The following is a 57,671-nucleotide window of genomic DNA, read 5'->3' on the forward strand; positions in this document are numbered from 1 at the left end:
CGATCTGGGGATAGGCGATTCTGCGCTTGGCGAAGTAATCAAGGCTGAAGGTCTGGGTAGAGAAGTACTTGCCGCAGGCTTGGCAGCGAAAGCGCTGGACCTTGCCGAAGGTTTTGGTCACATAGAAGCCAGCGGCGACGAACCAGCGTTCTTTCGGTGCGTGCTGGTGATACGCACAGGCCGGGTTTGGGCAGAAATGAAAGTGATGCATGAAGACCTCCTCTCTTTGTAGACGCAAGGAAAGAGGCCTTCACTTCAAATTCATATGCAGGGTTCGTGACACTATAGAAAGACTGGGGAATGTCGGGCTATTCCCAATACTCAATGTTGAATATCAACTCATGATCCGATGCTTCTTTGTGCAGATAATCCGATAAAAGAAGCATGTCAGCTCTTTTCCCTATGCGCATTGTAACAAAACTTCCACTCGAAGATGTATGATATTCTGCATTAAGTAGGATTCTTTTATTCAGAGAACTGTGCGCAACAAGATATTCATATCCATTTTCAATCTTTTTGCCGGTAAAATGTATGTCCTGTTTTTCGAGCCATATTTCGATGATACGACCAACGAAGGAATTATATTCTTGCGGCAAGCTGAACGAAAGCACGCATTCTTCAGGAGTGATTTCTGGGTCTTGCGGTTCGATGTCGAGAAGATAGGCCGATGGAAGAGCTGCTGTGCTTTGCCCTGATTGCAAAGAAGCTTTGATTTTTCGCGACGCCGCATCGACTATTTTTTGAAGGGTGCGGATATCGGGGCCATACAAGGCAAACCATTTCTCACCGCTCAGGCCATACTCAATTCCAGCGCGGGAAAATACTTTGTCCCATGCGTTGCCGGGCACGATCTGTCGGCATTCGAAGAGGGCGCGCTCGGCATTTGGCACAAGTGTGGATATTGCCCTGATGAGCCATGAGCTTTCGTATGCGAGCGTTGCAAAAGCCAAAGCAGGATCTTCGCGAATGCGCACAACAAGAGGCTGGAAATGCGATTTTGCTTCCATTAAAGCCGCGATTGTCGATACGGCTTGAGTTTTTTCAGCTGCAATAGATAGTGCGGAATGGGTGGATGTAGATTGAAGAGCGCTTTGCGTACGGCGTTTTCCGAGTTTAGGCTGGTTTTTCGGAGCATGAGAAAATTCGAGATATGAGGCTGCACGTTCATAATGAGCGCGGAGCAGATTCCAATGTGCATCGCTCTCAAGGAATGAAAAACAGGGGCGATAATCGCTTGTCTTTTCGTCAAGAAGCGCGGAAAACTCCTTTTTTCTTCTCAAGAAGGCATCGAGTGATGCAGCCGCCTGGCGAGAGATATGCGTGTCGTATACAAACCCTGATTCCGCGCATGCGCAAAGCCAGTCATGTGCCTGGGGCCCCGCAATCGAGAGCAATTGATCGGTCCAATAGTCTTCGAAAGACGCTGCCAGTCTGAACTCCAGTTTGCGTTCATTGCAGAGGCTTTCGATTGTCGCACTGATGCGTTCGAGATCAGTTCTATCGCACGCGAGCGGCGCAAATTGAAGGGGCGTAAAGGGTAAGCGGACCAGATATCCAGCGGAAATAATGATTCTTGTAGAAGCGCGCGTTTGTTCCTTGAATCTTCCGATTGCATCGAAAAGGGTGTGCAATTCATCGAAGTCTGAGGGCTTTTCATATCCGGAAAGGATAAAGAACAGCTTGAGTTCCCTGGCATTGCCTTCCAGAATTGCGGAAATTGCGTCTGCAATCTGCTCATCGGAAATACCTTTGTGATAATATTGACGCATTCTCGCGGAAATTCCCTCTATACCAAGGGTAAAGGAGCGCTTCCCTGCGGCGAACTCCGCTGCTAGCAAGTGAGGAATTCTCGCAAGCAGATCGATGCGCTGGCTCATGAGCGAGACATGCATGAAATATCGGCCCATAACTGGCACGATATTCAATATTTCGTGATGCATATTGAAATTGTAGCTGAATAGCTCGACATCCGATGCGCCAGTCGTTTTTTTGAGTGCTGAAGCTGCATTGCTCAGTTCCAAAAAAGGCTTTTCTCTGAAGGGCCGTCTGTCCCAGCCTTCCAGGCAGAACGAACAATGCCCGGTGCAGCCCGCGGTAATAGCTAGCTTTGCATGGCCAGCATATTCGCCATTCAGCACAAGCGGGCTAGTGAGCACAGCGGGCCGATCTTCACAGATCGATCGTTCAGTCTTCCATTCCGGCGAACATGGCCAGAACCCTTTTACCTGCGCGGCTATTTCGGAAAGAATGACTTGTTTGGCAGCGTTCTGCTTCTGCCCTTCAGAAGCGGTGCGGACTATTTCAGCGATCCGCCCTTCGCCTTCCCCAAAAAAAATCGCATCGACAAGGCTGTCGACGGGCAACCCTTCGCGGATTTGCAGTAGTGCTCCTGAGGTAACGGCGCTCGAGCCGCCCAAAAAGACAAACGGAATTGTATTGTTACGAAGCCTTTCCGCGCGCGATGTCGGAATTCCGGATTGGGCGAAAAGCCAGGGTAGATTGACGAGTTCCAGCGTAAAGGAACACGAAACAAGGATAATATCGAATTCAGAAGGGGACCTGCCGGAAGCTCTGCCAAAAAACCACGCGCCGCACTTCGCATTCAAAAGTCTTCTGTCGGGCGCAGTAGGCAAAAATGCAAAATCGATGAATGCATCAGGGAGCGCTCGCCTTGCTTCGTCGAACAGAACCAGATGCGAGTACGAAACCTCAATATCTCGAAAGGGAGACAGCCGAACAATGAGAATTTTGGCTGAAGCTAGCTCAAAAATTGGGTTTGCCATATCAGCGGCAACCGCCGCAGTGACAATTTTTCCTTCATGCATCATGACTTCAACCGGCGACTCCGCTCATCTTCCATGGTTTGCACGCGTTCAAAGAATTCTTCGACCTCGGGTTCGATTACTTGCCCGCTCTCGAGCCATTTTGTACGGAAAACAAAGCCGTACTTTACGGCTGCTCTTGAGGCTCGTTCAAGTTCAAGCCCGTCAGCTACAAGAATGCTTATGCCTTTTTTCCCTGCTCGGCCCGTTCTGCCTGCCCGATGGACATACGCATTGGAATCCTCCGGAAGGTCGAGACTGATCACGTGGGAAATATCCGAAATATCAAGGCCGCGCGCCCCAAGGTCTGTCGTGACCAGAAAGGGGATAATGCCTTGCCGAAATTGGTCAATTGCGGAATGGCGGGACTGCTTTTCCATTCTCGAGAGAATGCTGTGGCATTTCAGCCCTGATGCTTGCAGCCGTTCAGTAGCGCGTTGTACCCGATAGGTGTCGGAAGCGAAGATGAGACAGCGCTGCGGCCGCACCGCGGCGATAATTCTCTTGAGAAGATCAATTTTTTTCCGGTGCTCCGCATAAAATACCCAATGCTCGATAGCATCAGTGAGAATTCCTTCGCCCGAAAGATCGACAACTACTGGATTGTGCATCCATGGATATGCTTTTTTGCGGGTTTTTTCGGGGATTGTCGCCGAAGCGAGAGCGCGAACACATGATGCAGGTGTTTTCGAAAGCAAATATTCGACAGGCTCGATATATTCTTTGGAGAACAAACGGTCGGCCTCGTCTAGCACCAGAAATTCTATACAGGATATATCGAAGAATCGCATACGAACGAGATCCGCAAGGCGGCCTGGCGTGCCGGTGATAATGTGCGGGTGCGCTTTCAGATCTTCTTTCTGGTGCGAGAAGTGGGTTCCTCCAAGAAGCGCAAGGCTCTTTATCGGCACTGATGCTGATTGCGCCAGAAGCGCCGCTTGTCGTGCGACTTGAACCGCAAGTTCCTGTGTCGGGCATATTATGAGCGCTGAAGGCCAATCGAGGCCTGATAATCGAGCTGCGGAGCCAAGTATTCTGGAAAAGATTGGCAAGAGATATGCAAATGTTTTTCCAGTGCCTGTTTCCGATTGCATGATCAGGTCCTGGCCTTTTGCAAGAACAGGGATTGCGCGTTTTTGTACTTCGGAAGGAGCTACAAAACCAAATGCGTCGAGCGCCTTCGTTAGCCGAATATCGACGCCCAGCGATATAAATGCTTCCATAATGTTTCACGCTATACGAAAGGCCCGGCTTATGCAATAAGAGCAATACGTGATGACATTGCCACTTCTTTTCGATATATTGTGTGCTCAATGAATCTGGAAGCATTTGTACTCGGCTCGGGCGGCATGATGCCCTTGCCATACCGACAGCTCACAAGCATGCTCGTTCGCCGCGAAGGCGAGCTCTTTCTTTTTGACGCAGGCGAGGGAACGCAGGTGTCGATTCGCCGGCTCAACCTCAGATGGAAAAAAATAACCGCTATTTTCATTTCCCATATGCATGCAGACCATGTGACCGGGCTTCCTGGAATCCTCATGCTCTCGAGCCAGGTTGACAGGGAAGAGCCCCTCTATATTTTCGGGCCTCCCAGGCTTGCTGAATATATCGAGCAGAACCGTCGCCTTCTCGATATGTATATCAATTATGACATTGTTGTGCGCGAGATATCAGACCGTGAAGTCGTGTGGCAAGGGGAAGATTACTCGATTCGCGCGTTCCCCCTTAAGCACACAAAAATGTGTTTTGGATATGCGCTGGAAGAATCGCCGCGACCTGGTATTTTTTATCCTGATAAAGCTATGTCGCAGGGTGTGCCGCGCGGGCCGCTCTGGTCAGAATTGCAATCCGGAAAGACTGTCACGCTTTCGGACGGCAGAGAAGTGCGCCCTTCTGAAGTCATGGGCGAGCCCCGCAGTGGCAGGAAATTCAGCTATGTTACAGACAGCTTGTATTTCCCGGAAATCGCAAAGGAAGTATCGAACTCTGATCTCTTTATCTGCGAAGGAATGTTTGAACATGGGCTTGTTGACAGCGCAATCGAAAAGCGGCACATGACCGCGCGCCAGGCAGCGCAGATCGCTCAGGATGCAGGAAATGTCAAGCAGCTCGGGCTTATCCACTATAGTCCGCGCTACGCAGATCGAGAGCTCAAGGTACTGCTCGAAGAGGCGAGGGAAGTCTTTCCAAATACGGTTCTGACAAAAGACCGCATGCGTTTTCCCATCGAATTCATAGATTAAGCCAGGCTCTTTTTATTCCTGATTCACCGGTTTGAATGCAAGAATTCTCGATTCGCTTTCGCGTGCCTTCTGGAGCGCTGCATACGCTTCTTTGTATAGCCGGGCAGGCGACACAGTCCGTCCATATCGCGCACTTATCCCGAAGTAGAAAGGCGGCTCTGCGGAGAGGTCTTTGTAGAGGCTTGCGGTCGTTGTGAGCACATCATCCAGGTCTACTGCGAGCTTGAGGCATGAACCTGTATCGACACCTGGCAAAATTGCGGCATGGCATCCTTTCGCAAGTTCGAATACAAGTGTGTCCGAAGCAAAATATTCCCGTATTGTGACCCCCAAGGCAAGAGCGCTCGGGTCACCTTCGCCTGCAAGAACGCAATGGATGAGCATCAAGCTGATCTCTTCGTCCTGTCTCGTCTGGAGTTGCGATTCGAGAGCACGTTCAAGAGCGCCAGATGCGATGGAAGGCGGAAAATCATGTAAAATCTTTTCCTCTTCCTGCTGAGAAGGTGGCGGAGAAACAAATTCCGCATGTTCAAGGTCGTATTCGGGCTCTTGCACTGCGATGCGCGGACGGATCGGCTCTTCTTCGGGCTCGGGCTGGAGTTCGGGCTCGGGCATCATCTCAGGGACTTCTGCTTCTTCAGAAACTTGCCCTTGTTCTTCAGGTTCGGGGTAATGGGGGGCTTCTTCTTGGGATGGTTTTTCTTTGGTGGCAGGGATTTCCTCGTTTTCGGCAATTATCTCTTCATCAGGCTGGGCTATTTCGCTAGGTGGTGCGGGCATTTCAGCTTGCGAAGCGGATTCTGTTTCTCCCTCTGGTGGTGCTTCTGACTGAGCTTGCGGCTCTGCAACAGGAGGGGCAGCCGCGAGGGCAGCGTAAGCAGCGGGTTTTTCCTTTAGCACAAATTGAAGAATGACAAGCAGCACAATCCATACGGCAAGAGCAATAATAGGAAGTAAAAGCGTGTTTGCAATATCTCTCTGTGACAGTATCGAATAGAGAGCCATCATTTTCATACCATCGGGCAATGGCGTCATGTAGATTACGGTGGAAAGGCCAGGCGCACGGAACACGCTTCCCGGAGTCGTCGCTGGAGATCCGAAATAGGCTGATTCGTCGGGCATTTTCCAGAGCACAAGCCCATTTCGATCCAGCACCTGAACAGCAAGCAGATGAGCGCTTGCATTGTAGAGCGATTTCAGCCTGTCTCTGATGAATTGATCGCCGAGTTCCTGCTCGCTGGTGATGGGAGCGACTGCGTTGCGCAGGATCGTATATTCAGCGGATGCGCTTTGTTCGCCATTGAGGCGGATTTCTCCAATTTTCATTGCGACATACATAACTGATGCTGCAATGAGAACGAGGGTCGCGACAAACAATATTATACGAAATATTTGTTTCATTTTTCATCCCCGCGGTTTATACTATGATTATCGGCAGAAACCCGCTGAATCCGAATGTTTTCTTCTTTGAAGATATCAGCTTATGCGGGCAAACCGGCAGGAGGATACGAAGCATGTCCGTGGGTATGAAGATCAGAAAGCGGCTTTTGCCCGCTGGGTGGTATCCGGAGAATGCAGACGAAATCCGATCTCTGGTTGCTGAATGGACAAAGCTGCAAAAAAGCCTGTCCGCATATGCGGCCGTTGCGCCTCACGCTGGCTGGTATTTTTCTGGAGATCTGGCTGCGCGCGCTGTCTGGTCGCTTCGGGAATGTGATACCGTGGTCGTTCTCGGCGGTCATTTGGGGTATGGGGATCCTGTTCTCTATGCGTCTGAAGACAGTTTCGATTGCACGGTGAGAATTGCTCGAAATGACACAGTATTGTTGGATGCGGTAAAAAAAGAACTCATCGATGTGGGCATCAATGAATTTGCACTAGATGCCGGCATGGACAATTCCGTGGAAATTATACTTCCTCTGGCTTCACTGCGCTTTCCGGAAGCAAAAATAGTCTGGCTGCGGGTGCCGCCAGATTTCAAGGCGAGAGAACTTGGCTCAGCACTTGCAAGAGCAGCTTCATCTTGCGGAAGATCGCTTTCGGTGATCGCTTCTACCGATCTGACTCATTATGGCCCGAATTATGGTTTTATGCCGCATGGGGTGGGGGAAAGCGCATGCGATTGGGTACGGAATGAAAACGACAGAGGTTTGATCAATGCTGCACTCAGCATGGATGCCGAGCGCGTTCTTTCGCATGCACGGGAGCGCTTTTCTGCCTGTTCAGCGGGAGCGGTTGCTGCAGCAATTTCATATTCGCTGGACTCGGGGGCGAAACGGGGCATTTTGATAGGCCATAAATTGAGTTACGATGTCCATCCCGACCGGTCTTTTGTCGGTTATGCTGGGATTGCCTATGTCAAGTAAATGTAAAGAGATAAGGAAAGCGCTTTCTGCTATTTCGATTGCTCTGATTGCTCAGCTGGAGAAAGACGCGCAGAGTGGGCGCGCGCGGAAATCTCAAACACTTCTTTTTTAAACAGATCCCCCCGCTCGAATTCGTGCAGGAAGAGGCCAAAACTCGCGCAGCCAGGAGACAGTAGCACAACATCGCTACGCGCCGCTGATTGTGCGGCAGAATCAACTGCATCTCGCATCGAGTTATAAGGCCCCTTGTATGATATTTTTTCTTTTTCGAGCAGGGCAATGATTCTATCGGTGCCGCTCCCAGCAAGAAGGATAATATCTTTCAGGCTTCTTGCCTTTTCCGCAAATGCGGAAAAATCGCTCGATTTGTCGCTGCCGCCTGCAATGAGCACTACAGGACAGGAAAAGCTGTTGATTGCGGCAATCGCTGCGTCAGGAATTGTCGCCGTGCTATCGTTGTACCAGCGAACTCCGTCGATCTCAGCAACATATTCAAGCCGGTGCGGTACCCCGGGGAAAGAACCCAGCGCAGGCGCAATTTCTTTTGCAGAAAGGCCGAAGGCGCACAGCGCAACTGCTGCAGCGAGCAGGTTCTTTTTCTGATGCAGCCCGGGCACGACTATATGCTGAGGAACCAGAAGCTCATGTGAATAATCCGTACCGAATGTTCCATAGCCTGCATATAGTTCAGGATGCTCTTTCGGATCGAGAACATGTCCGGAATGGGGCGCGCCGGCTTCGGCATTTTTTTCTTTTGTCTGTGATAGTATGTCGAGGGCGAGCCATCCGCCCCGTGCCCCTGCGCCAATTGCCTCTTCAAGCGGTTTTTCGCTGTACCAAAGCACAGTCGCGCGTGTCTCTTGTGCGAACGATCGCCCCCAGTTCTGATCGGCATTGCAGATTGTATAGCATGTTTCATCCTGCGCTTGGTATATGACACGCTTGTCGGCGACATATGCGTCCATAGAGCCATAATAGTTGAGGTGGTCGGGAAGGATTGTCGTCAGCACGGCGATCTGCGGCTTAAGAAGGCCCATACCGCGCAAATCTCCAAGCTGCCAGCTGGAAAGCTCAAGTACAACCGGAACATCCGGCGCGGTCTTGTCGAGAAAATCGAGGGGCGAGACAGTAATATTGCCCCCCAGCAGTGCTGTTTTGCCTGCTTGCGACAGAACATGCCATATTGCGGAAGCGACAGTCGATTTGCCCTTAGAACCCGTCACCGCGATGAGAGGGGATTGCGAATACCGCAGAAATATTGAAATATCGGTTTCAATTCTCTTTGCAACCTTGAGGTATGGCGAATCGCGACGCACGGCCGGATTCTTGATGACAATATCAGCATCGCTGAAATCCTGTTCGCGATGAGCGCCCAGGACAAAACGAATATCGAGGCCCTGAAGCTGCTCGATCGCTGGCGCAAGCGTGTTTTGGTCCCTGAGATCTGTAACCGTCACATGCGCGCCCGCACGCGCAAAGAATCGCGCGCTTGAAATGCCGCCGCCATGGAGCCCCAGCCCCATGATGGTCACTTTTTTGCTGCGGAATTCAGTTATGTCTTCAGTAATGCTCATATCTTTGTCCGCTTTTATAGTTCACAAGAAGGGTATGTCTGTCCAGTGGGCGATGCGGGGCAGCATTTGGCAGCTTTTCGGCTCGGGCAAAGAACGAAGAATGTATATGCATTGCTCTCGAATAATTTTGCATATCATAGCAGATTGTGCTAAACAATGATTTTTCTTGACAGATTTCAGATTCGCGCATAGGCTTGAATCGATTATGAATCGCATCGAAAATCATCCAATTCTTCAGTCCAGGAAAGATCGCCGCCAGATCCGCTTTTATTTCGACGGGGACGAGATTGCAGGGTTCGAAGGGGAACCTGTTGCATCGGCGCTCATCGCATCGGGGCATCATGTATTTTCCCATCATCATAAAGATGGCGCGCCGCAGGGGCTTTTTTGTGCAAATGGCCAGTGCTCGCAATGCACCATGCTGATTGATGGCATTCCGAAAAAATCCTGCATGACGCCTTTGTCTGAAGGTATGGATGTGCGGACTCTGTACGGACTCCCGCATCTCCCTGCGGAAGATGAGCCGCTTGTGCAGGCTGAGCGCCGATCGGTGCGAACGGATATTTTTATTATCGGCGCAGGACCGGCGGGTTTGGCTGCGGCTACGGAACTTGGGCGGATGGGGTATCAGGTTCTTGTTGCGGACGACAAGGCACAGGCCGGCGGCAAACTCGTGCTGCAGACCCACAAGTTTTTTGGTTCAGAGGCTGATTGTTACGCAGGCACCCGCGGCATCGACATTGCCCATATTCTCGAAGATGAAGCGAAGCGCCATCCTTCAGTGACGATTCTGACAAATGCCCCTGTGGTCGGTATCTACAAGGATCGCAAAGCGGGCATCTATCTCAATTACGAATCGTATCTGCTCGTGGAGTTTACAGCCTTGGTCGTCGCTGCGGGAGCTCGCGAAAAAGCGCTGCATTTTCCCGGCTGGGATTTGCCCGGCGTCATTGGCGCAGGAGCCTTCCAGACGCTTGTCAACAGGGATCTTGTCAAGGCTTATAGAAAAATTCTCATTATTGGATCAGGAAATGTGGGGCTTATTGCTGCCTATCATGCTCTCCAGGCAGGAATTACTGTCGCAGGCATTATCGAAGTTGCCGGCAGGGTGAATGGCTATCAGGTGCATGCAGACAAAATTCGCCGCATGGGCGTGCCTATTTCATTGAACTCAACAATTCTCAAGGCAGAAGGCCGCGATAAAGTCGAGCGAGCAATTGTCGCGGCTGTCGATGAAAAAGGTCAGCCTGTCGCGGGCACTGCTAGAGCATATGAGGTGGACGCAGTACTCATAGCAGCCGGTCTCTCGCCGTGCAATGAATTTCTCGAGCAGGCACGGCGCTATGGCATTATGGCAGTGGCTGCAGGCGACGCTGCGGAAATTGCAGAGGCATCGAGTGCGATGTATGGAGGCAAGACAGCGGCCATGGATCTTGCTTCCATGCTCGGAAAGAAAATCATAGTCAATCCCGAATGGGAGACGACGCGCAAAGTCCTTGCTTCGCGCCCCGGCGACAGTTATGAACGATCTCCTGTCGTTCCAGGCAGCGAATGGAGGCCTGTATTTTTCTGTTCGGAAGAGATTCCCTGCAACCCCTGCGCAACAGTATGCCCTGTAGGAGCGATTCAGCTTCGCCCTATGCACGGCAATATCATGGATCTGCCATATTTCGAAGGGAATCGATGCACTGGCTGCGGTTCCTGTGTTGCAGTCTGCCCCGGTCTTGCCATCACATTAGTGCGCCGCATCCCCGGCGAAAAAGCGTTGGCTGACAAAGCATCGGGTGATAAAGCATCGGGCGACAGAGCGCAAGTTGTTCTGCCTTGGGAATTCAACGCTGATTTTGATATCGGCACAGAACTGGATCTCGTCGATCAGAAGGGCGATTTTGTCGAAAGAGCCCCAGTCGTCTCGAAACGCAGAGTTTCTTCGAGAAATACATGGCTTTTGACATTCCATGTCGATATTGCTCATGCTTCGAAAATTGCGGGGATTCGGGTTCAGCCGCAAGAAGCGAGTGCTTTTCAATCTGCTGAGATTCCGGCCGACGGAGCGGCGGATACTGTCCTGTGCCGCTGTGAGCGTGTCACTCTAGGAGAAATAGTAGAATTTATCAGGAATAACAAGGTGCGCGACATCAATCAGCTGAAATCGCTCAGAGTTGGCATGGGGGCATGCGGAGGGAAAACGTGTTCCCAGCTTGTCGGCAAAGCATTCAGACTTGCCGGAACAGATCCTGCGGAAGTCGAGCCAGCAACCCAGCGGCCTTTGTTCATGGAAATGCCTATGGGAGCCGCTGTGAATGAAGGCCTGCACAAGCTGGGCGGCAAGGAAGCTGGCGCGCGGGGGGCACCATGAAGCACTTCGATGTTGTCATCGTCGGGGCCGGTTCTGTCGGCGTGCCGCTTGCATGGCAGCTTGCAGCGCGTGGATTGAAGGTCGCAGTCATCGACCAGGAAGCCTCCTGGGGAAGGGGCCAGAACAGAGCTGCGATCGGAGGTGTGCGCGCCACCCATTCAGATCCGGCAAAGATTCGCATCTGCCTCGAATCGATCGAGATATTTTCTTCTTTGAAATCGAAATATGGCCTCGATGTGGAGTGGCAGCCCGGTGGCTATCTCTATGTCGCATATGATGAAGCCACAGAAATGCAATTTCGCTCCCTTCTGAAAAAACAGAAAACCGCAGGGCTTGAAATCGATTGGATAAGCCCCGAGAAAATAGCTCGTTTGGCGCCAGGCATCCGTACCGAAGGGCTTCTGGGCGGTACATTCAGCCCCTACGATGGCTATGCTTCACCCTTGATGGCTGCGACTGCTTTTCATAAGCTCGCGCTCGATGCTGGTGTTTTATTTTTCTTCAACAGGCGTGTCGAAAGCATTCGCAAGGCTGACAATACCATCATCTCGCTCACTGCCGGACAAGAAGAATTTTCAGCTGAGTTTTTTGTGAATGCGGCAGGCGCTGAAGCTGCGGATATTGCCAAGATAGCCGGTTTTGATATTCCTGTATTCCCCGACTGCCATGAAGCAGGAGTGACTGAGCCTGTCGAACGATTTATGCAGCCGATGATCGTCGATATCCGTTCTGATGCCGAATCAGGCAACTACTATTTTTATCAAGCAAGAACGGGACAAGTGGTGTTCTGCATAACGCCGAGGCCGCAGATATGGGGCCGCGACAAGGATTCTACTTCGACCTTTCTCCCGATCTGCGTGCGTCGAATGATTGAGCTCTATCCCAGGCTCCGCAATCTGCGGGTGCGCCGGACATGGCGTGGTATGTATCCGATGACACCTGATGGCCTGCCGATCATCGGATACCCTGACATGGCGATCAATTTTCTTCAGGCTGTAGGCATGTGCGGTCAGGGTTTCATGATGGGACCGGGCCTCGGGCACATTTTGGCCCAAACCATCATGGCGGGCGGCTCCCATGCGAATCCAGCAGGCGCAACCGAATACAATTTCATTTTTGATGAGTTTTCGATCAACAGAAGTTTCGATCATGCTGAATTGCTGAAGTGATTGACAAAATTCGCGCTTTGGGCGATATTCACAGCAATTTAGTAGGAATTTACCATGTTTCAAGTGCCGACAAAGACTCAATATGCAATCCGCGCCCTTGTACACCTTGTACATGCAGGCTCAGCCAGTGTGGCGACTATCGCTGAAGCAGAACATATTCCAGCCAAGTACCTCGAAGCAATACTGAGTCAGCTCAAAAGTGCTGGGCTCGTTATATCTGACAGAGGGCGCAGCGGCGGTTACAGGCTTGCAAGAGCAGCCAGCATCATCCAGATGAGCGAAGTCGTGCAAGCGACAGAAGGGGAAATTCGACCCGTGGAATGTGTTGATAATGCAACGATTTGCGTTGTATCTGAAGGGTGTCTTCCACGGCGTTTCTGGCTTGGGCTTAAAAAGACTGTCGATGAGTATCTTGCGTCAGTCACTCTTGCTGAAATAGCTGAACCGGGGCTTTCGGATTCTTTATCGGCATTCCGGAAGCGTCCAGCTCCAGCGAGAATGAACAACAGGAGCAACTAAAATGAACGCGCGCTATGTGTATATGGATTACAATGCGACGACCCCATTGAGGCCGGAAGTGCGAGACCTCATGGTCAGAACGCTCGATGTATATGGCAATGCTTCGAGCATGCATGAACTGGGTCGAGTTGCCCGCGCCGAAATCGAGGAAGCAAGGGCACATGTAGCTGCGCTCATCGGTGCACAGAATCCTTCGAGAGTCTATTTCACCTCCGGCGGATCGGAATCGAACAATACGGTTTTTAATACCATGTTTCTGATCGGGCGAAACCAAAAGCGCCGGAAAATCATCACGACGTCCATTGAGCATCCATGTGTGCTCAATTCGGCGGCTCACCTTCGCGATGAAGGGTTCCCTGTAGTGTTTCTCCCTGTCGATAGGGATGGACGCGTCGATATGGATGCATATTGCGCGGAATTGAGCCCTGATGTGCTTCTGGTTTCCGTCATGGCAGCCAATAACGAAATCGGAACAATCGAAGATATCAAGACGATCGCAAAGCTTGCAAAAGAGCAGGGTGCCCTGGTTCACACTGATGCAACGCAGGCAGCAGGCAAGATTCCGGTCTCGGTCGAAGATTGGGGAGTGGATTACCTCACGCTTTCCTGCCATAAAATCTATGGTCCGAAAGGGATTGGTGCGCTCTATGTGCGCGAGCGGGCACCGATCGAGCCACTCATCCGCGGAGGACATCAGGAAGATGGTGTGCGAGCCGGCACCTATAACAACTTGGGAATAATGGGCTTTGGAGAGGCTGCGCGGCTGGCACGTGCAGAGCTTGCAGAATATGGGCAGAATGTCAGCAGATTGAGAGCTATGCTCCGTGGCTTGATTCTTGAGCGCGTGCCCAATGTGCGCATAAACGGCCACCCAACAGAAGTGCTGCCAAACACGCTCAATGTTTCTTTCCCGGGAGCTGAGGGCGAGTCGATTCTGCTTTCGCTAGATCTCGAGGGCATCGAAGTGAGTACAGGAAGCGCATGCGCTTCGGGAAGTCTTGACCCATCGCATGTGCTCATGGCAATCGGGCTCGGCCCGGAATTGGCGCATGGCTCAATTCGCTTTTCGCTTGGAAAGTACACGACTGAAGATGATGTACGATATGTGGCAGATAAATTGCCGCCGATCATCGCTCGCCTGCGGCGCATGTCTACAGTGCCGGCTGAGGAAATCATAGGAGAGATACGCACAGAAGGAGCGCATCCGGAGGGAGCAAAATAATGGACGCATTCCAATGGTTGTATTCCGACATTGTAAAGGATCATTTCACCAATCCGCGCAATGTCTTCGATCCCGATAAAGATAAAGATTTCAAACCGGACGCTGAAGGCATGGTCGGCAATATAAAATGCGGCGATCAGATGATGTTCATGCTCAAAATCCAAAACGATATCATTGCTGATGTTCGATGGAAAACATATGGATGCGCTTCCGCCATTGCAAGCACATCTATGCTCTCGGAAACCATAAGAGGCATGAATATTCGAGATGCATATCACATAAAGCCCGCAGACATAGCAAGTCGCCTCGGCGGTTTGCCTGAAAACAAGATCCACTGTTCAGTGCTCGGCGACAAGGCACTCAGGGCGGCAATCGATGTATACCTCGAGCAGCATGGCAGAGCTGGCGAATTCAAAGGCGAAGATGCGCAGATCATCTGCAAATGCCTCAATATCACGGACAAGGACATAGAAGAAGCGGTCAGGCAGGGCGCCCACGACTGGCATAGCCTTCAGGAAGCCACGAAGATTGGTACAGTCTGCGGCTCATGCAAAACAAAGGCAGAAGAACTCCTGCATGAATTTGTCCATATCTACAGCTGAGGATATTGCTGGTGCGCGGACGTTCATCCTCGAAAAGGGGAGGGAGCACTATCGCGATCTGCCATGGCGCAAAACGAGTAGCCCATGGGCGATTCTCGTTTCGGAAGTGATGCTGCAGCAGACACAGGTGCCGCGTGTTTCAAAGATTTTTCCTCTTTGGATGGAGCGCTTTCCAGTCCCTTCTGCACTCGCCGCTGTTCCTTTGAGCGAAGTACTGAGGGCATGGAGCGGACTTGGGTACAACAGAAGGGCACTGAATCTTCAAAAAGCCGCCCGGATTCTGGCCCTCGAGTACAAAGACGCCGTCCCGCCCTCAGAAGAAGCCTTGCGAAGCCTGCCGGGCGTGGGCGTCTACACAGCCCGAGCGGTGCTTGCATTCGCGTTCAACATTGCTTCGGTGTTTCTCGAGACGAACATTCGCACGGTTTTTATACGGCATTTCTCTGCTGGCTTGAGCAGAGAGACCGACGGCACAGTGTCCGACAGAGATCTCGAGAAAATCGGCCAGCGTTTGCTCGACCGGCAAAACCCGCGCGCATGGTATTCAGCTCTCATGGATTATGGTGCATGGCTCAAACAAAACGAAGGAAATTTCGGAAAGCAGGCAAAAAAGTACCGACCGCAACCTCCCTTCAATGGCTCGATGCGGCAGATCAGAGGTGCGATTCTTAAAAGTTTGCTGGAAACATCTCCTCTTCCAGTTGATATCGTCGCGGAACGCCTTTTGACAGATCCTGAAAGGATATATTCCTGTGCACTGCAGCTTGCCCAGGAAGGGTTTTTGGAGATACAGACTACGGAGAGCGCGGAGGGGCCAGAGAGTGCACGATGGCCAGAGAGCGCGGCAGCTGATTCAATTTTGCTCAATTTACCGTGACGCTAGCACAATGCGAACGCAATAATGCAACATTATTCATAAACAGAGAATAAATATTTACTACTTGACGAATCTTTATTTGCAAGCATATTCTATGCTAATTTAATACACTTTTTGGAGGCTTTCATGAAAAGAACAGTCTACACGGTACTCGCCCTGATGCTGCTCTTGGTGCCTAGTGCGGTTTTCGGCCAGATCACCCTCAAGCTTGCGCACCTCAATCCCCAGCAGCCATACGATGTCGCCTCTGCAGCAATGGCTGCAGTATTCAAAAGCGAAGTCGAAAGCAAATCGAACGGCCAGATCAAGGTAGAGCTCTACCCGAACGGCGTCCTTGGAAAGGAAGCTGAAACGCTCGTGCAGGTAAAGTCCGGTGTCGTGCAGTCATTCATTTCCTCTTCTGGCGGCATGGCTCAGTTCTATCCTTTGATCGATGTCACCAATATGCCCTTCGCGTTCTCGAGCTACAATGTCGGCTATAAAGTCTACGATGGCGATTTCGGCAAGGAGCTTGCTGCTGATATCGAGAAAAAGGCAGGATTCCATGTGCTTGGTTTCGGCGAATCGGGTGGATTTTTCGCGATCACAAACTCGAAAAAGCCAATCAAGTCGCCAGCGGACATGAAGGGCATCAAGCTGCGGACGATGGCGCTTCCTCTTCACCAGGCGATTGTAAAGGCGCTCGGTGCTTCTCCGACCACCATCGCATGGGCTGAAGTCTACACCAGCCTTCAGACGGGCGTCGTCGATGGCCAGATGAACCCGATTTCCATTATCGCTATGGCAAAACTGCAGGAAGTGCAGAAATACATTACGCTCACCAATCATTTGTATGCGCCCTATGTCTGGGTCATCAATCCGAAGTTCTACAACAGCCTTTCGGATGAGCTCAAGAATGTCGTCGATGATGCAGCTCGCACTGCAATTGTGGCAGGGCGCGGCCTTTCCAGAATCATCGATTCGACCGAAAAAGGTCTTCCGACACTGGCTGAAAAGTTGCAAGTATATGTGCCTACCAAGGCAGAGATGAAGCTTTTCCGCGATGCCACAGTTCCGGCTGCCAGAGAATTTATGCTCTCCCAGTACAAGGATGAGGGCAAGATATGGGTGGACAAATTCTTCGACGCCATCGACAAGGCAGAAAAAGAGCTCGGCTATTGAGTGATTCGGGCGAAAATTCTCGCGGGCTCGCAATTATTTGATTGATTGGCAATTATAGCGCCACCTGGCCAGGTCGGGTGGCGCCCTTCTATTCCATATTGAATCAGGCATCTTTCATGCTGAGGTATGTTCATGGAAAACGAAAAACCGGTTTCCCGATCGGTAAGGCGCATTTCTGCGCTCATTGACAAGATTGTCAGTTTTTTATGTGCGATTGTTTTTGGCGCTATGACCATCGATGTGCTCCTTGGAGTGTTTTTTCGCTATGTGCTGAATTCGCCTCTGAATTTTACCGAAGAGCTGGCGCGCTATCTGATGATTTGGGGTGCAAGCTTGGCCATAAGCCTCGGGGTGAGCGCCGGTGAACATGTAGGACTTACAGTTATTCTGGATTCGATGAAAAAGCCGAATGCAAGAAAAGCGCTTGCTATGCTCGTTAATTTCTTCGTTTTTGCCTTTCTGGTTTTTATGTCGGTCTATTCAGCTGGAGCTACCATCGAGGCCAAATCGCAGATGACCCAGGCTTTGGGCATTTCTATGGTCTTGCCGAAACTTGCGGTTCCGCTTGCCATGATCCTGGCTACAATTCAGATAATTCTTGTCAGCATAATGATTCTTGCTGATCCGAATGGCCGGCTGACTACATCGACGACGGGTTACATCGACATCTAAGGGGCTCTATATGATTGTTTCCGTTCTGATTGTGTTCTTTGCAATGTTGGTGATCGGTGTGCCGATCGGATTTACGTTGGGGATTGCCGGGGTTGTGGGGCTCCTCCTTATGGGAAGCGGGGTAGGCCTCCTTTCAATGGCGCCTTTGCAATTCTTTACCGGGCTCGACATGTTCACGCTCATGGCAATGCCATTTTTTATTCTCGCTGGCGAGCTCATGAATAAAGCTGGCATTACGAGGCGGCTTGTACATTTTGCGAATGTGCTCGTCGGGCACTGGCGAGGCGGCCTTGCTCACGCGAACATACTAGCATCGGTGTTCTTTGCGGGAATGACGGGAGCTGCGGTTTCGGATACTGCCGCGATTGGTACTATGCTCATCCCGGCAATGGTCGAAGATGGCTATGATGTCGATTTTTCTGCAGCGGTGACCGCTGCTTCTTCAATAATTGGCCCAACTATTCCCCCTTCGAATATGATGGTCATTTATGGCTCGCTCATGAATGTCTCGATTGCGGGCTTATTTGCTGCCGGATTCATGCCGGGGTTTTTGCTGGCAGCGCTCCTCATGGTCATGTCTGCGTATCTCTCATTCAAGCGCGGCTATCCAAAAGGGCCGAAGACCACGTTCAAAGAAAAGCTCATCGCGACGAAAGATGCGATTATTCCTCTGCTCATGCCAATTATTATACTGGGTGGGATACTTTCGGGATTGTTTACGCCGACTGAAGCAGCATCGGTGGCGGTGTTCTATGCGCTGATTATCGGATTCTTCGTGCTCAAATCGATAAAATTGCGAGATATTGCGCCCATGCTTGTAAAAACAGCGCGCGTAACCGGTACTGTATTTCTGATTATTGGAACCGCGAGTATTTTGAGCTGGGTTTTGGCGATCAATCAGGTGCCGCAGGCGATTGCTGCCTTTCTTATTTCGACGACGCGCGATCCGAAGCTTGTTATGCTGCTGATTCTTCTTCTCATGCTGGTTGTCGGCATGTTCATGGATATTGCCGCAGCGCTTATCATCCTGGGGCCAATCCTCCATCCGATTGCGGTGAGCCTGGGATATCAGCCCATCCATTTCGGCATCATCATGGTGCTGTCGCTCAATATTGCACTTATGACGCCGCCGGTAGGAGCGTGTCTATTCGTCGCGTGTTCGATTTCTAAAATCAGCCTTGCAAAATTGTCGAAAGCCATTTTCCCTTTTATAATTATGGAAGTAATTGCGCTTTTCATTGTTGCATATATTCCTGAGATTTCGCTTTTCTTGCCGAGGCTGCTGGGGTTTGTAAAATAGGGCCAACGCCTTGCTGATAGCAGGCTTGAAAAAAGGCTGCCACGCACTGAAGCGAGGCAGCCTTCGCATGCGTCAGACCTTCCCCAAAATAAAAGCGAAGAATCGTAGCACTGTATCGATCAATATTCTGAAAAAGCCGCCGCGTTGAATCTCTGTGGGAGCGACAAGGTCTACGGAGCCAATTTCTTTCTTGTCAATTTCATAGACAATACGTCCAATTTTCTGGCCTTTCTGGATAGGCGCCCTGACGGTTTTAGGCAATTCGATTCTAGCCCAGACGCGATCTTTGAGCGATGAAGGCACGGTGATAGCAGCTTCTCCATTGGGCTCAGGCAAAAGCTGAATGGTCTTTCCGAACCATACACGCAAGGGTTTTGGCGCAATATAGCCGGGCCTTGCTGTGCTGAAATTCGAAAATGCCCAGTCCAGGAGAGCCTTTGTGTCTTTTGTGCGCACTGCGGTGCCATTTGCGTACGGGGTCGAAGAACCGCCAAGCAATACGGCTATAAATCGTGTCCCGTTCCGCTGGGCAGTTGCGGCCATATTGTATCCGACTTCTATAATATAGCCTGTCTTTAGGCCATCAGCGCCATCGTAGCTGAAAATGAGAGGATTGCGGTTATATTGGATAATGATGCCATCGGGATGGTATTCCGTGGTTGCGTGCTCCGGCCTCGGGAATTTTATGGATTTGACAGAGTGCAGCTCTTTCAGCGCCTCAGGATGCAGCTCGATATATCGTTTGCTGAAAAGCGCAAACTGGCGAGCGGTTACGAGGTTTTTTTCAGACAAGCCGCTGGGTTCCACAAATGTCATGCGATCGAATCCCATTTCGGCCACAGCTTTATTCATCATCTCGGCGAAACGCTCGTTCGAGCCCGCAATTCGCCTTGCAAGCGCATATGCCGCATCATTTCCGGAGACAACAGCTGCACCCAGCATAAGATCCCGAATGCTTACCTTCATCCCTGGGCGCAGATACATGAGCGATGAACCATAGGGGATGTATGGCGAGCAGTCCCGGGCGTCGATTTCGACCATCTCGTCAGGAGAAAGCCTGCCCGCTTTGATCTCTTCCATCGCCAGATGAAGGGTGACCAGCTTCGTCAGGCTTGCGGGCGGCAGAGCGATGTCAGCATTCTTTTCATAGAGAACAGTTCCTGTCGCTGCGTCTATGAGAATCGCTGACCGTGCATTCAGCGATGGAGGCCGAGCTATTTCGACACCAAACTGACTGTACTCATCGAGAGAAAGCGCTGATGCGTTCGCTATCGCAAAAAGCTCAAAAAAGAATAAAAATGCAATAAATTGGCGAAATTTGCGCACGCCATCTAGCCTTTTTGATCTAAAATATTTCATTCTTGCATCCCGGATCAGAACTCGGCCTGGCGCGGAGCTCTCGGGAATGGGATGACATCACGAATATTCGTCATGCCGGTCACATAGAGAAGCAGGCGTTCAAACCCCAAGCCAAACCCGCTATGAGGCGTCGATCCGAAACGGCGCAGATCCAGATACCAGCTATAGACTTCCTTCGACAATCCCAGCTCTTCAATGCGCTTTTCCAGCACGTCAAGCCGCCATTCGCGCTCGGATCCGCCGATTATTTCGCCGAATCGAGGAACAAGCACATCCATTGCAGCGACCGTTTTGCCGTCTTCATTCTGCTTCATGTAAAAGGCTTTTATTTCTTTCGGGTAATCGGTGACAACGACAGGCCCGCCGACGACTTTTTCGGTAAGGTATTTTTCATGTTCGCTCTGAAGGTCACAACCCCAATACGGTTTGAATTCAAATTGTGTGTTTGCCGATTCGAGTTCGCGGACCGCATCGGTATAGGTCATATGCGCAAAGGGCGTCTGCGCTACTTTTTCGAGCGATTCGCGCAGCCCGGGCTGGATGCGCTCGTCGAAAAATGCAATGTCTTCAGCGCAGTCCTTGAGCGCGACTGCGACGAGGTACTGGATGAATTCGGTCGCGAGCGCAATGTTATCGGATAGCTCGGCGAATGCCATTTCCGGTTCGATCATCCAGAATTCGGCCAGATGCCGGGTCGTGTTCGAGTTCTCCGCGCGGAAGGTCGGGCCGAAGGTATAGACGCGAGAGAGCGCCTGGCAATATGTTTCGACATTGAGCTGGCCGGAAACTGTGAGATACGCTCTTTTGCCGAAGAAATCCTTGTCATAGTCCACAGGGCCGCCCGATTTTGCGAGCGCATCGAGGTCGAGCGTCGTGACCTGGAACATTGCACCTGCGCCTTCCGCGTCGCTTGCGGTGATGATAGGGGTGTGCACATAGTAAAAGCCGTGTTCCTGGAAAAACTGGTGAATTGCAAAGGCCATGCGATTGCGTACCCGCGCGACCGCTCCGAAGGTATTCGTCCGCACTCTCAGGTGGGCGAGTTCGCGCAAAAATTCAAGGCTGTGCGCCTTTTTTTGTAAGGGGTAGCGGTCTGCAGGCGCTTCACCGATAAGCTTCACGCGAATGACGGAGACCTCGGCTTTTTGGCCTTTTGCGGGGGAAGGAACAAGTTTTCCTGCAATTTCAACGCTCGCGCCTGTAGCTATCCGCGCAAGCATGGACTTCAGGGCTTCATTTTCAAGGAGAGCACTCTCCACCACACATTGAATATTCGACAAGCAGGAGCCATCGTTCACTTCGATAAAAGTGGATTGCTTCGTTTCGCGCTTTGTGCGCACCCATCCGCGGATGGTCACTTCCTGTCCGATAGGCTCCATCGCGAGCAATTGCTTGATAGTTGGAAGAAGCGTCATGTGAATCTCCCGAAAAAAAGCGTCAGACATGACTTTTCGTCATGCTGCAAAAAGCATATACTTCTTTGTAGCATGACAGGCGCATCGTGGTCAAATCCCATAGGCTTGCGCGGCAGTTATGTCTAAGCTTTAGAATGAATGCATTATCGGAGTGGAGCGTGAGATACAGTTTGTCGACGGCATATTTATTGTGGTTTATTTCCGGCTTCGGGGCTCTTGGATTCCACAGGTTTTATCTCGGAAAGACAGGTACAGGGCTTCTGTGGCTGCTCACAGGCGGTCTTGGCGGTGTCGGCTGCATATATGATTTGTTTACCCTGCCAAACCAGGTCCGCGAGGCGAATATTGCGTATGCGGCGAGGGAGGCCCTTGGATATGATGCGTACGGCGCGGGCAGCGGGTTCATTGCGCGGGTGCGGCCAGCCGAGACTCCAGAGCGAGTGATTCTCAGGATTGCCAAAGCCAACAATGGCATGGTCACTGCGGGCGAAGTTGCGATAGAGGCGAATATTTCGATCGAGGAAGCTCAGAAGCAGCTCGACAGCCTTGCCAAAAAGGGTATCGCGCAGGTGCGCGTTCGCAGTTCGGGTGTTCTTGTCTATTTCTTTCCTGAATTTTCAAAGGAAAATGCCGATTTTATTGATTGAAAATTGAGTTCAGAGGCGCAGAAGCGCAGGCTTTGCTGGGCGCGTCGAGCGCTCGGCAGCGCATGGCTCTGGTCACTAGCGAACGCCTCGCGCCGAAGCTAATTCCCGCGATTGTCGATGAGGGCAAAATCGCGCAGGCCTCCGGAGATGTGGGGTAAATAGCGATAATTTGTCTTTTCAAGCGCCTTTTTTGCATAATTGTACGCTTCAAGGCAGGAAAGCACATTGTCGCCGTCGGCATCGCCTGGCATTCGGCCTTCCACATTCACTTCTGCAGCTTTTAGAAGATAATACGTAAATAAGCCATGGTATATTGGAGAGCCTTGCTCCCAGGATTCTTCATCCCAGCCAGCTGCGGATATGGTCAAGGGAGCCAATGATGCATCTGCGCTGCGATATTGCGCATTGAGGGCAAGAAGCTCTCCAAATTTCAGAAACATATCGATGCTAGAGGAAATTTGCTGAGAGGAAACATTGCCAGGCACGGCATCGCTCGACTCTGCCGGATTCACAAACCCGCCGGAATAGCAGGAGTCGAGAATGACTATTTTGTTCTTGGCCGGCACCTTTTCAAGCAATGATGCAAACTCGCTGGTAGAGATCATGCGATCTGTAAAGTTGAATGCTCGCGGATCCCAATCGCTCGGGATAATATATGCCTCTCCAGGATCAAATCCCCCAGAGCCATGACCGGAATAATAGAACATGAATGATTCAGCATCGCTAGGGACATTGTTCAAAGCGCTTTCGATGGCGCTTTTTGTTGCAAACCTGTTAGTGCTTTCATTCGATTCTGCAGTAATGAGTTTTACTGTCCAGCCCGCTTCTTCCAGCATTGTTTTCATAGAATTTGCATCAGCGACACAATAAGATAGGTCATTATTTCGTCCATATGGCAAATATATATAATCATTTATTCCAACAATTATCGCATATTTGACCCCGGGGGACGAACTTGCACTTTTCGGAAATAGCTCGCACCCCGTGAGCATCAAAATCACTGATAAAACTAAAAGCGGAACCAATGAGCCAATACCCGAGAGGTGTCTTTTTGCACGCAAGCGTTGCATCGTCAATGCGCCTTTTTCGCGCACGGGCTTTAGCCGGTGCTGCTCTAGCGCTTTTCCCGATTCAAAATACATACTGAACTCCCGCGCCAAGAGCAGCAATCACGCTCGTTCCATCAGACCGACTGCCAATCTCCACCGGCAAAGAGACATCGAGCGCCCAATGCCGGTCGATTTCGGCTTCCCACGACAATTTCAAATAGCCCGACCAGTAGGCGTTGTAAAGGGTTGTCGAAGTATAGTTAGCAAAATTCGCGATTGGCCCTGCCGATAATGCAAATATCTGTTTCCTTCCTACCGACAGGCCAGCAAACTGGATGCCCACTCCTACTTCCGGCCCGAAACCGAGTGCATTCCATGCCCTGTATCTTGATCCATCAGCAAGCCAAACAGAAGCGCCCATATTCACATGTTGGGCATGGACTCCAGCCGCGAACATCAGTGAAATCCCGCGATTTTCTTCTTGCGCGCTTGAACTGAGCCGCAAGGGGAACAACCATTGTGCATCAAGAGAAAATGCGTATCCCGTGTGGCGGGAAAAAGCAGTAGCCGAAGTCCATGTCCACGCATTCGCATATAAGAATTGAGCTTCGAGCGTGGGCTGAGCCTCAGCATTCATTGCGTTCGCGTAAAACAGAAGAATTATGAAAGCTGCGACCAAACCAGCTTTCCTCGTCTTGCCCATAAAGCGTTGCATGATTATTGTTCAATATAGCCGATTTTGCAAATTGCGTCACCAGGCAGGGTTTTGTGTGAAGAAAATTGCTGCAATTTTGTCATTAATATTTGCCTCAAGTCTTCTCCTGGCAGGCATGGCGGCATGCAAGCCTCGCATTCGCCTGCCCGAAGATGGCAGCATAACAGGAAGTGCAAAATGGCTCGTCATCTCATCTCTGTATTGTCAGATGAAGGCCGAACCAGCCAGCGCCTCGTTGGATAAAGGTATTCTCCGGAAAGGAACTGTGCTCAAAATCGAGGAAAGCCGCTTCAGTACTGCCGAGAACGAACAGGGAACGCTTTGGTTCAAGGTCCAGAATGCAGGCCAGAGCGGCTGGGTCTCAATTAGAGACGCACATACCTATCCAACCGAGACGCAAGCCAGAAACGCTGCCCGCAGGATGGAGTGATATGGATTTCATCAGAAGCTGGATTATTCCGCCGCTTATAGGCGCTATTATCGGTTACTTTACGAATTGGCTTGCAATCAAAATGCTGTTCCGACCCTACAAGGAAATCCGGATTGGCGGCATAAAAGTTCCATTTACGCCCGGCATCCTGCCGCGAGAGCGCGAGCGGCTCGCAGAAAGCCTTGGAGATACGGTTGCTCAGGAACTCTTGACCCCGAAAGTAATTACAGACAGGATTCATTCTCCGCAGATTCAAAAGACAGCAGCAAAGGCTGTAAGCATCGCAATAAAAGGTTTTCTGGACCAGGATGCTGAGCGCTTGTTTTTGATGCGGCACAGCGAACAGATAAGTTCGGAAGATGCAGAGGCTGCCCTTGAAGACTCTGCAGCAGGCTCTTCGCTTGCACACCAAATTATCGAATCGCTGAGGCGTCTGGTCGCTTCGGCGGACATTCAGACTGCGATCCAACACATTTTTGCTGAATTCATAACGCGACTTGGCAGACTGAAATTTCAGTCGCTCGTTTCGAAGCAGCAATTCGTCGCAGGCATCATGAAGGCTGCGGGATCCATTGGGAGCCAGAGCGTCGACTCTGATATTGTCCATGTCCAGAGCACAGACAGCGAAAATGAATCAGGATATTCGCGTTTGAGACCAATATTGGCAGCGCTTCTGCAGCTGCCTCCCGATGCGACAATTCGGGTTGCCACCGACAGCCTGGTTCCTCCTGCATATGCATTATTTTTGCCGGAACTGAAGCAATTCCTTCGCAGCAAGGAATTCCGGTCCCGCCTCGAAGTCGAAGGCCGTTCGTTTGTAAAAAGAGCGCTGGATCGGCTCGGACCTGTGCAGCGCCTCTTTGTTTCGCTCGCCGGGTATGAAACGAGAATCTCGCAAAGTATGCCTGAGACAATTGAAGACCTCATCAAAACAATAGAACTTCTGCTCGATGACCCCGAAGTGCCTGAGAGGCTGGCAGAAGCTGCATGCGCCACAATCGTCTCGCGCCGCGCAAAAACAGGACCAGCCAGCACCGCAGCCTCCATGCAGCGAGAGAACATAGCTTCAGCAATCGGGCAGTCGCTCAAGGAATCTTCCGACGAACTCAAGCTGAGAGCTGAACGGGTGTACGATGATATCGCAGATCTCAGCCTCGAAGAGCTCGCAGGAGGCCGGATGAACGCAGAGGATATTTCAGGGTTTGTCCTTTCTGCTTTTGTCCGCGCCATAGACAGCGAAAAAGAAATATCTTCCTCAACGATAGGAACACTTTTTATCGATGTACTGAAGGAATCAGCCAAAGGGAAAACAATCGCTGAATTCTTTGGAATTCAAGAGCAGGATATTGAGCAGATTTCTTATACTCTCGCCAATGCCTTGCTCCAGTTGATCGAAACGCGTATGCCTCTATTGGTCGAAGCGATGGATATAAGGGGCATGGTAGCCGAAAGAATCGACAGTCTTGACATGAAAGAAGTGGAGCGCATTGTGCTCCAGGTGGTCAGTCATGAGCTTGCATGGATCACATGGCTGGGCGGAATTCTTGGCGCAATGATTGGCTTTATACAAAGCTTGATTGCGCTTCTATAGCTGCCGACCTTTTGTCTAGCTTTTTGAAAGAAGCTTTTTATATTCTGCGCATAAATAAAAGGAGCCTGTGACGAGAAGACTGCCACCTTTCTCTTGAGTGCGCCGTACTGCTTCTATAATGGCTAACGCCGTGTCTTCGATGATCACGCTGTCCGTTTTTCTTTTATGGAAACTTTCAAAAACAATTTCGGGTGTACTCTGTTTGAAGCTGCCCGGGCGGGTAATGATAATGTCTTCGAATGAAGGGGCGAGCAAATCGGCCATTTCATCATGGCGCTTGTCGTATGCGCAGCCGAACAGCAATATTCGAGGCGAGGGAGCGAGTTCCAGAAAAGTCGAAAGGATTGTCCGGACCGATTCCGGAGTATGCGCGCCATCCAGCACAATAAACGGATTTCGCGAAGCAATTTCAAAGCGAGCGAGCATTGAGGCTTTCGCGAAGCCTTCCTGCATGTGTTCAGAATGGATTGAGACAGGTAGCTGGGAGAGCGCTAGCCCTGCCAGAGCCATATTCCCTGCATAAATCGAACCTACGAGCTGCGTCTGGACAGGACACGGGCGGCCGCCCAGAAAATTATGCACTGCAGAAGGCGCATTTTGGTCGGCTTCGAGTACACAATGCGTGCCTTCAGTATCGACCTCAACCCTGGAAACATGGATGTCACGGCCGACTACCAGGCAGGGAGCCTCCATAGCTGCTGCCTTGGCTTCAATGACTTCGAGTGCTTCGGCTTTTGGCTGAATAGTGCAAACCGGGACCTTTTTCTTGATGATTCCCGCTTTTTCGCCGGCGATGAGGCGAATAGTCGACCCGAGAAACTGCGTGTGTTCGAGCTCTATCGGGGTAATCACGCATACATCGGGAGAAACAATATTCGTCGAATCGAGACGCCCGCCAAGCCCAACCTCAATGACCTGCGCCTGGAATCCCGCCATGCGAAATGCGCAGAATGCGATAAGCGTGGTCAGTTCAAAATAGGTGGGCAGCTCGCCGCCGAAAAAATTATCGGCTGTCTTCCCCTCGACAAGCTCGAAGACCTCATCGGCTGCCCTTAGAATGATATTGTCGGGCAACTCTTTGCCTGCGCGAGTGATTCGTTCCTTCCAGGAGATTATATGCGGAGAGGTATAGAGTCCTGTGGGTATGCCCGATCTTTCGAGTGCGCTGGCGATGAATGTTGCGACTGAGCCTTTCCCCTTGGAGCCGGCGACATGGATAGTCATTCTCCCAAGGTGCGGATCGCCGAGCTGGCTGGCCATCCAGTTCATGCGGTCGAGCTTGAATTCGGTCGCTTGTCCTTTTTCCACATTCACATAGCCAAGGACAAAATCATAGACCTCGTCGATGGATTTGAAATGCAACTGATTCACAAGTATAGCATGCGTTTGGCGCAAGGATTCGTCAAGTAAGGTCTCTATGCATAGTCAATCAAGCCGATGACACGAGTTGCCGATAACCTATATCGAGGGTCAGCGTGAGAATAATCCATGCAGCTGAAATCGGGCCATCCGCAAAGCCATCTGGTCGAAGAAGAAACCGCGGTACAGCTTTTTCTCAAAAGCCTCCATCACAGGCTGAAGAATCTGTACGTGTCGACCAGCCTCTTCATCTGCATGATAAACAAATCATCGTCATCATTGAATCTGAAGGCGCGGTGTTCGATATTCATCGATATTGGCATGAGACGGCGTACCTTCCTTCGTTCATCGGGTGTTTCGGAGGCAATGTCGATCCTTCGCTGAGCGGAGAAGTATGGCGCACTGTGGCCCTTAAGTCTTCTCTGAGGGGAGAGCCGCCTCTCGTCATTCTTCTCGCTGCGCTGCGTGTACTGAATACCCTTTCACCTTCAATGCAGCGAGCAGTAGTTATCAAGACACTCGAAAAATACAGCCTTTCGGAGAGTAGTACGGAAGATCTTCTCAGACTGGATGAAAAGCATCCTGTCGAGATGATGGTGATCGACTGGCTGTCTATGGCGGAAGGCTTGATACAGGAAACAGGAAGAGTGCCGCATTTCAGCACTGCGGAGGAATTTCTGAGGAGCGTGTCATATATCGCGCCGCAATCGCAGGTTCTTGTCTATAGTACACTTGCCGAATCATCCGCCATGAGAATGTGGCAGAGTTCCGGGCTTGGTGAATGCTTTTTCAGGATTGCTGGCAAGGAGCGGGGCAAGCCCGGAGAATACCTTCGTGCGGCGATGTCCGCTGGCTTCGAACGTTCAAGCATTGTCGCAATTGGCGCTTCCGCCGCAATGTTCCGCGCAGCGCAGCTGGCGGGAATACGGTTTTTCCCAATAGTGCCCGAGCAGGAAGAAGAGAGCTGGAAAATTCTTGCTGAACAATGGTTTCCGGCATATCTTCGTGGAGAGGCCTGGAAAATAGATATGCAAGCAGAAAGATTTTACGAGCAGATGTGCCATGAGTTCAATGTGCGCGAAACCGCAGAAGAAATCGGCAGGAAATTTGGCCTGCAACAATCAAAGCCTAAGTTCGTATAAGGAAACGAATATTGGCCAGGAAGGGGAGCGGTTGTACCGCTGGACGATTCCTTCCATCATCTTTATGTCTTTCTGATTAAATATCGATCGGAAGACTTTCCCGTAGGCGGTTCCCGGATCGAGCCATTGTGCAAGTTCCTCATCGTCGATTGGGCGCGTAAAGGCGCCATTCAACGTTATGCTTTCCAATATTGCTTCCGGAAAATGAGGGTGGAGCACATCGCGCCAATTGCTGCGGTTTTGCTGGGTGTGGGGTTTTGCTGCGTAAGTCGGCCCGCCTTGCCTTTCCAGTTCAAATTCTCTCAGCCTTTCGAGAAATTTTGTTTCTTCTTTTCCTAGATTTGCGACGGCCGAGAGTGCGCCCGACAACATCGAAGAGCGCGATGCATCGATATCGAAAGCAAAAAATCGCGCTGTTTTCGAAGCTGCTTGCTTTGCCTGGAAAGCGAGTGTTTCAATCACGCTAAGGGGGATTCTTTCGACTTCGCATACAAGAATGAACGCAGGCTGGGCTTCCTCCAGAAATGCGGAGATCTTCTTTGGACCTTCTGAGCCATTGTTGCATTCATCATAGAGCAGAATCTCGGGCTGCAATATTTCTGTAATGGCTTTGGAGAGATTCTCGAGTTGCATCCGCGCCGATTCATCATTGAGCACAGCGAACACCTTCCCCTCGCTGCTGCGGCGAATCGCTTCCATTGCATAAAAACCCAAGCGGGGGTCAGTGATGAGAATGTTGTCGACCGGCGCGGGCAACACAAAGTCAAAAACAGCCTTGCGAATTGCAAGTAATCGTTCGGTAGCGGAAAATTCGCTTCGAATTCTCCAGCGCGTGCGGGATTCGCCTTCTTTTGACCATACCAGGCTTTGTGAAGAGCTCTCGTTCTCGATGTCGCTCGGAAGAACTGCAAGCTGCGCTTCGCGTCGCACCAATACTTCAGCGCGCCTCGTTCCTTCAAAGCCTATCTGGCTTGGGAAATAAAACAGCTTTCCCGCAAGAGAAGCTGGCAAATATTGCTGAGCCACCCAGTGGTCGCGGTACGCATGGGGGTACTGGTAGCCTTCGCCGTGGCCAAAAGCCGCCTTGTCACGGTTTGCATCCTTGAGATGATCCGGTACCTCGGCCTGCTCGCTCTGGACAGCCTGCAGCGCGTCAAAATAGCCGAGTGTGGAATTGGATTTGGGGGCAAGCGCGCAGTAGAGTGTAGCTTGCGCAAGGTGGAATTGGCCTTCAGGAAGGCCTACTCTGTCGAACGCGAGAGCACATGCGCTCACAACATTGATAGCCTGCGGATCAGCAAGGCCTATATCCTCCGAGGCAAGAATGAGAAGCCGCCTCAGAATAAAGTCGGGATCTTCGCCTGCATAGACCATTCGGGCGAGCCAGTAGAGGCTGGCATCGGGATCGGAGCCCCGCACGCTCTTGATAAATGCACTTATTGTATCGAAATGGTAATCACCGTCTTTGTCGTACAGCACAGCGCGGCGCTGAATGCTTTCCTCGGCTGCGCTCATACTGACGAAAATTTTCGAGCCTTCTGGGGGCGGCCATTGCGGAGTGCTGGTCTCGACTGCCAGCTCGAGCGCATTGAGAAGGCTGCGCGCGTCCCCATCGGCGGTATCGACAAGATGTTCAAGCGCACCCTCTTCGAATTCCACGGTGTAGAGGCCATATCCCCGTTCCTTATCCCCGAGAGTCATTTGCGCCACCCTGAAAAGGTCGTCGCGGGTCAATTGCTTCAGCACAAAAACCCTTGAGCGGGAGAGAAGAGCGCGATTTACTTCGAAAAATGGGTTTTCTGTTGTGGCGCCAATAAGAATGGCTGTTCCATTTTCAATCCATGGAAGGAGGGCGTCCTGCTGGCTTTTGTTCCACCGGTGCACTTCGTCGATAAAAAGAATAGTCTTCCGCCCATACATATCGCGATAGGTCTTGGCCTGCTCGATCGCCTCGCGCAGGTCGGCGACGCCCGAAAGCACCGCGTTCAGCGTAATGAAATGGCTTTTCGTCGTGTTTGCGATAATGCGTGCAAGCGTTGTTTTGCCTGTGCCAGGTGGCCCCGCAAATATCACCGAGCTGAGCTGGTCTTTCTGGATTGCACGCCTGAGCAGTCTGCCTTCCCCTACAATGTGTTCCTGGCCCACAAACTCATCGAGTGTGCGTGGGCGCATTCGGCTGGCGAGAGGCTCGCCACTTTCGGGGGAATGCGCAACAGCTCCAGGGCTGAAAAGAGGGTGCGAAGGCATACTATTCGGCTGTCCAGCCACTCCAGGCTCCGGCGCCGGCATTCGCTGTAGGATCGAAGATGTTTTTGTAAAGCGCATAGGAATCCGTGCCGCCGGCTGCAAGCATCACATAGAGAATATTTGCATCGTTTGACGGCTGCCAGAAGCCGATTACATGCTTCGACAGCATGGTGCTCAGGTACACACTTGAGGAAGTCGATATGTAGTTTGAGCCATTTTCCTTGAGAGACCCTGTTCCTGTTTCATCGTATTCATAGTATCCATAGGTAGCAATGCCTTTGCCGACCATAATTGTCTTGGTTGCAGCCGGCTGTGTCAAAAGAAAAAGCGGGCCAAGTTTTGTCGAAGCCTTGATGGTGATCTGGGTCCACGCTCCAGATTGGAGGCTATATACAAGCCCATCGCTTCGCGAAATCAGAACTCGACCTGCGCTATCCGTCGCAAGTCCAATCAGCCCCTGAGCAAGTGCAGGAGCTGTATCTTCAGTCATTGCACCAGCTGAGCCATGGTACGCAGCGCTGTCGGAAATTGCCCAATATTCGCTGCCATCCCAGACAATATCGATGAGCGGGCGGCTGATATTTGCTATGCCTGCACTCTTGAATGCAGCGCCATCATAATAGTAAAGAGAGTACGTACCCGACGCATGGAAAGCAACAAACAGAGTTCCATTTGCGCACTTGAGCCAGTCGACCGCCGCGCTGCTCCCGATTGATGCAGCCGCATTCATAGCGGTCCATGTCGCTCCGCTGTCAATTGTTTTGTATACATCTACAAGTACATTATTGCTGTTGGCTTTTGCTACATATACTTTTGCGCCGTCCGACGCCAGCCCTGCGGCGAAATAATCTGTAGAGCCGTTTACCGAAAGGACATTCCAGGAAGCGCTTCCATCGATTGGGCGCCAGACAACTTGCCCAAGGAGCGCATAGTAATTTGCTGCATCATTTGCCATTGCGCGCACAGTGACATTCTTGAAAAGGTCGACGCCAACCTGCTTTGTTTCCTGACTTATGCTCTTGAAAATGCTGAATGAATTGTCGCACCCTGCAAACAGCACAAGCAATGTCAGAGCCAGCGCCGCATACAGACCTGCAATGTCGGAGCCCTTCCTGGATAAAGCAGCATTCTTCTGCTTTGCCCGTCCGGTTGCGAGAGTCTTATCTAATTTTATGCTATACCCAAAAATATTCATCAATTACTCTCCTTGGAATTAGAAGAGGTACTGGGCGCCAATCGAGAATTCAAGAAAACTGGCGTAGCTGTTAAGGTTCGCATAGCTGCCCAGATGGAGCTCCGGCACGAACCACCACATGAGTTTTCCGCCTATGCTCCAGGATTCGCTGATGTATCGCGATATTCCTCCGCCCAGCTTTGCTATCGGCGAAATAATCCCATTCCCCGAAAGCCGCATGACATTCATGCCAATTTCGGCAGATATATCAAACTCCATCGGGTCGGTTCCGAATACCCATGTCGACGACACGCAGACAGGAGCCAAGAACAAGGTCCTTCCGCCAACGGTAGTTACAAAAGATCCAGCGATGGACCCCCCGACGCCCAAATTTTTCCCAAGCATATATCGGTACAGCACGCTGAACGCCGCACCCGGACTCATGTTCGGCGTCGAAATCATCGCAAAATTGCTGTCGAGCACAAAAAGAGGAAGAAATCCTCCCGGTGAAATCTCAATCGATTGGCTGCCTTTCTTGCGGTTTGCGGCGAAAGGATCAGCGCTATCCTGAGCCCATACCATTCCTATGCAGAGCACCAAAAGGACTATTGCTGCTGCAACTAGCTTTTTCTTCATCGATCCTCCCCGGTCGCTATTCTTTTCTGGAGCGAGCATGACTTGGCATTTTTCGATGCACACGGGCAATCGTCTTGAAATAATAACCGTTCAAGGGTGATTCTGGTAACTCAGCAAGATATAGCACAAGTTCATATTTTTTAAAACTGAGGGGAGATTGCAGCTCAGGCAAGCTTCCACTTCCCAACCATATACCGTTATAGGTCCCTGCCGGAGATTCCCGACACACCAGCCCCGCATCGTGCGCAAATTGATGCATTGCTTCTTGGAGCTTGCCAGAATCGATGTCCCTAGAGAATTCGAGAATGATTTCTCCGCCTCGTTGCACTACAGATTCAAATCGAAATACATCTGGAAGAGCTGCGCAAATCTCTTGTGCATGCTGGACGAGAGCCTGCTGGAAAAACTGCTCATTCGAGGCCTTGGAGCCCGCTCCTGGATAGCCTTCTTCGGAAAAGGTTTCGTTTGAAATAGCTCGGGCCTGGGATAATTGGGAGTCGAACCATCCGCATATAAAGCCTTCCGGCAAGGCCATAGGGAGGGGGTCGGTCTCCCAATTCATGGCAAGGCGCTTGAGGGCGCGGATTTGCTGTATCAGGTTGCCATGAGGGCGCACAAGCAGCATATAGCATCGCATATCGAACCAGTATAAACCGTACAAAGCTCTTTAGGAATAATGCGAACTGGAAAGCGAAATATTGTCTTCATCTCAATCCATAGTACAAAATCGAGAGCCATGGTATACTAAAAAAAATAAGGCAGGATCTCATGAAAAGGAAAACGGAAGAGCTGGCAGCATTTTTAATCGATACAATTTCGCGCTGGTCAGGTGTGGATTGTATCTGCGTGGATCTTCGTTCGCAGAACGATGAGCTCGACCCGCACTATGCTCTTGTGTTCGATGTGTATTATCGGCGCGGAGTTCCCTCTGCAGAAAAAAGGGAACAGCTTTTCAAAAATCCTGGCGCGTTCGAATCTGCACCGGGTGGCATGAAAGATCGATTCTTTCTCGATGAGATACCCATTCGGGTTGAATACAAGCATATCCCCGTAGTGCAGGATATGGTCGAACGGCCGCTCCATCATATCAAACTGCTCAAGAATACAGGCACCTATCCATTGTACCGGCTTCTCAAATTTCCCCTTGTTTTTTCCAGAAGCGATTGGATAGATCGCATGCGAGCACAGCTCAACAGCTTTCCTGAAGAAGCATGGAAGGGGCTTTTTGATAGTTTTTCCGCTAAAATGGAACATTATCTCTCCGATTTTGGTGCTGCAGCGGTGTCTGAAAACCAATTTTTCCGTCTTATGTCACGGGCGGGCTTCCTGCGATTTGCCGGAGCTTCGATTTTCATGTTCAATCATGCTTTCGAACCTTCGCATGCCGAATACGAAGCGCAACTCAAGGACTTGACTAATCTTCCAGCAAATCTCGCCAGTCTCTGGGACGCGATTTCGGGCGAACGCAACGATCTCACTGAATTCCGCAAATTCGAACTCGCACGTTTGCTCGCGCGGGAGATTTTCGAACTGCAATAATGAGCATACCTGTGGAAGCGCACCGCACTTCGTCTTTTGCCCTGTTTGCTGCTCTGTTTTTCGTGCTGGCAATGATAGCGGGCTGCAAGAGCGGGGAAGTTAAATCGTTTGCATGGCTGGATGAAAAAGGCTTAAGGCTTTCTTTCCGCAGCACCGCGCCCTATGCCGAGAGCGCTGGCAGCTTCACGAAGCAGGGCGAGAAGCAACGATACATTCTATCGCGATCGATCGCAATCCCGGATGGCTTTGCATTCAGGCTGAAACTTGCCGCGCAGAGCAGTAGCGTCGATTTTCAAGTCAGCTATGGTGACGAAAAAGGCAAGAATGCCTCTGTCCTCTGTTCCATGCCCCAGACAGGGCAAGTTGCCTTTATTCTGCCATTCGAGCAATTGAAAAACCTGCAATGGCTTGAAATAAAACTCCAGAAATTTGATGCGCAAAAGACCAGCATAGCTGAGAAGCAGCCGGCGTCCCAGAATGGACCTTCCACATTGCTTCAGCTGCAGGAAATTCGCCTTGTTCCCCAGATGCGCGGGTTTCGCAAGGATGCCGATATACTCGAGATTTCTCCGCAGTTTTCTTTCCAGGCGGGCAAGTCTGCCAACCGCTACGAGATACGGCAGCCTTTCAGCAGCGGAAGTGAAGCGGAAAAGCTGAACCAAAATGCCCGGCTCGAAGTCGTTCTTGAAGGAGATGCCGGTCTGGCCACATTATTCTGGGGCGAACAGAAAATTATCTATCGCCACTCCGCGGGGGCATCTCAGCTTGTTATTCCCTTTGCATTATTTGGCTATGATCCTGCAAAGGTTTCGCTCGAAATACCGGTCAGTATGCAGGCCAAGGTTTTCTGCGCGGATGTATATCCGAAAGATAACTCGCTTTTTTCTCTCGATCCGGGGCTTCTTCTTTATCATGCTCCGCTCACGGAGCAGAACTATTTCCTCGCACGCTGGGATCTCATGCCGGATGTACTTTTGTTTTTATTCAAGGACTACGCAACCCAGGATCGGTATCTGAAGCGACTTGCCTTTTTTGTCGAAAAAATCGGTTTTGTGGGAAGACTTGCTCCGGACAGCGAGATTGTGAATTTGCATGGATGGAATGCGCATGATTACAGGCCTGAGGATATCGCGCGATTTTTTGATGCCGCAGCCAGCCAGAATTTTCCGCTAGCCGCCGAGGAAATCGAGCTGAGAGAATTGCTTCTGAAACAAGGCATACTAATCAAAAGCGGCTCGATGTATTTGCCGGGGAAGGGCGCCATCGTTTCGATAACCCAGGAGTCACCCTCGTATCTGCAATCAAAGTTTCTTGTTCATGAGCTGAGCCATGCTCTGTTTTTTACCGACAATCGCTACCGGGATCTTGCGCTCTCTCTCTACCAGAATTTAAATGATGAGGAAAAATGGTTTCTGATTCAATATTTCAGGTGGATGCGGTACAACATCGATTCTGCATATTTGATGGCAAACGAGATGCAAGCGTACCTTGTCCAACAGCCAACCCGGGATCTTGAAAAATATTTTTCGGTCACTCTGGGAGAAAGGCTTGCTCAGGAACACCCGGAGCTGAAGCAGAATATTGAATCCTATATGCAGAATCATCTTGCGGCGCTGGTTCGCGCAGCCAATCAGTTGAACTCTTACCTGCACACTGCCTATGGTTTCGAGGCGGGAATGCTGTTCAGAGTAAGGTAGAGAATTCCAGAACGGCTCATGACAGGCCCAAATGCTCGAATATATTTCTGTAAAGGCTGAAATATTCTGAATTTGCAAATTCCTCTATTTTTTCTTCCGGCAGCGATTCCAGAAGCCTGTCAAGGTACAGAAGCAGTTTTTTTACATCATTGAGGAGAGCGATGGTATCCGGGTCAGCTTGCCCAGCTGCAGCAGGCTGTGTCACTGCGGCAGCTTGCTGTGCAGCGGGCGCCTGCAACGTAGCAGGCTGCAATGCCGCGGCCGGCTGCGGTTTTTTCAGCGCTTCAAAATGCTGTTTTATGGAAAGAAGATCCTGCTTTATCGATTTGAGTTCTCCTGCGAAGCGGAAAATGAGCTGCTCTGGGGTTGCTTCGGCTGATTTTGGGGGAGGCAAATGTGTTGCATCTTCCTGCTCTACGTTATTCCGCGCTGCAGAAGGTGCAAATTCATCGCTGGTGTTCGAATTTGCAGGAATTGCTCTGGGCGGCGAGAGAATTTTTGCTTCTTCAGCTTCCATCTTCCGGAAGGATTCGGAATCATCGAGCGGGCTGATGAAAAGGCCTTCAGGAACATCATCGGAGTAGTTGGCAGACGGTGATTTGTTCTTGTCTTTTTCCATCACAACCTTCCTGCCTCATATAGTACACCCTTTAAAGCAGCCATGGAACTACTTTTTGAAGAATTTTGCTAATCGTTGCGTGATTTCCTGCCGAAAAAGTCATTGATGCGTCTGCCTCGAATAAATATCCGGAAGGGCAAGGTTCTGGTTACCTCGCTCGCGTACGGATTTTTTTCTCTCCTCATTGCCTATTGCTGCGTATCGGCTATTGCCGGCAAAGCAGGAGTCCTGGCATATCAGGATCTTCTTATACAAAAACAAGAAATTCAGAAAGCCATCGATTATCTTCAGGCGCAGAATCTTCAGAAATCCAGGGCAATTGAAGATTTGAAAAACAATTCTGTTGTTGCTGCGGAAGGCGCAGCGGTCCTGGGATATGTCCGTCAGGGCGAAATGCTGATTGTGCTTCCCGATTCCTGGCGTGCATCGGTCAAGGATGGCGAAGGAGAACTGAGGCTCCCTGTCGTTATGGGGGATTCCACGGGACTTCCGGACGCAATTATTCGCTTCATGGCTGCAATCACCGGGCTATTTGCATTATTGGCGATACAATTATTCCATTTCAATCCTGAAGCCAAAGAAAGGAAGCATATTTCACTCGAAAAACAGGAATGAAGACACTGATCTGAACCTATCGATTCTGAAAAATGGGCGATTCCTCAGGCCTGGCAATTGAGGGCCCAGGAGGGCTTACAGGCTCAGGCGCGACAGAAGGTCCATGCAAAGTGCATACTTCTGTTGGCTGTGTTCCTTCAAGATACATGAGATTCACAGTGCCATCTGTACAATATTCGGTTGGCAGCTGGCCCGATTTGGCGCATACAGTGACTGAAACCAGTCCGGATTCAGGCTTTGAAAAATTTTTGTACGGCAAGCCCAAGTGGATATCGCGCATGTAATTGGCCCAAACAGGGGCTGCAACGGTTGCTCCTGTCTGTGACACACCCAGCGAATTGCCCGGGCGATCGAACCCCAGCCAAATAGCGGTCGTGTAGTACGGGCTCGATCCCACAGTCCATGCATCCGCCCAGTTCTGCGTCGTGCCCGTTTTGCCAATGATCGGGATGACATATTGTTTGCCATCAGGTGATGTCTGCTTGAAAATCGACCCGGATTGTGTTGCGCCAGCAAGTGTCCCTGCCGAAACGACCCGTTTGAGCATGTCGATCATGATTGCGGAATTTTGAGGAGAGACAACTTGCGGCGATTTTTGTCTGAGCGCCTGGAGCGCATCTTTTTCCGGCTCGGCAATGACATTGCCATAACGGTCTTCTATGTATCGAATTGCAATCGGAGTGACTGCTTTTCCGCCATTGGCGAGTACCGAAAAAGCGCGTGCCATCTGCAGCGGAGTTACCCCAATGACTCCAAGCGCAAGCGGATAGTACCGCGGAAATGTTTTTCGTATCTCAATCGGATCTGTGATGTCCAGAAGCGCCGCGGCGCGCGAAATCGCGGCATCGAAGCCGACAGTCTGGAGCACTTTTACTGATGGAACATTCATCGAATTTGCCAGCGCTTGCCAAGCGAGCACGGATCCTTTCCATTCGCCCTTGAAATTCTGTGGTGAGTAGGGGGTTCCATCCTCGTTGTAGTACGTTGTCGGCTCGTCGACGATATATGTCCCTTCTGTGATCTTTTTCGAGTCAATAGCGGCGGAATAGTAGAGCGGCTTGAACGTCGAACCGGGCATCAGCTTGGCCTGGGTCGCGCGAATGAGCTGGTTTGCCTGACTGTAGTTCGAACCGCCAACGAGAGCAAGGATATATCCGGTACTGTTGTCGATAGTGACAAGCGCCCCCTCGACTGTCGTTTTCTCGAGCTCGGTCTTTATTTTGGCGGAGGCGGCGCCGACATAGGGTTTCAGCGAAGCAATGTTCAAGAGCAAACTTGTCGCATCGAGCACTGGATTGATGACATTGAGAAAATATTTCTGGGAATCGGTCTCACTTCGGCTTTGAGGGGCATACAGTGTCGGCAGGTCGAACGCGAGTCCGAGCAATTCGACAATCGGCACATAGGTATTCTCGGCTTCGGTAAGGCGCTGCGAATTCGTCGCTTTGAAGGAAGCATTGGCTGTCTCGATACCGCGCTTCATGTACAGATCCGCTGCTGCCTGCTTGTCGAGGTCGAGCGTCGTATAGACAGAAAGCCCATCACTATAAATATCTATAGAGCCATAAAATAAATCTTCAAGCTGGCGCCGGACATATTCGCTGAACCAGGGTGCCTTGTCTTCACGATTGTAAAATGCGGATACCGCTACGCGGGAATAATCAAACGATGCCCAATATGCATCGAAGGATTCATCAGCTTCAGCTCTGGAAATAACATGCCGGGCAACCATCTGGTCAAGAATCTCCTTGGATCGGTCGCGCGCGAGCATAGGATTCCGAAAGGGATTATATCTGGATGGGCTTGAGAGCTGAATTGCGAGAATCGCTGCTTCGGCTGGCGTGCAGTCTTTTGCGGGATGCCCGAAGAAATACCGGCTTGCTGCTTCGACACCATATACTGCAGGGCCCATTATTGTGCGATTCAGGTACATTTCCAGAATTTCTTCTTTGGTAAAACGCCGCTCGATCTGCAGCGCCCACCAGAGTTCCTTGAGTTTGCGCTGCAGACTGATCACTTTGCGGTCGGCATAGAGGTCACCTGCAAGCTGCTGCGTAATTGTTGAGCCGCCTCCAAGATTTTTTCCAAGAATCTGGCCTATGGCTGCTCTCAAGATCGATCTGAGGCTGAATCCGCGGTGAGAATAGAATGCCTGATCCTCCCTGGTAATGAACGCTTCGACGAGATAATTGGGAAGATCCTTGATAAAAACAGGGATGCGCTGCTCTTCAGCAAAGAATTCAGTGATGAGGCGACCATTGATATCATAGATTTTTGTTGGGAGCGCAGACTCGAATTCGGTGAAATTTTCTGTTCTGATGGCATTGGCGGTTCCCGAGAGTGCCAGGCCGAGACCGGCTCCTAATATGGCAGTAAACATGAGAATAACAGCAATAAAAATGTATACAGCTCGGACCTTATGCGATCGCATAGCGATACATTACAAGGAGTGCCGGTTTTGGTCAATCTTGTTCCTATTTTAGCGAAGGCCTGGAAGTTTTTTTGAAAATAGAGTAAATTTATGCAGACCGATTGACTCTCTCGCTGAATCGATATTATTTTATTTTTATAACGAGTCCATCGGAGGGCGCTCATGGCGCTCTGGACTAAACCAGTTCCTGAGGAGGAACATGATGAAAGTAGCAATTAATGGGTTCGGGAGGATTGGACGGCTAGTGTTCCAGTCTATCGTTGATCAAAATCTTCTCGGCAAGGGCAAGGACAAAATCGATGTGGTCGCGGTTGTCGATATCGTGACCGATGCTTCGTATTTTGCATATCAGCTCAAGTATGATTCCGTGCAGGGCAAGATGAAGGCTGAAATCACTTCGAAGAAGAGCGATCCATCCAAGGCTGAGGATGATATCCTTGTAGTGAATGGGCATGAAATTGCCTGTATTATGGCGGAAAAAGAGCTCAAGAATCTGCCATGGGGCAAGCTTGGCGTCGAATATGTTATTGAATCTACTGGTCTTTTCACCGACGAAAAGTCCTGGGGGCACCTCGAAGCTGGTGCCAAGAAAGTTATCATCACCGCTCCAGCCAAAAGCAAGGCTGAGGACAAAAAAATACCTATCCTTCTTATGGGCGTAAATCAGGACAAGTACAACCCGGCAAAAGACCATGTCGTTTCGAATGCATCGTGCACCACAAACTGCCTGGCACCGCTCGTCTATGTGCTGCTCAAGGAAGGCATCGGCATCGAGACAGGGCTCATGACCACCATCCACTCGTATACTGCAACGCAGAAAGTCGTCGATGGTGTATCCAAGAAAGACTGGCGCGGCGGCCGGGCAGCAGCGATCAACATCATCCCATCGACTACCGGTGCAGCCAAAGCCGTCGGCGAAGTGCTTCCCGAAATCAAAGGAAAGCTCACCGGCATGTCCTTCCGTGTGCCCACTCCGACTGGATCCGTCGTCGATCTCACTTTCCGCTCTGTCAAAGAGACTTCGATCCAGGAGATCGACGCACTCATGAAGAAAGCTTCCGAGACCTATCTTAAAGGCATCCTTGGCGTTACGGATGAAGAGCTCGTTTCTACCGATTTCATTCATGACAACCGCTCGTCTATCTATGACAGCCTCGCGACGCTCCAGAACAACCTTCCAGGAGAAAAACGCTTTTTCAAAGTCGTTTCCTGGTATGACAACGAGTGGGGATATTCGAACAGAGTCGTTGACCTTTTGCGCTATATGGCATCCAAGGACAATTTCTGAGACTCCCCAAGGAGACTGAAATGATAAAGACTGTCCGTGATATTTCGCTTGCAGGAAAGCGGATTATCATGCGTGTCGATTTCAATGTGCCGATGAAAGACGGCAAAGTTCAGGATGATACGCGAATTGTGGCATCCTTGCCGACAATCAAGTACATACTTGATCAAAAGCCCAGGAGCCTCGTGCTCATGTCGCATCTCGGAGACCCCGACAAGGATGCAGCCAAGGCAAAAGAAAAAGCCGAAAAAGAGGGCAAGCCCTTCGATCTCGAGGCGTACTTGTCTGCAAAGCATCGCATGAAACCGGTTGCGGAATATCTGGCCAAGCTCCTTGGCAAGAATGTAGTGTTTTTGCCCTCGTGCTTTGGTCAGAAAGCGGCGATCGACGCGCTTCCGAATGGAGCGGTCGCCATGCTCGAGAATACGCGCTTCCACAAAGAGGAAACAGCCAAAGATCCTGCAGCCCAGGAAGTCCTAGCACGCGAGCTGGCTTCTTACGGCGACATATATGTCAACGATGCATTTGGTACTGCGCACCGCGCTCATGCGAGCACCGCGACTATTGCCAAATTCATGAACTTTCGCGTCGGCGGTTTCCTTATGGAAAAGGAAGTGGCCAACCTCGAACCTATGCTGCATAACCCTCCAAAGCCCATGGTCGCGATTATCGGCGGAGCAAAGGTGTCATCCAAAATCGCCGTGCTTGAAAACCTGCTCAAGAATGCCTCCTCGCTTGTAATAGGCGGCGGCATGGCCTATACCTTCCTCAAGGCACAGGGAATTGCGGTCGGCAAAAGTATGGTAGAAGACGATTTTCTCGATACAGCCAGGCAGTTGCTCGATCATGCAAAGGCGCAGGGCGTCGAAGTAGTGCTCCCTGTCGATCATATCGCTGCGGATCACTTTGCTCCCGATGCGGTCCCTGTTGCAGTCAATGCGCAAGCTGTCCCTGATGCGCTGATGGGTCTCGATGTCGGTCCGAAGACGCTTGAGCTCTATGCAAAAGTGCTTGCTGGCGCCAAGAGCGTTCTGTGGAATGGGCCGGTCGGTGTCTTCGAATTCGATGCTTTTGCCAAAGGAACCGAAAAGGTCGCGCAGCTTGTGGCCGAGGCAACAGCTCGTGGCGCGCTTACGGTTGTCGGGGGCGGCGACTCGGTTGCTGCGGTCAATAAATTCGGGCTCGCTTCCAAGATGAGCCATGTTTCAACGGGCGGCGGCGCTTCGCTCGAATACCTCGAAGGCAAAGAACTGTCCGGTATTGCGTGTCTCGAACAGAAATAGGCCTCCCTTTCGGTATGCGAGAAAAAGGTCGCCCGAAAGGGCGGCCTTTTTCATTTGATGTGAGAGTATTTTGCATGAGGGCGACTGTGCGAAAGGGCGATGCGACGGGGGCCAATGGAACGCAGGCGCCAGGCAAAGATGTTGCCTACCGTGCAAAATTTTGCGATTTTATATTGTAGATTAAAGGAGTCAACAATTGCGTATTTACAATAGCATTTTGGATCTTATCGGGAATACACCGATGGTGTATCTGAACAAGCTTGCCGCGTCCTTGCTGGCACGTATAGCAGTCAAGCTGGAATTTCAAAATCCCGGGCATTCAGTGAAAGACCGGGCAGCGCTGTCGATGATACTAGAAGCAGAGCGAACAGGATTGCTGCAGCCAGGCATGACAATTGTAGAGCCAACAAGTGGCAACACCGGTATATCCCTTGCGATGATTGCTGCAGCGCGCGGATATCGATGCATCATCGTGATGCCGGAATCCATGTCTCTCGAACGCAGAACGATTATGAAAGCCTATGGCGCCGAGCTTCTGCTCACCCCGAAAAGCAAAGGAATGGCGGGAGCCATCGAGGAAGCGCGCGCATTGCTTTCCAAGGACCCTGCGCATTATTTCATGCCGATGCAATTCGAGAATCCGGCGAATCCACAAGCCCACCGGCTCGGCACTGCGCAGGAGATCCTTTCCGATACTGAAGGACAGGTCGATATTTTTGTGGCAGGGGTTGGAACAGGCGGCACCCTGACAGGAGTGGGCGAAGCGCTCAAGACACAAAAACCCTCGGTCCGCATTGTCGCAGTCGAGCCATCCGCCTCGCCGGTGCTGTCGGGAGGAAAGGCAGGTCCTCACGGGATTCAGGGAATTGGCGCAGGTTTTGTACCATCGATTTTGAATACAAAAATATATGATGAGATCATCGCCATCTCCGATGTTGACGCGTATGCGATGGCGCGCCGAGCTGCAAAAGAAGAGGGGCTCCTTGTGGGCATCTCTTCTGGAGCTGTCATTCATGCGGCTGTGCAACTTGCTTCAAGGCCAGAAAATAAAGGCAAATTGATTGTTGCTATTGCTGCTTCAAGCGGAGAACGCTATCTCTCCACGCCGCTTTTTGCGGATTTGCAGGATAAATAGAGGGATGCATATGGAAAAGCGCGAAAAAAACAATACACCGAAAGAGCGCGCGAGTGCGGGCCCGCTCAGCCTTTTCAAATCAGATATCGAAGCCATACTGCAGCGCGACCCGGCAGCAAGAACAAAAATCGAGGCTGTGCTTGTCTATCCGGGGCTGCATGCAGTATGGCTCCACAGGCTCGCCCATCACCTGTGGAACCATGGATCCAAGCTCACAGCAAGGCTCATTTCGAATATTTCCCGCAGACTGACCGGTATAGAAATACATCCCGCCGCGCGCATAGGACAAGGTCTTTTTATCGATCATGGGATGGGCGTCGTCATTGGCGAAACCGCAATTGTAGGGAATAATGTTACTCTCTACCATGGCGTTACGCTTGGCGGCACTTCGCTCGACAAGAAAAAGCGCCACCCGACAGTAGGAGACAGGGTTACGATTGGGGCCGGGGCAAAAATACTTGGGGATATTCATATAGGAGCGGATTCCCGCATCGGCGCCAATGCTGTCGTCGTCAAAAATGTGCCACCCAATTCTGTTGTCGTCGGCATACCTGGGCAGGTTGTACACAGACACATTCCGCATACTGCTTCCGATGAGCCCGATCTTCATCACGAAAAAATTCCCGATGTGCTTGGGCAGCGCGTGCATGAACTGAGCGCAAGAGTTGCTGCTCTCGAAGAAGTCATTGCCAGGATGCGCGCTGGTTGCGAAGATGGCACCCGGTCAGACGCCGCGCTTTGAAGTTCACGGAAGTTCTCAAGTGTCTTTACTATACTATTCAAGAGCGATACTATGCTGTTCGGTTTGCGATAGCATTCATAAGCGCCTTTCTTAAAAGAAAGGCCGTATTTTTGAATCGATGTCAGGGGAGAATATGAAACGCTATTTCATTGCGGGCAATTGGAAAATGCATAAAACAATCGCCGAGGCAGTTGCTCTTGCTTCGGAGCTGAAGGACAAGCTGGCGGATTGCAAGGAAAAGCTGATGATCGCTCCTCCATTTACCGCCTTGCAGGCTGTTTCCAAAATTGTGGAAGGCTCGAACATCCTTCTCGGAGCCCAGAATATGGGTCCGGAAGAGAGCGGCGCCCATACAGGCGAAATCTCGGTGCTCATGCTGAAAGACCTGGGTGTGCGCGTTGTCATTCTTGGTCATTCCGAACGTCGGCACACCTATGGCGAGAATGATGAACTTATCAACAAAAAAGTGCGGCTCGCACTGAGCCATAAGCTGGAAGTCATCCTTTGTGTTGGGGAAACCCTCGAGGAGCGCGAACATGGGATGCTTGAAAATGTAATTCGAAGACAATTATCCGAAGGGCTGAAGGGTGTCGAGCTTTCTGCCTTGAAAGATGTGACAATTGCTTACGAACCGGTGTGGGCAATCGGGACAGGCAAGACTGCGACTCCAGAGGATGCAGATGCCGTGCATGCTTTCTGCAGACAGGTTATCGCCGAGATGTATGGCAAGGATGCGGCAAAAGCGATTGTAATCCAGTACGGTGGTTCTGTCAAAGCGGATAATGCCGCTGCACTGATGTCCAAAGAAAATATCGATGGTGCGCTTGTCGGTGGAGCCAGCCTGAAAGCCGAAGCATTTGTACCAATCGCTAAATTCCGCTGAACATACAGGTATTGCCTTATAGCGGACTTTGGGGTACTATAGCTGTTCGGATAGCAGTGGCCCGCTTGGCGCGGGCATGGCTGTTTTGGTGCAATGAATTTCCATCTGGAGTAAGAGAATGGGTTTCTTCGGAGTATTGCTTCTCGTTGTGTTTGTCATTGTATGTCTTTTGCTTATTTTTCTTGTCATCATTCAGGACGAAGATTCTGATTCAATCGGCGGCATTTTTGCCAGCGGATCACAGAGTGCATTCGGATCGAGATCATCGAATGTCGTGATAAGAATCACCTATGTGCTGGGTACACTATTCTTTATTACCGCTTTTGCGCTTGCTGTAGTGAACAAATCATCTACTGGCAATGTCGAAAAAGTAGTAGAGCAGAATTCTGCCCAGACAGCTACCAGCGAGTGGTGGAATAACCAGACCCAAACTGATCAGACCTCGCAGACACAGCCAGCCACTGAAGGACAAACGCCGCAGACGGGACAGCCTGCTGCTCCAGCAAGCAAATAACCTGTGCGTGATGACGCCCAAGGCATAGAACAGCGAAAATAAGCACGGGAACGGAGCAACTTGTTCCGATTCCGTGCTTTTTATTCTATTATGCATGCGGATTGTAACCGCCATTCTTGTAAGGATGTTTTTTATACATTATGCGAATTGGAATAAGTTCCCATGGAACTGACAAAGTTTCCAGGATGACCGAGATGGTGCGCCGTTCTTTTGCTGAAATGGGGCATGAGGCTGCCATCGTTTCCGATTCGCCTTATGGTCTGAGTGCCTATGATTTTCTTGTTTTTATCACCGAACCCAAAAGCATGTTCGGCGGCATTGCCTCTTCTCTCCCGCAGACTCTCGCAAAATCGGAAGGGCTTATTGGCAAGCGATGTCTCGCGCTGGTCCGGAAAAGTGGTTTCAGGTCGGGCAACACTTTGCGGAAATTCATGGAAGCGCTCGAACACGAAGGGCTTGTTGTTGTCCAGGGAGAGATTGTATCCGATGCATCGAGCGCAGCGGCAGTGGCGCGCGGAACACCTTTGAATCGCAGGTAAGCCATGAAGAATTATTACGAAATTCTTGGCGTGCACCCTGATTCTAGTCCTCAGGACATCAAGAGCGCATTTCGCAAGCAAGCGAAGCGTCTGCACCCGGATATGCATTATTCAGCGGAAAATGCGCGTCCCAGAGAGTCTTCTGCGACGCTCCGCGAGTCTGCGATGCGGCTCATTCTTGAAGCATACAAAATCCTTTCTGATGCAGAAAAGAGAAGGGCGTACGACAGAGAACTCCGCAGGCGCGAAAGAGACAACAAAGGATTTGATTATCATGAATTTTTGCAGCAGCGCTCGGATGATCCTGAAAGCCAGGCAAAGCTGATAGTCTATGATCTTTTGCACGATCTCGACGAAGAGGCACTTGCAATCTACGAGCGCAGCAAGACGTTTGCAGATTTCAGACTGGAACGCTGGCTCGAGCGCGGAGAAGCAATGGATGCCGAATATTGCATAGCCGAGGAATATGAAAAGAGAGGGAAATATATCAAGGCGTACCAAATCTATAAAAAATTGATCAGGATGGAACTCGAAAAGCCCTGGTTCCGTTATTATTTTGAAGTAGTTGCCTTGAAATTTCGCTTTCTTATCTTGCAAAAAATGCCCGGTCGCGTTGACGAGGAAGATTACCTCGACCGGCTCGATGAGGCTATTGAACTCAAGATCGCGCCTCGCGAGACAGCGCAATATCTGCGGAAAAAGGTTGAAATACTTCTTCATAGAGGAGAAGCTGAAGCTGCTGAGGAAGCGCTTAACCAGATCTCGCTTATATATCCGAAACTTGCAGGATTCGCGGCCTTGCGCTCAAGGGTCCAGCGTGCTGTGGATCAACCGCTTGCCCAAAACAAAATATCCTGAGTACATTTGTCCCGTGCGCGTTGAATTTTATTCTTATCCGAAAGTGAGTGAAACAGTATGAAAAGAATTGCATCATGGCTGATTTTGTTTGTATTTGCTGCCTTTCCGCTGATTGCTCAGACCAGCATCGACAAGCCTGCAGCGACATTCAAGCTGACCAAACAGGAAGTCATATCCGTACGCCAGCTTAGAGCTGATGTCGACAGACTCGAGAATGCGACTGGAGCCAAGCTTACAGTTGAGCAACGGAAAGATGTGTTGGATGCCAGAATCAACAGCATGCTGTTTCTGCAATTCTGCGAACGCGAAAAGATTTCCGTTTCTGATGCGCAGGTAAATTCCGCGCTTGCGCAGCTCAAGGCACAGCTTGGCGCAAACGCAACCGACGCGGATCTGGAAAAATCATTGCGCGCTTCGGGAGTATTTGTCGATCCGAAAGTCTATGTCAAACAGCGCCTGCTCTTTGAAGCCTATGTCCAGACAAAGCGGCTAGATGACATGAAAGCAAATCTCAAGCCACCCACTGCCGACGAAATACTCAAAGCGTACGACTTAGCAAAAGCTTCTCTTGTGAGGCCCGATACCATTCGCTTGAGCGTCATCTATACTGATACACGCGGGAAAAGCGATGCTGATATTGCAAAGACGAAGGACCTCATGAATTCCATTTCGGCAGCGCTCAAGGCAAACCCGTCCAAATTTGATGAATATGTACTTCGCGCTGGAGATGCGGCGGGATACAAAGCTATCCCCTCGCTCTATCTTGAAAAAACTCAGCAGAGCAAATCCATTTTCGGAGCAGAGTTCTTTGATGCCGCGTTCCAGGCAAAGGTCGGCGAAATAACTTCTGTAATCCAGACGCCATACGGATTCAGAATTGTGCGTGTAAATGAGTTCATTCCACAGAAACAGCTCACACTCTCCGATACTGTGCCCGGAAACCAGAACCTGACAGTGCAGGAATTTCTGGCTATGCAGCTTGCATCCGAGAAGGAACAGGCTTTTTTTAACAAGGTCGAAGCTGAGGTGATAGACAGCTTGCGAAAGGAAGCGACCATCAAAATATATACCGAGAATCTGAGCTGGTAAGAGGAAATGCCCCGTGGCTTCTAGAAGAAAAGCAAGGATTCTTGCGGTTCAGGCCCTCTATGCCTGGGATTTGGCCGGGCATTCTCTCCCAGAGCTTTTGTCGTTCGCATGGCTCGATGAAGAGAAGAAGCTGCATTATGACGCGGAAATACTGGATTTTTCACGCCTCATGATTACAGGAACTATCGAAGAAATCGACAGAATCGATGCGATAATAAAGAAACACCTCGAGCATTGGGCATTCGAACGGCTCAGAAAGGTCGATTTGGCTATTCTTCGGGTAGGATGTTACAGCCTCCTGTATCAGAAAGATATCCCTGCAGGAATCAGCATAGATGAAGCGATAGAAATCGCAAAAGAGTATGGGAGCGACGATTCGTATCGTTTTATCAACGGCGTGCTGGACGGCATACAAAAAGAAATTGTCGGGGGATTGCATGATTCGAATAAAGAATAAAAAGCAGATCGAAGGTATTCGAGCTTCGTGCCAGATGCTTTCTGCCCTGTATGATGCACTGAAGCCTCTTGTTCAGCCCGGCGCAACCCCCAAGGATCTGGATCGCTTTGCATATGATTTTATAGTGAAAAATGGTGGAAAACCTGCGTTTCTGGGCTACGAAGGATACCCTGCAACGCTTTGCATTTCTGTCAATGATGTAGTTATCCATGGCATACCTGGATCAAGACCGCTTGAAGAAGGCGATATTGTCGGTATCGACAGCGGGATCGATCTGGATGGTTTTTTTTCTGATGCAGCATTCACTCTTCCTGTGGGCAAAATAACCACGGAAGCGCAAAAACTGCTCGATGTGACCAAAGAGTGCCTTGATCTCGCGATTGCCCAGATCAAACCGCATTCCCGAATCTCCGATATATCGCGCGCGGTATTTTCGCACGCGACAAAAAATGGATTCAAGGTGGTACGGCAATATTGCGGGCACGGTGTCGGTCTTGAAATTCATGAAGATCCGCAGATACCAAATTATGTTTCGGCAGGTCCCAACCCGCGTATCATGCCTGGCATGGTATTGGCAGTTGAGCCCATGATCAATGTCGGTACAAGCGATGTCCGCGTCCTCGATGACGACTGGACTGTCGTGACGATGGACGGATCTCTCTCCGCGCATTTTGAGCACACTGTGCTCGTGACAGATTCTGGCTGCGAAGTATTGACTCGCTGGTGAACGCTCGATTGGCGCAAAAACCCGCAAATTCCATGTAACATTCTCTATCCAATAGTTTTTTATTATATTGAAAATAGGCTATAGACTTTCTTTTATCCAACGGAGGATAACAGCTATGTCATTCGGCAAGAAACTCTATTCGAAAAATTTCTTCATCGCGAATCTTGTGATTCTCGGAATTGTGATAGGATTTGCGCTTGCATTCATGTTCCGGGCGAATCCTTCGGCAAGCAGTACTGCGCTTCCGATCGTCAAAGCGGAAACTCCGCCCATGGTGGCTGGCTCTGATACCGAAGCGGCCATTTCCCAAGCAGAAGCTGTACAGGAAGCTTTTCGCAATATCGCGAAAACAGTACTTCCTGCTGTAGTAGAACTGGATGTGGTCGAAGGCGCGCAGAAAAATCAGCCACAGCAGCAGACACCGCAATTCCCCTTCGATTTCTTTTTCGGGCCCGATACACCTTCGCCTGATCAATTTCCACCTCAAGAAGGTCTAGGCTCCGGCGTAATCGTCAGGCGCTCGGGCAAAACAGTGTATGTGCTGACGAACCATCATGTCGCGGGTAATGCTACTAAGATAACCGTGAAATTGAGCGATGGCAGGGAATACGAAGGCAAGCTTGTCGGCACTGACGAGCGCAAAGATGTCGCCCTTGTCAAGTTCGAAACCGACGATTCGGATATCGTAATTGCCAAATTAGGGGATTCTTCGAAACTCCAGGTTGGAGATTGGGCAATCGCGCTGGGAAGCCCCTTCGGATATGTCTCTTCGGTTACCACGGGCATTATCAGCGCATTGGGGCGGCGCGGCGGCCCGGATGGCAATATCAACGATTTCATACAGACTGACGCAGCAATCAATAAAGGCAATTCTGGCGGCGCCCTTGTCAATATCCGCGGAGAAGTCATTGGAATCAATACGTGGATTGCGTCAACTACAGGTGGGTCCGTCGGCCTTGGCTTTGCGATCCCCATCAATAACATAAAGAGCGCGATCGATGATTTTATCGTCCACGGCACAGTCAAATATGGCTGGCTGGGAGTCAGCTTGTCCAATATCACGCAAGACAAGGCAAGCGCAAAAGAGCTCGGCCTCGATGGCAAGAAGGGTGCTTTCATCGGGCATGTATTCATGAACGGGCCAGCGGACAAGGCAGGGCTTTTGCCAGGTGATTTTGTCACAGCCGTAGACGGGAAATCAGTAGCTTCTACCGATGATTTGGTGCGGATGATAGGCGATATAAAGGCAGGCACTGCTGCAAAGCTCGATATCATTAGGCGGGGTAGTCAGATGACCCTTAGCGCGAAAATCGAGCTGCGGGATGCCACTGTTGCCTCGAACAATGCGAACATTTTCCCGGGCGTAACGGTCATTTCGCTCAAATCTGATTCTGTCGATCAGAAACAGGTTCCGGCAGGGCTGCGAGGCGCGCTCGTTGTGGATGTGCTTGCGAAATCTCCTGCAGCAACTATGGGTTTGCGAACCGGCGATGTCATTACCAAGATAAATGGCAAGAATGTCAGCGACCTCAAGCAATTCTATGAAACGCTTGCCAAGGAAGGACGGAATAAGCTGGTGTTTACAATCAACAGGGATGGCCAGACCGTCGAGACTCTTGCGTATGTAGGAAAGTGAGTATATATTCCCTTACAAGAGCGGGTTATTCCGAATTCGGAAGCCTCCACGCGGAGGCTTCCCTTATTTAGAAGGGATTATATGCATAAAGAATTTGTTCCTTATGACATGATTCGGAACAATGCGATCAAGCTTGCTTACAGAATCTACAAAGATGGTTTTATCCCTGATGTGATCTATGTCTCGCTGAGAGGCGGCGCATACATGGGAAACGTCATCAGCGAATATTTCAAGTTTGTGAAAGGGAATAGCCGGCCTGTGTTCTATGCGGCCGTCGTCGCCAGATCGTACAGCGGATTTGATCAGCAAGAAAACATAAAAATAGACGGATGGACGTATAATCCCGATTTTTTGCGGCATGGCGACAAAGTGCTTCTGGTTGACGACGTTTTCGATTCCGGGCGCACTATCAATCATCTTGCCAAAGTGATCATGGATCGCGGGTTGCCGCGCAGCGACGTCAAGATTGCAGTTCACGATTACAAGGTGAGGGAATATTTGCCGCAGCACCTACCGATTACGCCGGATTACTGGTGCAGAAAAATCGAAGTCAAGTCAAAAGAAGATGAACTCTGGATACACTACATGAGCCATGAGCTGGTAGGCCTGACTGAGGCCGAAGTGGCGCAGCATTATCTCAACGACGATCCAGACCTCGCCGAAGCGATGCGGCTTGTAACCAGCAGAAACTGATTTCGAGCGCCCCTTCAGGCTTATATCACGGTGCCATCAGGAATTATCTGGTTTTTCGGAATGACGATAATCCCGTCGACAATATAGTGTGTCTTGTATTCTCCGTCTTCTCGCGGCAAAGGATCGATTCCTATGCGGCAATTCGAGCCGATGCGCCCGTTCTTGTCGATAATGGCATGGCGAATGATGGAGCCGCCGCCGATACCGATGTTAGGGATGTGTTTCCTTCGGTTTTCTGCTTTTTCAGCTTCGGTTTCATAATAATCCGCGCCCATGCACACCACGCCATCGAGGCTTGCTCCCGATTCGATAACGGTACGGATACCGACTATTGAACGCGTAATCGAAGCATTCGTGATGATACAGCCATCGCTCGCAAGTGCCTGATTGAGCGTACAATAATTGAGCTTGGACGCCGGCAGATTGCGAGCGTGAGTATAAATCGGCATCTGCTCGTCGTAGAAGTTGAATTGCGGATTGATGTCAGTGAGCTCGATATTCGCTTCGTAAAAGCTTCGAATGGTTCCAATGTCTTCCCAATATCCGCCGAACACATATGTATTCACTTTTTCTTTGGCAACAATAGCCGGGATAATCTCTTTGCCAAAATCATTCGCATCCATCTGAAGGGCATCTTCGATAAGCGGTGCATCAAAGATGTAGATGCCCATGCTGGCCAGGTATGGCTTGTTCGGGTCCGCATCTTTAGGTTTGAGTTCTTCAGGCACGGCAAAATCGCGTATGTCTTTGGTTGGACCCGGTTTTTCAAGGAAGCTGTCAATGCAGCCGTCGGGCCGAATCTTTATAATGCCAAGAGAGCTGGCAGCCTCGCGCGATACCAGCGTTCCTGCGATGGTCAAGCGGCATGCCGACTCAGTATGCTTTCTGAACATGTCAGCCAGATCCATGCGATAGAGCTGATCGCCCGATACAATAAGGTAATGGCTTGGTTTATGAGGACGGAAATGGATGAGATTTTTGCGCACGGCATCAGCCGTTCCTTCGTACCAGCCAGAATGTGCAGGCGTCTGCTCGGCGGCCAGAATCTCAACGAATCCTTTTGAAAAATGGTCAAAATTATACGAGCGAGAAATGTGCAGATGGAGAGAAGCTGAGTTGAACTGCGTAAGTATGTAGATTTTCTTGAAACCGGAATTGATGCAGTTGGAGATTGGGATATCGACAATACGATATTTCCCGCCAAAGGGAACAGCTGGCTTTGACCGCTCTTTGGTGAGAGGGAAAAGACGTGTGCCTTTGCCTCCTCCCAAAACGATGGAAAGAATTTCTGTCATACCTGCTCCTTTCCGGCGCGGCGCCGATTTACCTTTTTCTTTTTGATGTTTACAGTATATCCTATGAATTCTGAAACCGCAAATGCAATTTGTGATGAACTTGCTTCATGGCTGAGCGAGAGAAGCGAGATTGCCTGGTCGACCAAACTCCCTGCTCGAGCACCTGATTTCGTTCCTTTGCCGCAGGATCTCGATCATGTGCTGTCTGAATCCCTCGCTGCGCGAGGGATTCATGCTCTGTATCGCCACCAGAAACGATCGTACGAGTTGGCTCGCGCAAAGCGGGATTTTATTGTAGTCACCCCGACCGCTTCGGGCAAAACACTGTGCTACAACCTCCCGGTGATGCAGACTTTGCTTGAGGAACCCGAGGGCAGGGCTCTCTATCTCTTTCCTACAAAAGCTCTCTCGCAGGACCAGCAAAGTGCGCTTGGCGAGATTATGCTTGCAGGGAGCATAGGGATGGCCATCAATACCTACGATGGCGACACCCCGACAGAGATACGCGCGAAAGCCCGGACCTCAGGTCGCATAATCATCTCGAATCCCGACATGCTGCACTCGGGCATCCTTCCCAATCATGCAAAGTGGGTCAAGTTTTTCTCGAATCTGAAATATGTTGTGGTCGATGAACTCCATGCCTATCGAGGAGTGTTTGGAAGCCACGTCGCCTCGGTGCTTCGCAGGCTCATCCGCATCGCAAAATTCTATGGTTCTGAGCCTGTGTTTATATTTTCATCAGCTACAATTGCAAATCCGCAGGAGCTGGCAGAGCGTTATATCGAGCGCGAAGTCGCACTGATTGAAGAGAGCGGCGCAGGCTCCGGAGAAAAGGTGCTGTTCTGCGTCAATCCGCCACTCGTGGACCCGGTACAGGGAATTAGACGCTCCAGCGCGCTCGAAGCGGAATCGGTCATGTTGTGGCTCTTGAAAAAAGGGGTGCGCACGATTCTGTTCTCGAGATCTCGTCTGCAAGTCGAACTGCTTTCAAGCTATTTAAACAAAAAGCTAGAAAATGCATATAACCGCAATTTCGGTCTGGTCGTAAAGCCGTATCGCTCAGGACTGCTTCCCTCCGAAAGGAGAGAAATTGAGAAAGGCTTGAGAGACGGGCGCATTCATGGGGTTGTTTCGACAAATGCGCTTGAGCTTGGAATTGATATCGGAGGCCTTGATGCTGCAGTAATAACAGGATATCCAGGGAGCATTGCCTCATTCTGGCAGCAGGCAGGAAGGGCAGGGCGGGGGCTGGGGGTGTCGCTTGCTGTATATATTTCTTCTTCAGCTCCGCTGGATCAGTATTTTGCAGCTCATCCGGAATATTTTCTTTCCAGGGCGCCAGAGCACGCTCACATCGATGCGTATAACCCCTATATCTTTACGGATCATCTGAAATGTGCCGCGTTCGAGCTGCCCTTTGCTGAAAGCGAGCCGTTTTCGCCAGATCCTTCGAACCAGAAAGCGGCAGAGCTCACAAAGGAAGCATTGGATTATCTCGAAGAAGAAGGCATTGTGCGGCATACGGCCGGCCGCTATTTCTGGTCCGCAGAAGGTTACCCGGGAGAAAAGATATCGCTTCGTTCAGCAACAACAGAAAATGTTGTAATTGTGGATGCTACGAATGGAAGGCACGATGTCATTGGCGAGATGGACAGGCCCAGTGCAAAAGAGTTGCTTTTCGACAAAGCGGTGTATATCCATTTGGGGACTCAGTATCAAGTAAAATCGCTCGATCTCGAAAAGCGCGTATGCTTGGTCGAGCGAAGCGATGTGGATTACTGGACCGATTCCATAGTAAAACGCGACATAGAAGTGCTGACCATCGATTCGCAGGCCGAGCATTCGGAATGCACAATGATGCTTGGGGACATTCTTGTCCGGAGCCAGGTCGAGAAATACAAAAAATTGCGCTTCAATACTCACGAGAATATTGGATACGGCGAAATCTGGCTTCCTCCTGATGAAATGCAAACACGATCACTCATAATCACGATCGCTCAGGAAAGCGAAAGCGGGAAGCTCCTTGGGGCGCTTGTTCCCGAGAAAGCAGATGCAGTTCTGAGCGGAGTTGCCAGGCTCATGCGTCAGTTAGCGCCTGCATCGGTACTATGCGATGTGCATGATATTGGCGTGGCCTCGCGCGCGCGGGACCTTTTTTTCAAGAACCCGGCTTTGTATTTCTATGACATGTATCCCGGTGGAACGGGGATTGCTGAAGCGCTGTACGCAAATGTTCAGGAAATATTCGCTGCTGCGCTCGAGCGCCTTGGCAATTGCTCCTGCAAGGCTGGATGTCCCTCATGCATAGGCGTGGAATCCGCGGACAAGGACAGCAAGGCTATTTCATTGCAGTTTCTGAAGCTTTTGCAGGGCGCATGCGCGAAATAGAGAATTCGAGCTGGTTTCAGGAGAGCTGACAATGAATCTCAAGGAAAGGCTCGCGCTGATAAAGAACGAGAAAACAAAGCTGAAGCCTTCCGCGCCTCGAAAACGGTTTATCCCTGAGGGCTGGCAAGAGATAGCACCGCTCGTATGGGCAAGAGAAGTCTCGCGGCCTTTCCGTCAGGTGCCGGAAACGCTTTCGCCGAGTATAATGAGGCCCCTTGTACCTGCATATGATGAAGCAATGCATGTGGAGCCTGGCTCTGTCCCTGCCGGATATATCGCATTTTTCGATCTGGAGACGACAGGTCTTTCGGGCGGAGCAGGAACAATTGCTTTTCTTTGCACAACTGCGACATTTGAGGGATCATCACTGTTCCTCAAACAAATATACCTTGAAGACTATCCAGGAGAACCGGAGTTTCTTAAGAAGGTGATCGAGAATTTGTCTGCTGCGAAATGGATTGCAAGCTATAATGGAACAGCCTTCGATATACCCCTTTTGCAAGTCCGATGCGTGCTCAACAGGATAGCGATGCCGCAGCTGCGACATATCGACTTGCTTCATGATTGTCGGCGATTCTGGGGCAGAAGCGTGCAATCCTGCGCCCTTCAGTCGATGGAAGCGTTTCTCCTTGGGAAAGAGCGCGAATCCGACATTCCGGGTGCTCTTGTTCCAAAGGTCTGGCTTGATCTCGTGAAATCAGAGCTGCCGAGCGAAGAACAGAAGGCCTTGATGGTGCTTGTGTGGAAACATAATCTGGAGGATGTCGTTTCACTTGCTGAACTCTTTCTGCTGGCCGAAATGGCTTACCGGGACCCAGTGAGCGGAGTAGCGCGATATGCTATAGATCCTGCAGCAATCGCAAGCCGGCTTCTTAAGACAGGTCGTACTGAAGAAGCTCGGAAGCTATTGCTGATGGTGCGCGATCAGAATTCCGCTCTGGACTGTCAGGGTGAAAAACGCATGAGAGCGCTTCGGGTTCTGGCTTCCTTGGCCAGGCGCGAAAAGAATCACCGACTTTTTGCCGAGACAATTCTGGCTATGGACAATTCAGCATACGGTTGTGTTGCGAAAGCAAAACTCTTCGAACATGTGTACAAAGATCCGCAAGCAGCGCTTGAATGGGCAAAAAGCGCGCGCGAAATTCTGGCTAGCCAAAAAGAATTATCAAAAGAATTGTGGGAAGGGCAGGAACCCCGCCAATTGCCATACCTCACAATCGAATCATTGCAGCATCGCATTGCTCGCCTGGAACGGAAGGCTGCAAAACAAAAAGGCCTCTGATCGCATGCAGGTATCGAAAGAGCGCGATCCTGGCGGCCATGACTCTATGCAGAAGGCGGATTTGTTGTCTGCAGGGTGTCCCCAAGCTGTCCGCATGCGCCCATGACGCCTCGCCCGCGGCTCATCCTCTGCACCGTCACAATTCCTTTTCGCTCAAGGATTTCAGAAAAAATGCGCATCTGCCGCGGGCTCGGCTGTTCGAATGGCATACCTTGAATGGGGTTCCATGCAATCAGATTTACCTGCGCCTTGAGCGGGGTTATCCAGGCGGCGAGCGCCTCCGCATCCGTTTCCGAAGCATTCATGTTGCCAATGAGCACGACCTCGAGCGTAATGCGGTCGCGAGTAGCTTGCTGGAATTGCAGGAGCGCCGATTTGAGCTCGTCGAGCGGCCAGGTTTTGTTGACAGGCATAAGTCTTGTGCGCAGATTGGGCTCTGCGGAAGTGAGCGAAATCGCCAGGCGTATTTTGGGCCCGCTTTGGGCGATATCGAGGATACCCGGAATTATGCCACTCGTCGAAATAGTAATCTTGCGCAAGGACATTCCTATGCCTTCCGGACTCGATAGCACCACGATTGCTTTTCGCACATTTTCGAGATTCAGAAGCGGCTCCCCCATCCCCATGAAAACAACATTGGAAATGAACCCGCGCCTGTCACGCAAAAAATGGAATTGCTCGATTATCTCATCTGGCCCCAGATTTCGCAAAAAGCCAAGCGTGCCGGTCTTGCAGAACGCACAACCCATCGGGCAGCCTACCTGGCTGGAAAGACAGGCGGTCTTTCGGCCTTCGATATCTTCGAGCAGCACACATTCAACAGCTGCACCGTCCCGCAGACGAATCTGGAGTTTCAATGAACCATCTTCGTCGATGAGCTCTTTTTCTATGCTCGACGATCGCACCTGTCCGCCATAGAGCCCGGACAGGCGTTCTCTCAGGCTTTGCGGCAGATTCGTCATTGCATCGAACGATGCAATTCCTTTGGAGAACCATTCATAGACCTGCCGGGCTCGGTAGGGGGGCTGGTCCGGCAAAAGAGCGGCCGTTTCCGCAAGGGAAAGGCCGCTCGGATACACTTTCATATGATTGCTCAAAGCAGGACCGCTCATGCCTTTCCTGTAAGTTTGGCCAGCGCTTCCTGGATAATCGGGTTCTTGATCCCCATATGCTGGAATTCAGTGAGCACATCGATTGCCTGCTGACGCTGATTGTTCATGAGATATGTCTGGGCAAGTTCGATATAAATCCGGTAATTCTTGGGATCATTCTGCAGAAGCGAGCGAAGGCTCGCGATTGCTTCTTCATATTTGC

At 50.7% G+C, this 57,671-nt stretch carries 52 protein-coding genes (1 of these 52 running past the window's edge); 33 read left to right on the forward strand and 19 right to left on the reverse strand.

Annotation, left to right across the window (positions count from 1 at the left end):
- From GAP13_RS01575 to GAP13_RS01585, 3 genes are all read right to left on the reverse strand, one after another.
- Nucleotides 1-211, reverse strand: a 211-nt coding sequence (locus tag GAP13_RS01575) for a hypothetical protein (protein WP_503473364.1), incomplete at its 3' end; no start/stop codon positions are given.
- Nucleotides 212-308: 97 nt separating this feature from the next.
- A complete protein-coding gene (locus tag GAP13_RS01580; protein WP_158905503.1) occupies nucleotides 309-2,828 on the reverse strand; it encodes a B12-binding domain-containing radical SAM protein in 2,520 nt (839 codons plus the stop codon).
- Entirely contained in the window at nucleotides 2,825-4,045 is a 1,221-nt protein-coding gene (locus GAP13_RS01585) for a DEAD/DEAH box helicase (RefSeq protein WP_158905505.1), read from the reverse strand. Before GAP13_RS01585 ends, GAP13_RS01580 begins: the two co-directional genes overlap by 4 nt.
- A 90-nt stretch (nucleotides 4,046-4,135) precedes the next feature.
- Here GAP13_RS01585 and GAP13_RS01590 point away from each other — a divergent pair, with 90 nt between their 5' ends.
- Entirely contained in the window at nucleotides 4,136-5,065 is a 930-nt protein-coding gene (locus GAP13_RS01590; protein ID WP_158905507.1) for a ribonuclease Z, read from the forward strand.
- 12 nt (nucleotides 5,066-5,077) lie between these two features.
- On the opposite strand, the gene GAP13_RS01595 is transcribed toward GAP13_RS01590, so the two are convergent.
- Complete coding sequence (locus GAP13_RS01595) at nucleotides 5,078-6,466, reverse strand: hypothetical protein (RefSeq protein WP_158905509.1); 1,389 nt, start codon at nucleotides 6,464-6,466, stop codon at nucleotides 5,078-5,080.
- Nucleotides 6,467-6,579: 113 nt separating this feature from the next.
- On the opposite strand from GAP13_RS01595, the gene amrB reads away from it, so the two are divergent.
- Nucleotides 6,580-7,431, forward strand: a complete 852-nt coding sequence (gene amrB, locus GAP13_RS01600) for an AmmeMemoRadiSam system protein B (protein ID WP_158905511.1) — start codon at nucleotides 6,580-6,582, stop codon at nucleotides 7,429-7,431.
- A 29-nt stretch (nucleotides 7,432-7,460) separates the two neighbouring features.
- Here the strand turns inward: amrB and murD are convergent, their stop codons facing one another.
- Nucleotides 7,461-9,005, reverse strand: coding sequence for a UDP-N-acetylmuramoyl-L-alanine--D-glutamate ligase (gene murD, locus GAP13_RS01605; protein ID WP_158905513.1), 1,545 nt, complete (start codon nucleotides 9,003-9,005; stop codon nucleotides 7,461-7,463).
- A gap of 205 nt (nucleotides 9,006-9,210) precedes the next feature.
- Here murD and GAP13_RS01610 point away from each other — a divergent pair, with 205 nt between their 5' ends.
- The 9 genes from GAP13_RS01610 to GAP13_RS01650 all read left to right on the forward strand — a co-directional run bounded on the left by GAP13_RS01610 (nucleotide 9,211) and on the right by GAP13_RS01650 (nucleotide 18,886).
- Entirely contained in the window at nucleotides 9,211-11,364 is a 2,154-nt protein-coding gene (locus GAP13_RS01610) for an FAD-dependent oxidoreductase (protein WP_158905515.1), read from the forward strand.
- On the forward strand, nucleotides 11,361-12,533 hold the full coding sequence (locus tag GAP13_RS01615) for an NAD(P)/FAD-dependent oxidoreductase (RefSeq protein WP_158905517.1): 1,173 nt from the start codon (nucleotides 11,361-11,363) through the stop codon (nucleotides 12,531-12,533). The genes GAP13_RS01610 and GAP13_RS01615 overlap by 4 nt, the downstream gene beginning before the upstream one ends.
- A 54-nt stretch (nucleotides 12,534-12,587) precedes the next feature.
- Complete coding sequence (locus GAP13_RS01620; protein WP_158905519.1) at nucleotides 12,588-13,052, forward strand: RrF2 family transcriptional regulator; 465 nt, start codon at nucleotides 12,588-12,590, stop codon at nucleotides 13,050-13,052.
- 1 nt (nucleotide 13,053) lies between these two features.
- Nucleotides 13,054-14,274 (forward strand): cysteine desulfurase family protein, encoded by a 1,221-nt coding sequence (locus tag GAP13_RS01625; RefSeq protein WP_158905521.1) that lies wholly within the window; start codon nucleotides 13,054-13,056, stop codon nucleotides 14,272-14,274.
- Entirely contained in the window at nucleotides 14,274-14,876 is a 603-nt protein-coding gene (locus GAP13_RS01630) for an iron-sulfur cluster assembly scaffold protein (RefSeq protein WP_186338806.1), read from the forward strand. Before GAP13_RS01625 ends, GAP13_RS01630 begins: the two co-directional genes overlap by 1 nt.
- On the forward strand, nucleotides 14,851-15,753 hold the full coding sequence (locus GAP13_RS01635; protein ID WP_158905523.1) for an HhH-GPD family protein: 903 nt from the start codon (nucleotides 14,851-14,853) through the stop codon (nucleotides 15,751-15,753). The genes GAP13_RS01630 and GAP13_RS01635 overlap by 26 nt, the downstream gene beginning before the upstream one ends.
- A gap of 126 nt (nucleotides 15,754-15,879) precedes the next feature.
- On the forward strand, nucleotides 15,880-16,914 hold the full coding sequence (locus GAP13_RS01640) for a TRAP transporter substrate-binding protein (protein WP_158905525.1): 1,035 nt from the start codon (nucleotides 15,880-15,882) through the stop codon (nucleotides 16,912-16,914).
- 132 nt (nucleotides 16,915-17,046) lie between these two features.
- Nucleotides 17,047-17,586 (forward strand): TRAP transporter small permease, encoded by a 540-nt coding sequence (locus GAP13_RS01645; RefSeq protein ID WP_158905527.1) that lies wholly within the window; start codon nucleotides 17,047-17,049, stop codon nucleotides 17,584-17,586.
- Between the two features lie 10 nt (nucleotides 17,587-17,596).
- Nucleotides 17,597-18,886 carry a TRAP transporter large permease gene (locus GAP13_RS01650; protein WP_158905529.1) on the forward strand — a complete coding sequence of 430 codons (1,290 nt, stop codon included), beginning with the start codon at nucleotides 17,597-17,599 and terminating at the stop codon, nucleotides 18,884-18,886.
- 72 nt (nucleotides 18,887-18,958) lie between these two features.
- Here GAP13_RS01650 and GAP13_RS01655 read toward each other — a convergent pair whose 3' ends face one another.
- Nucleotides 18,959-20,245: a D-alanyl-D-alanine carboxypeptidase family protein gene (locus GAP13_RS01655; RefSeq protein WP_158905531.1), complete on the reverse strand. Its 1,287-nt coding sequence runs from the start codon at nucleotides 20,243-20,245 to the stop codon at nucleotides 18,959-18,961.
- Between the two features lie 14 nt (nucleotides 20,246-20,259).
- Entirely contained in the window at nucleotides 20,260-21,660 is a 1,401-nt protein-coding gene (asnS, locus tag GAP13_RS01660) for an asparagine--tRNA ligase (RefSeq protein ID WP_158905533.1), read from the reverse strand.
- Between the two features lie 158 nt (nucleotides 21,661-21,818).
- Here asnS and GAP13_RS01665 point away from each other — a divergent pair, with 158 nt between their 5' ends.
- Nucleotides 21,819-22,307: a TM2 domain-containing protein gene (locus tag GAP13_RS01665; RefSeq protein WP_158905535.1), complete on the forward strand. Its 489-nt coding sequence runs from the start codon at nucleotides 21,819-21,821 to the stop codon at nucleotides 22,305-22,307.
- A gap of 98 nt (nucleotides 22,308-22,405) precedes the next feature.
- Here the strand turns inward: GAP13_RS01665 and GAP13_RS01670 are convergent, their stop codons facing one another.
- On the reverse strand, nucleotides 22,406-23,449 hold the full coding sequence (locus GAP13_RS01670) for a caspase family protein (protein WP_306769185.1): 1,044 nt from the start codon (nucleotides 23,447-23,449) through the stop codon (nucleotides 22,406-22,408).
- Nucleotides 23,439-24,071, reverse strand: a complete 633-nt coding sequence (locus GAP13_RS01675) for a hypothetical protein (RefSeq protein WP_158905539.1) — start codon at nucleotides 24,069-24,071, stop codon at nucleotides 23,439-23,441. Before GAP13_RS01675 ends, GAP13_RS01670 begins: the two co-directional genes overlap by 11 nt.
- Nucleotides 24,072-24,126: 55 nt before the next feature.
- On the opposite strand from GAP13_RS01675, the gene GAP13_RS01680 reads away from it, so the two are divergent.
- Complete coding sequence (locus GAP13_RS01680; RefSeq protein WP_158905541.1) at nucleotides 24,127-24,501, forward strand: hypothetical protein; 375 nt, start codon at nucleotides 24,127-24,129, stop codon at nucleotides 24,499-24,501.
- Between the two features lies 1 nt (nucleotide 24,502).
- Nucleotides 24,503-26,092 (forward strand): DUF445 family protein, encoded by a 1,590-nt coding sequence (locus tag GAP13_RS01685; protein WP_222126119.1) that lies wholly within the window; start codon nucleotides 24,503-24,505, stop codon nucleotides 26,090-26,092.
- A 15-nt stretch (nucleotides 26,093-26,107) separates the two neighbouring features.
- Here GAP13_RS01685 and GAP13_RS01690 read toward each other — a convergent pair whose 3' ends face one another.
- Nucleotides 26,108-27,463 carry a bifunctional folylpolyglutamate synthase/dihydrofolate synthase gene (locus GAP13_RS01690; RefSeq protein WP_158905545.1) on the reverse strand — a complete coding sequence of 452 codons (1,356 nt, stop codon included), beginning with the start codon at nucleotides 27,461-27,463 and terminating at the stop codon, nucleotides 26,108-26,110.
- 104 nt (nucleotides 27,464-27,567) lie between these two features.
- Here GAP13_RS01690 and GAP13_RS01695 point away from each other — a divergent pair, with 104 nt between their 5' ends.
- Entirely contained in the window at nucleotides 27,568-28,593 is a 1,026-nt protein-coding gene (locus tag GAP13_RS01695) for a hypothetical protein (RefSeq protein ID WP_158905547.1), read from the forward strand.
- Here GAP13_RS01695 and GAP13_RS01700 read toward each other — a convergent pair.
- The 4 genes from GAP13_RS01700 to GAP13_RS01715 all read right to left on the reverse strand — a co-directional run bounded on the left by GAP13_RS01700 (nucleotide 28,573) and on the right by GAP13_RS01715 (nucleotide 33,185).
- Entirely contained in the window at nucleotides 28,573-30,765 is a 2,193-nt protein-coding gene (locus GAP13_RS01700; RefSeq protein ID WP_241864264.1) for an AAA family ATPase, read from the reverse strand. The genes GAP13_RS01695 and GAP13_RS01700 overlap by 21 nt on opposite strands.
- A gap of 76 nt (nucleotides 30,766-30,841) precedes the next feature.
- On the reverse strand, nucleotides 30,842-32,035 hold the full coding sequence (locus GAP13_RS01705; RefSeq protein ID WP_158905549.1) for a beta propeller repeat protein: 1,194 nt from the start codon (nucleotides 32,033-32,035) through the stop codon (nucleotides 30,842-30,844).
- Between the two features lie 18 nt (nucleotides 32,036-32,053).
- A complete protein-coding gene (locus tag GAP13_RS01710; RefSeq protein ID WP_158905551.1) occupies nucleotides 32,054-32,650 on the reverse strand; it encodes a TP0733 family outer membrane beta-barrel protein in 597 nt (198 codons plus the stop codon).
- A gap of 16 nt (nucleotides 32,651-32,666) precedes the next feature.
- A complete protein-coding gene (locus tag GAP13_RS01715; protein WP_158905553.1) occupies nucleotides 32,667-33,185 on the reverse strand; it encodes a hypothetical protein in 519 nt (172 codons plus the stop codon).
- Nucleotides 33,186-33,418: 233 nt separating this feature from the next.
- Between GAP13_RS01715 and GAP13_RS01720 the strand changes: the two genes are divergently transcribed.
- Nucleotides 33,419-34,189, forward strand: a complete 771-nt coding sequence (locus GAP13_RS01720) for a hypothetical protein (RefSeq protein ID WP_158905555.1) — start codon at nucleotides 33,419-33,421, stop codon at nucleotides 34,187-34,189.
- Nucleotides 34,189-35,886: a hypothetical protein gene (locus GAP13_RS01725; protein WP_158905557.1), complete on the forward strand. Its 1,698-nt coding sequence runs from the start codon at nucleotides 34,189-34,191 to the stop codon at nucleotides 35,884-35,886. The genes GAP13_RS01720 and GAP13_RS01725 overlap by 1 nt, the downstream gene beginning before the upstream one ends.
- Before the next feature lie 16 nt (nucleotides 35,887-35,902).
- Here GAP13_RS01725 and GAP13_RS01730 read toward each other — a convergent pair whose 3' ends face one another.
- Nucleotides 35,903-36,505, reverse strand: coding sequence for a hypothetical protein (locus GAP13_RS01730; RefSeq protein ID WP_158905559.1), 603 nt, complete (start codon nucleotides 36,503-36,505; stop codon nucleotides 35,903-35,905).
- 105 nt (nucleotides 36,506-36,610) lie between these two features.
- On the opposite strand from GAP13_RS01730, the gene GAP13_RS01735 reads away from it, so the two are divergent.
- Complete coding sequence (locus GAP13_RS01735; protein ID WP_158905561.1) at nucleotides 36,611-37,120, forward strand: FtsB family cell division protein; 510 nt, start codon at nucleotides 36,611-36,613, stop codon at nucleotides 37,118-37,120.
- Between the two features lie 16 nt (nucleotides 37,121-37,136).
- On the opposite strand, the gene GAP13_RS01740 is transcribed toward GAP13_RS01735, so the two are convergent.
- A complete protein-coding gene (locus tag GAP13_RS01740; RefSeq protein WP_222126120.1) occupies nucleotides 37,137-39,551 on the reverse strand; it encodes a penicillin-binding protein 1A in 2,415 nt (804 codons plus the stop codon).
- A gap of 202 nt (nucleotides 39,552-39,753) precedes the next feature.
- Between GAP13_RS01740 and gap the strand changes: the two genes are divergently transcribed.
- The 13 genes from gap to GAP13_RS01805 all read left to right on the forward strand — a co-directional run bounded on the left by gap (nucleotide 39,754) and on the right by GAP13_RS01805 (nucleotide 51,392).
- A complete protein-coding gene (gap, locus tag GAP13_RS01745) occupies nucleotides 39,754-40,839 on the forward strand; it encodes a type I glyceraldehyde-3-phosphate dehydrogenase (protein ID WP_158905565.1) in 1,086 nt (361 codons plus the stop codon).
- A 20-nt stretch (nucleotides 40,840-40,859) separates the two neighbouring features.
- Complete coding sequence (locus GAP13_RS01750; protein ID WP_158905567.1) at nucleotides 40,860-42,119, forward strand: phosphoglycerate kinase; 1,260 nt, start codon at nucleotides 40,860-40,862, stop codon at nucleotides 42,117-42,119.
- 196 nt (nucleotides 42,120-42,315) lie between these two features.
- On the forward strand, nucleotides 42,316-43,254 hold the full coding sequence (cysK, locus tag GAP13_RS01755; protein WP_158905569.1) for a cysteine synthase A: 939 nt from the start codon (nucleotides 42,316-42,318) through the stop codon (nucleotides 43,252-43,254).
- A 10-nt stretch (nucleotides 43,255-43,264) separates the two neighbouring features.
- A complete protein-coding gene (gene cysE, locus GAP13_RS01760; protein ID WP_158905571.1) occupies nucleotides 43,265-43,996 on the forward strand; it encodes a serine O-acetyltransferase in 732 nt (243 codons plus the stop codon).
- Between the two features lie 133 nt (nucleotides 43,997-44,129).
- Nucleotides 44,130-44,879, forward strand: a complete 750-nt coding sequence (gene tpiA, locus GAP13_RS01765; protein ID WP_158905573.1) for a triose-phosphate isomerase — start codon at nucleotides 44,130-44,132, stop codon at nucleotides 44,877-44,879.
- 118 nt (nucleotides 44,880-44,997) lie between these two features.
- On the forward strand, nucleotides 44,998-45,393 hold the full coding sequence (gene secG / locus GAP13_RS01770) for a preprotein translocase subunit SecG (protein ID WP_158905575.1): 396 nt from the start codon (nucleotides 44,998-45,000) through the stop codon (nucleotides 45,391-45,393).
- A gap of 140 nt (nucleotides 45,394-45,533) precedes the next feature.
- Nucleotides 45,534-45,932 (forward strand): hypothetical protein, encoded by a 399-nt coding sequence (locus GAP13_RS01775; protein ID WP_158905577.1) that lies wholly within the window; start codon nucleotides 45,534-45,536, stop codon nucleotides 45,930-45,932.
- A gap of 3 nt (nucleotides 45,933-45,935) precedes the next feature.
- Nucleotides 45,936-46,790: a J domain-containing protein gene (locus tag GAP13_RS01780; protein ID WP_158905579.1), complete on the forward strand. Its 855-nt coding sequence runs from the start codon at nucleotides 45,936-45,938 to the stop codon at nucleotides 46,788-46,790.
- Nucleotides 46,791-46,847: 57 nt separating this feature from the next.
- Complete coding sequence (locus tag GAP13_RS01785; RefSeq protein WP_158905581.1) at nucleotides 46,848-47,879, forward strand: peptidyl-prolyl cis-trans isomerase; 1,032 nt, start codon at nucleotides 46,848-46,850, stop codon at nucleotides 47,877-47,879.
- A 13-nt stretch (nucleotides 47,880-47,892) separates the two neighbouring features.
- Nucleotides 47,893-48,336 carry a transcription antitermination factor NusB gene (gene nusB / locus GAP13_RS01790; protein ID WP_158905583.1) on the forward strand — a complete coding sequence of 148 codons (444 nt, stop codon included), beginning with the start codon at nucleotides 47,893-47,895 and terminating at the stop codon, nucleotides 48,334-48,336.
- Nucleotides 48,317-49,063, forward strand: a complete 747-nt coding sequence (gene map / locus GAP13_RS01795; RefSeq protein WP_158905585.1) for a type I methionyl aminopeptidase — start codon at nucleotides 48,317-48,319, stop codon at nucleotides 49,061-49,063. Before nusB ends, map begins: the two co-directional genes overlap by 20 nt.
- A 115-nt stretch (nucleotides 49,064-49,178) precedes the next feature.
- Entirely contained in the window at nucleotides 49,179-50,699 is a 1,521-nt protein-coding gene (locus GAP13_RS01800; RefSeq protein ID WP_158905588.1) for a Do family serine endopeptidase, read from the forward strand.
- An 81-nt stretch (nucleotides 50,700-50,780) separates the two neighbouring features.
- Nucleotides 50,781-51,392: a phosphoribosyltransferase gene (locus GAP13_RS01805; protein WP_158905590.1), complete on the forward strand. Its 612-nt coding sequence runs from the start codon at nucleotides 50,781-50,783 to the stop codon at nucleotides 51,390-51,392.
- Between the two features lie 20 nt (nucleotides 51,393-51,412).
- On the opposite strand, the gene GAP13_RS01810 is transcribed toward GAP13_RS01805, so the two are convergent.
- Nucleotides 51,413-52,687: a glucose-1-phosphate adenylyltransferase gene (locus GAP13_RS01810; RefSeq protein ID WP_158905592.1), complete on the reverse strand. Its 1,275-nt coding sequence runs from the start codon at nucleotides 52,685-52,687 to the stop codon at nucleotides 51,413-51,415.
- A gap of 63 nt (nucleotides 52,688-52,750) precedes the next feature.
- Here GAP13_RS01810 and GAP13_RS01815 point away from each other — a divergent pair, with 63 nt between their 5' ends.
- A complete protein-coding gene (locus GAP13_RS01815; protein ID WP_158905594.1) occupies nucleotides 52,751-55,075 on the forward strand; it encodes a DEAD/DEAH box helicase in 2,325 nt (774 codons plus the stop codon).
- A gap of 31 nt (nucleotides 55,076-55,106) precedes the next feature.
- Nucleotides 55,107-56,357 (forward strand): ribonuclease H-like domain-containing protein, encoded by a 1,251-nt coding sequence (locus tag GAP13_RS01820; RefSeq protein WP_158905596.1) that lies wholly within the window; start codon nucleotides 55,107-55,109, stop codon nucleotides 56,355-56,357.
- A gap of 44 nt (nucleotides 56,358-56,401) precedes the next feature.
- Here GAP13_RS01820 and rlmN read toward each other — a convergent pair whose 3' ends face one another.
- Both rlmN and GAP13_RS01830 read right to left on the reverse strand, forming a co-directional pair.
- Entirely contained in the window at nucleotides 56,402-57,442 is a 1,041-nt protein-coding gene (gene rlmN / locus GAP13_RS01825) for a 23S rRNA (adenine(2503)-C(2))-methyltransferase RlmN (protein WP_158905598.1), read from the reverse strand.
- 23 nt (nucleotides 57,443-57,465) lie between these two features.
- Nucleotides 57,466-57,671 carry the final stretch of a tetratricopeptide repeat protein gene (locus GAP13_RS01830; protein WP_186338809.1) on the reverse strand. It continues 931 nt past the right edge of the window, so 206 of the gene's 1,137 nt are visible here — the last part of the coding sequence; its start codon lies beyond the right edge, outside the window — the gene reads right to left on this strand; its stop codon occupies nucleotides 57,466-57,468.

The sequence above is a fragment of the Rectinema subterraneum genome (assembly GCA_009768935.1).
Lineage (GTDB): Bacteria > Spirochaetota > Spirochaetia > Treponematales > Rectinemataceae > Rectinema > Rectinema subterraneum.

What these genes read in the sequence shown, in the direction of transcription:
- amrB (WP_158905511.1), top strand. Translation starts at nt 6,580, where the DNA reads ATGTCCGTGGGTATGAAGATCAGAAAGCGGCTTTTGCCCGCTGGGTGG.
- GAP13_RS01710 (WP_158905551.1), bottom strand. Translation starts at nt 32,650, where the DNA reads ATGAAGAAAAAGCTAGTTGCAGCAGCAATAGTCCTTTTGGTGCTCTGC.
- asnS (WP_158905533.1), bottom strand. Translation starts at nt 21,660, where the DNA reads ATGACGCTTCTTCCAACTATCAAGCAATTGCTCGCGATGGAGCCTATC.
- GAP13_RS01700 (WP_241864264.1), bottom strand. Translation starts at nt 30,765, where the DNA reads ATGCGCCCACGCACACTCGATGAGTTTGTGGGCCAGGAACACATTGTA.
- GAP13_RS01610 (WP_158905515.1), top strand. Translation starts at nt 9,211, where the DNA reads ATGAATCGCATCGAAAATCATCCAATTCTTCAGTCCAGGAAAGATCGC.
- GAP13_RS01715 (WP_158905553.1), bottom strand. Translation starts at nt 33,185, where the DNA reads ATGGCCTTGCCGGAAGGCTTTATATGCGGATGGTTCGACTCCCAATTA.
- GAP13_RS01655 (WP_158905531.1), bottom strand. Translation starts at nt 20,245, where the DNA reads ATGAAATATTTTAGATCAAAAAGGCTAGATGGCGTGCGCAAATTTCGC.
- GAP13_RS01705 (WP_158905549.1), bottom strand. Translation starts at nt 32,035, where the DNA reads ATGAATATTTTTGGGTATAGCATAAAATTAGATAAGACTCTCGCAACC.
- GAP13_RS01725 (WP_158905557.1), top strand. Translation starts at nt 34,189, where the DNA reads ATGAGCATACCTGTGGAAGCGCACCGCACTTCGTCTTTTGCCCTGTTT.
- murD (WP_158905513.1), bottom strand. Translation starts at nt 9,005, where the DNA reads ATGAGCATTACTGAAGACATAACTGAATTCCGCAGCAAAAAAGTGACC.
- GAP13_RS01595 (WP_158905509.1), bottom strand. Translation starts at nt 6,466, where the DNA reads ATGAAACAAATATTTCGTATAATATTGTTTGTCGCGACCCTCGTTCTC.
- GAP13_RS01620 (WP_158905519.1), top strand. Translation starts at nt 12,588, where the DNA reads ATGTTTCAAGTGCCGACAAAGACTCAATATGCAATCCGCGCCCTTGTA.
- GAP13_RS01630 (WP_186338806.1), top strand. Translation starts at nt 14,274, where the DNA reads ATGGACGCATTCCAATGGTTGTATTCCGACATTGTAAAGGATCATTTC.
- cysE (WP_158905571.1), top strand. Translation starts at nt 43,265, where the DNA reads ATGGAAAAGCGCGAAAAAAACAATACACCGAAAGAGCGCGCGAGTGCG.
- GAP13_RS01815 (WP_158905594.1), top strand. Translation starts at nt 52,751, where the DNA reads ATGAATTCTGAAACCGCAAATGCAATTTGTGATGAACTTGCTTCATGG.
- GAP13_RS01580 (WP_158905503.1), bottom strand. Translation starts at nt 2,828, where the DNA reads ATGATGCATGAAGGAAAAATTGTCACTGCGGCGGTTGCCGCTGATATG.
- GAP13_RS01785 (WP_158905581.1), top strand. Translation starts at nt 46,848, where the DNA reads ATGAAAAGAATTGCATCATGGCTGATTTTGTTTGTATTTGCTGCCTTT.
- GAP13_RS01640 (WP_158905525.1), top strand. Translation starts at nt 15,880, where the DNA reads ATGAAAAGAACAGTCTACACGGTACTCGCCCTGATGCTGCTCTTGGTG.
- GAP13_RS01685 (WP_222126119.1), top strand. Translation starts at nt 24,503, where the DNA reads ATGGATTTCATCAGAAGCTGGATTATTCCGCCGCTTATAGGCGCTATT.
- GAP13_RS01750 (WP_158905567.1), top strand. Translation starts at nt 40,860, where the DNA reads ATGATAAAGACTGTCCGTGATATTTCGCTTGCAGGAAAGCGGATTATC.
- GAP13_RS01735 (WP_158905561.1), top strand. Translation starts at nt 36,611, where the DNA reads ATGCGTCTGCCTCGAATAAATATCCGGAAGGGCAAGGTTCTGGTTACC.
- GAP13_RS01775 (WP_158905577.1), top strand. Translation starts at nt 45,534, where the DNA reads ATGCGAATTGGAATAAGTTCCCATGGAACTGACAAAGTTTCCAGGATG.
- secG (WP_158905575.1), top strand. Translation starts at nt 44,998, where the DNA reads ATGGGTTTCTTCGGAGTATTGCTTCTCGTTGTGTTTGTCATTGTATGT.
- GAP13_RS01800 (WP_158905588.1), top strand. Translation starts at nt 49,179, where the DNA reads ATGTCATTCGGCAAGAAACTCTATTCGAAAAATTTCTTCATCGCGAAT.
- GAP13_RS01625 (WP_158905521.1), top strand. Translation starts at nt 13,054, where the DNA reads ATGAACGCGCGCTATGTGTATATGGATTACAATGCGACGACCCCATTG.
- GAP13_RS01675 (WP_158905539.1), bottom strand. Translation starts at nt 24,071, where the DNA reads ATGCAACGCTTTATGGGCAAGACGAGGAAAGCTGGTTTGGTCGCAGCT.
- GAP13_RS01645 (WP_158905527.1), top strand. Translation starts at nt 17,047, where the DNA reads ATGGAAAACGAAAAACCGGTTTCCCGATCGGTAAGGCGCATTTCTGCG.
- gap (WP_158905565.1), top strand. Translation starts at nt 39,754, where the DNA reads ATGAAAGTAGCAATTAATGGGTTCGGGAGGATTGGACGGCTAGTGTTC.
- GAP13_RS01615 (WP_158905517.1), top strand. Translation starts at nt 11,361, where the DNA reads ATGAAGCACTTCGATGTTGTCATCGTCGGGGCCGGTTCTGTCGGCGTG.
- GAP13_RS01730 (WP_158905559.1), bottom strand. Translation starts at nt 36,505, where the DNA reads ATGGAAAAAGACAAGAACAAATCACCGTCTGCCAACTACTCCGATGAT.
- GAP13_RS01585 (WP_158905505.1), bottom strand. Translation starts at nt 4,045, where the DNA reads ATGGAAGCATTTATATCGCTGGGCGTCGATATTCGGCTAACGAAGGCG.
- GAP13_RS01805 (WP_158905590.1), top strand. Translation starts at nt 50,781, where the DNA reads ATGCATAAAGAATTTGTTCCTTATGACATGATTCGGAACAATGCGATC.
- GAP13_RS01635 (WP_158905523.1), top strand. Translation starts at nt 14,851, where the DNA reads ATGAATTTGTCCATATCTACAGCTGAGGATATTGCTGGTGCGCGGACG.
- GAP13_RS01590 (WP_158905507.1), top strand. Translation starts at nt 4,136, where the DNA reads ATGAATCTGGAAGCATTTGTACTCGGCTCGGGCGGCATGATGCCCTTG.
- GAP13_RS01670 (WP_306769185.1), bottom strand. Translation starts at nt 23,449, where the DNA reads ATGTATTTTGAATCGGGAAAAGCGCTAGAGCAGCACCGGCTAAAGCCC.
- map (WP_158905585.1), top strand. Translation starts at nt 48,317, where the DNA reads ATGATTCGAATAAAGAATAAAAAGCAGATCGAAGGTATTCGAGCTTCG.
- GAP13_RS01740 (WP_222126120.1), bottom strand. Translation starts at nt 39,551, where the DNA reads ATGCGATCGCATAAGGTCCGAGCTGTATACATTTTTATTGCTGTTATT.
- rlmN (WP_158905598.1), bottom strand. Translation starts at nt 57,442, where the DNA reads ATGAAAGTGTATCCGAGCGGCCTTTCCCTTGCGGAAACGGCCGCTCTT.
- GAP13_RS01720 (WP_158905555.1), top strand. Translation starts at nt 33,419, where the DNA reads ATGAAAAGGAAAACGGAAGAGCTGGCAGCATTTTTAATCGATACAATT.
- GAP13_RS01780 (WP_158905579.1), top strand. Translation starts at nt 45,936, where the DNA reads ATGAAGAATTATTACGAAATTCTTGGCGTGCACCCTGATTCTAGTCCT.
- tpiA (WP_158905573.1), top strand. Translation starts at nt 44,130, where the DNA reads ATGAAACGCTATTTCATTGCGGGCAATTGGAAAATGCATAAAACAATC.
- GAP13_RS01650 (WP_158905529.1), top strand. Translation starts at nt 17,597, where the DNA reads ATGATTGTTTCCGTTCTGATTGTGTTCTTTGCAATGTTGGTGATCGGT.
- GAP13_RS01820 (WP_158905596.1), top strand. Translation starts at nt 55,107, where the DNA reads ATGAATCTCAAGGAAAGGCTCGCGCTGATAAAGAACGAGAAAACAAAG.
- GAP13_RS01810 (WP_158905592.1), bottom strand. Translation starts at nt 52,687, where the DNA reads ATGACAGAAATTCTTTCCATCGTTTTGGGAGGAGGCAAAGGCACACGT.